This window comes from Enterococcus sp. BWT-B8 (assembly GCF_020567625.1).
Taxonomy (GTDB): Bacteria; Bacillota; Bacilli; order Lactobacillales; family Enterococcaceae; genus Enterococcus_L.
Genome location: NZ_JAJDJV010000001.1, coordinates 599,953 through 657,623, shown reverse-complemented (window position 1 = coordinate 657,623; position 57,671 = coordinate 599,953). Strand labels below are relative to the sequence as shown.

At 39.5% G+C, this 57,671-nt stretch carries 47 protein-coding genes (2 of these 47 only partly in view); 43 read left to right on the top strand and 4 right to left on the bottom strand.

Features of this window, described 5'->3' with window-relative positions; translation table 11 throughout:
* From purL to LI951_RS02870, 16 genes are all read left to right on the top strand, one after another.
* A protein-coding gene (purL, locus tag LI951_RS02945) for a phosphoribosylformylglycinamidine synthase subunit PurL (RefSeq protein WP_229441208.1) crosses the window boundary here: on the top strand, nt 1–502 show its end. Its footprint begins 1,721 nt before the window's first position; the window shows 502 of its 2,223 coding nt (coding positions 1,722–2,223); its start codon lies beyond the left edge, outside the window; its stop codon occupies nt 500–502.
* On the top strand, nt 487–1,923 hold the full coding sequence (purF, locus tag LI951_RS02940) for an amidophosphoribosyltransferase (RefSeq protein ID WP_202068334.1): 1,437 nt from the start codon (nt 487–489) through the stop codon (nt 1,921–1,923). The genes purL and purF overlap by 16 nt, the downstream gene beginning before the upstream one ends.
* A gap of 37 nt (nt 1,924–1,960) precedes the next feature.
* A complete protein-coding gene (purM, locus tag LI951_RS02935; protein WP_229441207.1) occupies nt 1,961–3,013 on the top strand; it encodes a phosphoribosylformylglycinamidine cyclo-ligase in 1,053 nt (350 codons plus the stop codon).
* Nucleotides 3,010–3,585, top strand: coding sequence for a phosphoribosylglycinamide formyltransferase (gene purN, locus LI951_RS02930; RefSeq protein WP_229441206.1), 576 nt, complete (start codon nt 3,010–3,012; stop codon nt 3,583–3,585). The genes purM and purN overlap by 4 nt, the downstream gene beginning before the upstream one ends.
* A gap of 5 nt (nt 3,586–3,590) precedes the next feature.
* The gene (purH, locus tag LI951_RS02925; protein WP_229441205.1) at nt 3,591–5,132 is read left to right on the top strand and encodes a bifunctional phosphoribosylaminoimidazolecarboxamide formyltransferase/IMP cyclohydrolase; all 1,542 of its coding nucleotides are present in this window, start codon (nt 3,591–3,593) and stop codon (nt 5,130–5,132) included.
* Nucleotides 5,133–5,150: 18 nt separating this feature from the next.
* On the top strand, nt 5,151–6,416 hold the full coding sequence (gene purD / locus LI951_RS02920; RefSeq protein WP_229441204.1) for a phosphoribosylamine--glycine ligase: 1,266 nt from the start codon (nt 5,151–5,153) through the stop codon (nt 6,414–6,416).
* A gap of 1,006 nt (nt 6,417–7,422) precedes the next feature.
* Complete coding sequence (locus LI951_RS02915; RefSeq protein ID WP_229441203.1) at nt 7,423–7,830, top strand: hypothetical protein; 408 nt, start codon at nt 7,423–7,425, stop codon at nt 7,828–7,830.
* Between the two features lie 3 nt (nt 7,831–7,833).
* Nucleotides 7,834–17,262: an RHS repeat-associated core domain-containing protein gene (locus LI951_RS02910; protein WP_229441202.1), complete on the top strand. Its 9,429-nt coding sequence runs from the start codon at nt 7,834–7,836 to the stop codon at nt 17,260–17,262.
* A gap of 10 nt (nt 17,263–17,272) precedes the next feature.
* Entirely contained in the window at nt 17,273–17,722 is a 450-nt protein-coding gene (locus tag LI951_RS02905; protein WP_229441201.1) for a hypothetical protein, read from the top strand.
* 58 nt (nt 17,723–17,780) lie between these two features.
* Nucleotides 17,781–18,368, top strand: a complete 588-nt coding sequence (locus tag LI951_RS02900; protein ID WP_229441200.1) for a hypothetical protein — start codon at nt 17,781–17,783, stop codon at nt 18,366–18,368.
* Between the two features lie 121 nt (nt 18,369–18,489).
* On the top strand, nt 18,490–18,747 hold the full coding sequence (locus LI951_RS02895; protein ID WP_229441199.1) for a DUF7336 domain-containing protein: 258 nt from the start codon (nt 18,490–18,492) through the stop codon (nt 18,745–18,747).
* Nucleotides 18,748–18,896: 149 nt separating this feature from the next.
* Nucleotides 18,897–19,259 (top strand): hypothetical protein, encoded by a 363-nt coding sequence (locus LI951_RS02890; RefSeq protein WP_229441198.1) that lies wholly within the window; start codon nt 18,897–18,899, stop codon nt 19,257–19,259.
* A 106-nt stretch (nt 19,260–19,365) separates the two neighbouring features.
* Nucleotides 19,366–19,689 carry a hypothetical protein gene (locus LI951_RS02885; RefSeq protein ID WP_229441197.1) on the top strand — a complete coding sequence of 108 codons (324 nt, stop codon included), beginning with the start codon at nt 19,366–19,368 and terminating at the stop codon, nt 19,687–19,689.
* Entirely contained in the window at nt 19,689–20,132 is a 444-nt protein-coding gene (locus LI951_RS02880) for an NADAR family protein (protein ID WP_267491678.1), read from the top strand. Before LI951_RS02885 ends, LI951_RS02880 begins: the two co-directional genes overlap by 1 nt.
* 404 nt (nt 20,133–20,536) lie before the next feature.
* On the top strand, nt 20,537–20,827 hold the full coding sequence (locus LI951_RS02875; RefSeq protein ID WP_229441195.1) for an immunity 53 family protein: 291 nt from the start codon (nt 20,537–20,539) through the stop codon (nt 20,825–20,827).
* A 280-nt stretch (nt 20,828–21,107) separates the two neighbouring features.
* Nucleotides 21,108–21,299: a hypothetical protein gene (locus tag LI951_RS02870; RefSeq protein WP_229441194.1), complete on the top strand. Its 192-nt coding sequence runs from the start codon at nt 21,108–21,110 to the stop codon at nt 21,297–21,299.
* A 53-nt stretch (nt 21,300–21,352) separates the two neighbouring features.
* Here the strand turns inward: LI951_RS02870 and LI951_RS02865 are convergent, their stop codons facing one another.
* Nucleotides 21,353–22,171 (bottom strand): TIGR03915 family putative DNA repair protein, encoded by an 819-nt coding sequence (locus LI951_RS02865; RefSeq protein ID WP_229441193.1) that lies wholly within the window; start codon nt 22,169–22,171, stop codon nt 21,353–21,355.
* Nucleotides 22,161–23,474 carry a putative DNA modification/repair radical SAM protein gene (locus tag LI951_RS02860; protein ID WP_229441192.1) on the bottom strand — a complete coding sequence of 438 codons (1,314 nt, stop codon included), beginning with the start codon at nt 23,472–23,474 and terminating at the stop codon, nt 22,161–22,163. The genes LI951_RS02865 and LI951_RS02860 overlap by 11 nt, the downstream gene beginning before the upstream one ends.
* 167 nt (nt 23,475–23,641) lie before the next feature.
* On the opposite strand from LI951_RS02860, the gene LI951_RS02855 reads away from it, so the two are divergent.
* The 6 genes from LI951_RS02855 (at nt 23,642) to LI951_RS02830 (ending at nt 30,496) form a co-directional block, all read left to right on the top strand.
* Nucleotides 23,642–24,238, top strand: a complete 597-nt coding sequence (locus tag LI951_RS02855; protein ID WP_229441191.1) for an alpha/beta hydrolase — start codon at nt 23,642–23,644, stop codon at nt 24,236–24,238.
* A gap of 80 nt (nt 24,239–24,318) precedes the next feature.
* Nucleotides 24,319–24,537, top strand: coding sequence for a hypothetical protein (locus tag LI951_RS02850; RefSeq protein WP_229441190.1), 219 nt, complete (start codon nt 24,319–24,321; stop codon nt 24,535–24,537).
* 250 nt (nt 24,538–24,787) lie between these two features.
* Nucleotides 24,788–25,606 (top strand): ZIP family metal transporter, encoded by an 819-nt coding sequence (locus LI951_RS02845; protein ID WP_202068011.1) that lies wholly within the window; start codon nt 24,788–24,790, stop codon nt 25,604–25,606.
* A 228-nt stretch (nt 25,607–25,834) separates the two neighbouring features.
* Nucleotides 25,835–26,887, top strand: a complete 1,053-nt coding sequence (locus LI951_RS02840) for an aspartate-semialdehyde dehydrogenase (protein ID WP_202068012.1) — start codon at nt 25,835–25,837, stop codon at nt 26,885–26,887.
* Nucleotides 26,888–27,913: 1,026 nt separating this feature from the next.
* Nucleotides 27,914–28,786, top strand: a complete 873-nt coding sequence (gene dapA / locus LI951_RS02835; protein ID WP_229441189.1) for a 4-hydroxy-tetrahydrodipicolinate synthase — start codon at nt 27,914–27,916, stop codon at nt 28,784–28,786.
* A gap of 27 nt (nt 28,787–28,813) precedes the next feature.
* Nucleotides 28,814–30,496: a ribonuclease J gene (locus LI951_RS02830; RefSeq protein WP_202068014.1), complete on the top strand. Its 1,683-nt coding sequence runs from the start codon at nt 28,814–28,816 to the stop codon at nt 30,494–30,496.
* Nucleotides 30,497–30,704: 208 nt separating this feature from the next.
* Here LI951_RS02830 and LI951_RS02825 read toward each other — a convergent pair whose 3' ends face one another.
* Nucleotides 30,705–31,376: a GntR family transcriptional regulator gene (locus LI951_RS02825; protein ID WP_229441188.1), complete on the bottom strand. Its 672-nt coding sequence runs from the start codon at nt 31,374–31,376 to the stop codon at nt 30,705–30,707.
* Between the two features lie 304 nt (nt 31,377–31,680).
* Between LI951_RS02825 and LI951_RS02820 the strand changes: the two genes are divergently transcribed.
* From LI951_RS02820 to LI951_RS02805, 4 genes are all read left to right on the top strand, one after another.
* Entirely contained in the window at nt 31,681–33,279 is a 1,599-nt protein-coding gene (locus LI951_RS02820) for a mannitol dehydrogenase family protein (RefSeq protein ID WP_229441187.1), read from the top strand.
* A 15-nt stretch (nt 33,280–33,294) separates the two neighbouring features.
* The gene (uxuA, locus tag LI951_RS02815) at nt 33,295–34,371 is read left to right on the top strand and encodes a mannonate dehydratase (protein ID WP_229441186.1); all 1,077 of its coding nucleotides are present in this window, start codon (nt 33,295–33,297) and stop codon (nt 34,369–34,371) included.
* A 1,285-nt stretch (nt 34,372–35,656) separates the two neighbouring features.
* Nucleotides 35,657–38,041: a phosphoketolase gene (locus LI951_RS02810; protein WP_229441185.1), complete on the top strand. Its 2,385-nt coding sequence runs from the start codon at nt 35,657–35,659 to the stop codon at nt 38,039–38,041.
* Nucleotides 38,042–38,345: 304 nt separating this feature from the next.
* A complete protein-coding gene (locus LI951_RS02805) occupies nt 38,346–38,990 on the top strand; it encodes a class I SAM-dependent methyltransferase (RefSeq protein ID WP_202068020.1) in 645 nt (214 codons plus the stop codon).
* A gap of 458 nt (nt 38,991–39,448) precedes the next feature.
* On the opposite strand, the gene LI951_RS02800 is transcribed toward LI951_RS02805, so the two are convergent.
* A complete protein-coding gene (locus tag LI951_RS02800; RefSeq protein WP_202068021.1) occupies nt 39,449–39,904 on the bottom strand; it encodes a methylated-DNA--[protein]-cysteine S-methyltransferase in 456 nt (151 codons plus the stop codon).
* Nucleotides 39,905–41,013: 1,109 nt separating this feature from the next.
* On the opposite strand from LI951_RS02800, the gene LI951_RS02795 reads away from it, so the two are divergent.
* The 17 genes from LI951_RS02795 to argB all read left to right on the top strand — a co-directional run.
* Nucleotides 41,014–42,423, top strand: coding sequence for a bifunctional metallophosphatase/5'-nucleotidase (locus LI951_RS02795; RefSeq protein ID WP_229441184.1), 1,410 nt, complete (start codon nt 41,014–41,016; stop codon nt 42,421–42,423).
* Between the two features lies 1 nt (nt 42,424).
* Nucleotides 42,425–43,075, top strand: coding sequence for a YutD family protein (locus tag LI951_RS02790; RefSeq protein ID WP_202068070.1), 651 nt, complete (start codon nt 42,425–42,427; stop codon nt 43,073–43,075).
* A gap of 5 nt (nt 43,076–43,080) precedes the next feature.
* Nucleotides 43,081–43,848 carry a TIGR01457 family HAD-type hydrolase gene (locus LI951_RS02785; RefSeq protein ID WP_202068023.1) on the top strand — a complete coding sequence of 256 codons (768 nt, stop codon included), beginning with the start codon at nt 43,081–43,083 and terminating at the stop codon, nt 43,846–43,848.
* A gap of 1 nt (nt 43,849) precedes the next feature.
* Entirely contained in the window at nt 43,850–44,491 is a 642-nt protein-coding gene (locus LI951_RS02780) for a TIGR01906 family membrane protein (RefSeq protein ID WP_202068024.1), read from the top strand.
* Nucleotides 44,492–45,068: 577 nt separating this feature from the next.
* Nucleotides 45,069–45,635: a DUF1836 domain-containing protein gene (locus tag LI951_RS02775; RefSeq protein ID WP_202068025.1), complete on the top strand. Its 567-nt coding sequence runs from the start codon at nt 45,069–45,071 to the stop codon at nt 45,633–45,635.
* Entirely contained in the window at nt 45,628–46,485 is an 858-nt protein-coding gene (locus LI951_RS02770; protein ID WP_202068026.1) for a DegV family protein, read from the top strand. The genes LI951_RS02775 and LI951_RS02770 overlap by 8 nt, the downstream gene beginning before the upstream one ends.
* Before the next feature lie 182 nt (nt 46,486–46,667).
* On the top strand, nt 46,668–47,336 hold the full coding sequence (locus LI951_RS02765) for an MIP family channel protein (RefSeq protein ID WP_202068027.1): 669 nt from the start codon (nt 46,668–46,670) through the stop codon (nt 47,334–47,336).
* Between the two features lie 191 nt (nt 47,337–47,527).
* A complete protein-coding gene (yycF, locus tag LI951_RS02760; protein ID WP_202068028.1) occupies nt 47,528–48,232 on the top strand; it encodes a response regulator YycF in 705 nt (234 codons plus the stop codon).
* Between the two features lie 6 nt (nt 48,233–48,238).
* Nucleotides 48,239–50,071: a cell wall metabolism sensor histidine kinase WalK gene (walK, locus tag LI951_RS02755; RefSeq protein WP_202068029.1), complete on the top strand. Its 1,833-nt coding sequence runs from the start codon at nt 48,239–48,241 to the stop codon at nt 50,069–50,071.
* Entirely contained in the window at nt 50,068–51,381 is a 1,314-nt protein-coding gene (locus LI951_RS02750) for a YycH family regulatory protein (RefSeq protein WP_229441183.1), read from the top strand. The genes walK and LI951_RS02750 overlap by 4 nt, the downstream gene beginning before the upstream one ends.
* Nucleotides 51,381–52,244: a two-component system regulatory protein YycI gene (locus LI951_RS02745; protein ID WP_202068030.1), complete on the top strand. Its 864-nt coding sequence runs from the start codon at nt 51,381–51,383 to the stop codon at nt 52,242–52,244. The genes LI951_RS02750 and LI951_RS02745 overlap by 1 nt, the downstream gene beginning before the upstream one ends.
* A gap of 58 nt (nt 52,245–52,302) precedes the next feature.
* Entirely contained in the window at nt 52,303–53,109 is an 807-nt protein-coding gene (locus tag LI951_RS02740) for an MBL fold metallo-hydrolase (protein ID WP_202068031.1), read from the top strand.
* A 223-nt stretch (nt 53,110–53,332) separates the two neighbouring features.
* Nucleotides 53,333–54,346: a lipid II:glycine glycyltransferase FemX gene (locus LI951_RS02735; protein ID WP_229441182.1), complete on the top strand. Its 1,014-nt coding sequence runs from the start codon at nt 53,333–53,335 to the stop codon at nt 54,344–54,346.
* A gap of 133 nt (nt 54,347–54,479) precedes the next feature.
* The gene (locus LI951_RS02730) at nt 54,480–55,178 is read left to right on the top strand and encodes a DUF554 domain-containing protein (RefSeq protein ID WP_202068033.1); all 699 of its coding nucleotides are present in this window, start codon (nt 54,480–54,482) and stop codon (nt 55,176–55,178) included.
* Between the two features lie 229 nt (nt 55,179–55,407).
* Nucleotides 55,408–56,436, top strand: coding sequence for an N-acetyl-gamma-glutamyl-phosphate reductase (gene argC / locus LI951_RS02725; RefSeq protein WP_229441181.1), 1,029 nt, complete (start codon nt 55,408–55,410; stop codon nt 56,434–56,436).
* Between the two features lie 13 nt (nt 56,437–56,449).
* Nucleotides 56,450–57,643 carry a bifunctional glutamate N-acetyltransferase/amino-acid acetyltransferase ArgJ gene (gene argJ, locus LI951_RS02720; protein WP_229441180.1) on the top strand — a complete coding sequence of 398 codons (1,194 nt, stop codon included), beginning with the start codon at nt 56,450–56,452 and terminating at the stop codon, nt 57,641–57,643.
* Between the two features lie 22 nt (nt 57,644–57,665).
* A protein-coding gene (gene argB / locus LI951_RS02715; RefSeq protein ID WP_229441179.1) for an acetylglutamate kinase crosses the window boundary here: on the top strand, nt 57,666–57,671 show its start. 747 nt of this gene lie beyond the right edge of the window; only the first 6 of its 753 coding nucleotides appear in the window; it begins with the start codon at nt 57,666–57,668; its stop codon lies beyond the right edge, outside the window.

Genomic DNA, 57,671 nt, shown 5'->3' with positions numbered 1-57,671 from the left:
GGAATTTAAAAAGGCAGGAGATTTAATCTACATTGTAGGTGAAACGAAAGCAGACTTTAATGGGACTGAGCTTCAGAAAATGCAGCTTGGGCGTATTGAAGGGAAACTGATGGATTTTGATTTATCTGTAGAAAAAGAAAACCAGGATTTAGTACTGAATGCAATTCAACAGGGACTGGTAGCTAGTGCGCATGATTGTTCTGAAGGAGGTCTTGCAGTAGCTTTGGCTGAGTCCTGTTTCAAAAACGGATTTGGTATGGAAAGTACCATAACTATGCCTCAGTCTTGGCTGTTCTCAGAAACTCAGTCTCGCTTTGTTCTATCTGTTTCGCCTGAAAAACAAGAAGTCTTTGAAGAATTGATGGGCAGTAAAGCTGAAATGATTGGAACTGTTACCAACGATAATACGATGGTGATTCAGGCAGCTGATGGCAATCTGCAGGTAGATACTGCAACAGCCAAAGAATTATGGGAGGATGCCATTCCATGTCTTATGAAGTAAAAAGCCTAAATGAAGAATGCGGCATCTTTGGGGTCTGGGGGCACCCAGATGCCTCCAGGTTAACCTATTTCGGTCTTCACAGTCTCCAGCATAGGGGACAAGAAGGCGCGGGCATCGTTTCCAATGATAACGGGAAATTGAATGGACATAGAGATCTGGGGCTGCTCTCAGAGGTTTTTAAAGAGGATAGAATTATCGAAGAACTAAAAGGGGCTGCAGCAGTTGGCCATGTTCGCTATGCAACTGCGGGAAACGGCAGTGTAGATAATATTCAGCCGTTTCTGTTCAAATTTTATGATGGCTCAGTAGGACTTGCTCATAATGGGAATTTGACTAATGCAAAAAGTCTGCGGAAAAGTCTTGAAAAGGACGGAGCAATTTTTCACTCCAATTCTGACACAGAAATTCTGATGCATTTGATTAGAAGAAGTAAGCAGACAACATTTATTGAACAGCTGAAAGAAAGTCTGCGTCAGGTAAAGGGGGGATTTGCCTATCTTTTGATGACAGAGACAGCGATGATTGCGGCTTTAGATCCCAATGCCTTTCGACCTTTAGCGCTTGGAAAGATGAAAAACGGTGCTTATGTAGTTGCCAGTGAAACCTGTGCACTGGAAGTCAGCGGCGCGGCTTTTATTCGTGATGTGGAGCCGGGTGAGGTAATTATTATTGATGATCAGGGCTATCGTATTGAAAAATACACAGAAGATACGCAACATGCAATTTGTTCAATGGAATTTATTTACTTTGCACGTCCGGATTCAAATATTGCTGGAGTGAATGTTCACACTGCCCGAAAAAATATGGGGAAAATTCTAGCTGAAGAAGCACCTGTTGAAGCGGATATGGTGGTTGGTGTACCAAACTCCTCTTTGTCAGCTGCAAGCGGGTACGCAGAAGCCAGCGGGATTCCTTATGAAATGGGTCTGGTAAAAAATCAGTATATTGCTCGAACATTTATTCAGCCGACTCAGGAACTGAGAGAACAAGGTGTTCGGATGAAGCTGTCTGCTGTTCGAGGTGTAGTTGAAGGCAAGCGTGTCATCATGGTCGATGATTCTATTGTAAGAGGAACAACCAGTCGTCGGATAGTCCAGCTTCTGAAGGAAGCCGGAGCAAAAGAAGTTCACGTTCGAATTGCTTCACCCCCACTGAAATATCCCTGTTTTTACGGGATTGATATTCAAACAAGGAAAGAGCTGATTGCAGCAAATCATTCGATTGAAGAAATTCAGGAACTGATTACTGCAGATTCACTGAGCTTTCTAAGCGAAGAAGGGCTGATTAACGCAATTGGTTTAAACTATGATGCTCCTTATACAGGATTATGCATGGCATATTTTAATGGAGATTACCCAACACCGCTCTATGATTATGAAGAAACATATCTTGCTTCACTGGAAACAGAAAATGAGCGTTGATTAATGGGTCAACCGATAATAAATAAGGAGGTTCAGCATGGCAAATGCGTATGCGAAAGCCGGAGTAGATGTAGAGGCCGGATACGAAGTAGTCGAAAGAATTAAGAAACATGTTAAGCGAACAGAGCGTCTCGGTGTTATGGGAGCTTTAGGAGGCTTTGGCGGGTGCTTTGATTTGAGCAGTGTGGAAGTGAAGGAACCAGTTTTAATTTCGGGAACAGATGGTGTGGGAACCAAGCTGATGCTGGCCATTCAGGCTGATAAACATGATACGATCGGGATTGATTGTGTAGCAATGTGTGTGAACGATATTGTAGCTCAGGGTGCAGAGCCTCTTTATTTTCTTGATTATATAGCAACAGGTAAAAATGTACCGGAGCGTTTGGAAAAAGTTGTCGCAGGTGTCGCAGAAGGGTGTGTTCAATCCGGTGCTGCTCTTATCGGCGGTGAAACAGCTGAAATGCCTGGCATGTACAATGAAAATGATTATGATCTTGCCGGCTTTACGGTGGGAGTTGCTGAGAAAAGCCAGTTAATCACTGGTGACCGAATCAAAGAAGGAGATGTGTTGTTGGGACTGCCATCCAGCGGCATCCACTCAAACGGCTATTCGCTAGTTCGAAAAATATTTTTTGAAATGAATGATTTTAAACTGACTGATCACCTTCCTGAATTAGAGGGAAAAGAGCTGGTAGAAGAACTACTGATGCCGACAAAAATATATGTGAAAACACTTCTGCCTCTTATAAAAGAACAGCTGCTTAACGGGATAGCACATGTCACTGGCGGTGGTTTTGTGGAAAACATTCCAAGAATGCTGCCAAAGAATACTGCGGCGTCCGTTGAATTAGGAAGCTGGCCGGTTTTACCGATTTTTACTCTAATGGAAAAATATGGGAAGATTCCGCCTATGGAAATGTATGAGATTTTTAATATGGGAATCGGTATGGTTTTAGCTGTTTCTCCGAAAAATCTGAATAGTGTTCAAAAAATTCTCGCTGATCTTGGGGAGGAAAGTTATACTATTGGTAAAGTAGTTGAAAGAAAAGAGCCGGAAAAGACTATTCTTTTTACTGAGGTGAGCCGATGAGAATTGCTGTTTTTGCTTCAGGAAGCGGAAGCAACTTTCAAGCCATCGCTGAGTCTGTTCAAGCAGGAAAAATTGATGGAGAAATTGTTTTGCTGTTTTCCGACCAAAAGGATGCAAAGGTGCTTGAAAGAGCTGAAAAATTGGGCATACCAAGTGCTTCTTTTTCTCCTAAAGATTTTTCATCCAAAGGGATTTATGAAGCAGAGCTGCTGCATTTATTAGAAGAAAAAGAAGTTGAGTTAATTGTTCTTGCAGGGTACATGAGATTGATTGGGCCTGTATTGCTGGAAGCATATCCGGAAAAGATAATTAATATTCATCCTTCATTATTGCCCTTGTTTCCGGGACTCCATGGAATTAGAGATGCTTTTGAAGCTAAGGTGGAAGAAACAGGAGTAACCATTCATTTTATAGATAAAGGGATCGATACCGGACCTGTCATAGTGCAGGAAAAAGTTGCAATTCATTCAGACGATACATTGGAAGGTCTTGAAGAAAAGATTCATAAGGTAGAGCATCGACTTTATCCAATTGTCATTCAAAAGATAATTCAAGAAAAGAAGGAGCGATAGACTGCATGACAACAAAGCGAGCATTAATCAGTGTTTCAGATAAGACAGGTGTAGCAGATTTTGCCAGGGAGCTGACAGAATTGGGGATAGAAATCATTTCAACAGGTGGAACAAAAGTGATGCTGGAACAGGAAGGCATTTCAACGATTGGCATAGAAGAAGTTACGGATTTTCCGGAAATGATGGATGGAAGAGTAAAAACACTTCATCCTAAAATCCACGGAGGACTACTTGGTCGTCGTGATCTGCCCGATCATATGGCAGCCATGACTGAGCATAACATTCAACCGATTGAGATTGTTTGTGTAAACCTATACCCATTCAAAGAAACAATCTTGAAGCCGGATGTTTCTGTTGCTGAGGCAATTGAAAATATTGATATCGGCGGTCCAAGTATGCTGAGAAGTGCAGCAAAGAATCATCAGTTTGTCACTGTTGTAGTAGACCCGAAGGATTACAGTACCGTCTTGGAAGAGCTGCAAAGCCAAAGGGAAACAACCTTTGAAACACGGCAAAAGCTCGCAGCGAAAGTTTTTCGTCATACTGCGGCATATGATGCGCTTATTGGTACGTATCTAACGGATTTGGTAGAAGAATCCGAACCGGAAACACTGACATTTACGTATGAATTGAAGCAGCCTCTGCGGTATGGAGAAAATAGTCATCAGCAGGCAGCCTTTTATCAGGATGCACTGCCTGTTCCATTTTCAATTGCCAGCGCGAAACAGCTGCATGGAAAAGAGCTTTCTTACAATAATATTAAGGATGGCGACGCAGCAATTCGTATAGCCAGAGAATTTGATCAGCCTGCTGTTGTTGCTGTTAAGCATATGAATCCATGTGGGATAGGGATAGGTGAAGATATCTTTTCTGCCTATAATAATGCCTATGCTGCAGATCCAGTATCAATTTTCGGTGGTATTATTGTGTTAAATCGGGAAGTTGATCAAGCCACAGCGGAAAAAATGCATGAATTATTTTTAGAGATTATTATTGCTCCCGGCTTCTCAGATGAAGCCTTTGCGATTTTATCAAAGAAAAAGAATTTACGCCTCATGACTTTGGACTTTACGCATAAAGACGAGGCCTATGATGATGAAAAAGTAACTGTTTTAGGTGGCTTGCTCATTCAAAATCAGGATGTTGTAAAAGAAAATCCTGAGGAATGGAAAGTTGTGACAAAACGTCAGCCGACAGCTCAAGAGATGACGGCAATGGCATTTGCCTGGAAAGCTGTGAAGCATGTCAAGAGCAATGCGATTGTTTTGGCGAATGATCATCAGACTGTGGGGATTGGTGCAGGACAGATGAATCGTGTAGGGTCTGTCCAAATTGCTATCGAGCAGGCAGGTGAAAAAGTATCTGATGCAGTATTGGCAAGTGATGCATATTTCCCAATGGGAGACAGTGTGGAATATGCAGCAAAGCATGGAATTAAAGCAATTGTACAGCCGGGCGGCAGTATCAGAGATCAGGAATCAATTGATATGGCGGATAAATACGGCATTGCAATGGTCTTTACAGATGTCAGACATTTCAGACACTGATTAACAAGGGAGGATATCATGGGCTTAAAAATATTAGTGATCGGCAGCGGTGGCAGAGAGCATGTCATCGCACAAAAATTTATGCAAAGTTCGCTGGTGGACAGTGTTTTCTGCGCTAAAGGAAATCCCGGGATGAAAAAGGATGGGATTCAGTTGGTGGATCTGAAGGAAGACGATCATTCAGGACTGATTGACTTTGCTGAGAAGAAAAAGATTGACTGGACGTTTGTCGGTCCGGAAGTTCCTTTATTGAACGGGATTGTAGATGACTTTAAAGCAGCAGGACAGAAGATTTTTGGTCCTGATAAAGCAGCAGCAATGATCGAAGGCTCCAAAGACTTTGCAAAAGACCTGATGAATAAGTATGATATTCCAACAGCAGGACACCAGACTTTTTTTGATTTTGACCAGGCGAAAGCCTATGTTGAAGAAAAAGGCGCACCAATTGTGATTAAGGCAGATGGACTGGCTGCAGGCAAGGGCGTTGTCGTTGCTGAAACAGTAGAAGAAGCGGCAGATGCTTTGCATGATATGCTTGAGGACAATCGCTTTGGAGAGAGCGGCGCAAAAGTGGTCGTTGAAGATTTTCTTGCTGGTGAAGAATACTCATTGCTGGCTTTTGTCAGAGGAGAAGAAGTTTATCCAATGACTGTCGCACAGGATCATAAGAGGGTATTTGAAAATGATCTTGGACCTAATACTGGTGGGATGGGGGCGTACAGCCCGGTTCCGCAAATCAGTGAAGAATTAATCAGCGAGTCAATTGAAAAAGTCTTAAAGCCTGCTGCCAAAGGAATGGTCAGTGATGGTTGTCCATTTACAGGCATTTTATATGCCGGATTGATAGCAACGGCGGATGGACCAAAAGTAATTGAATTTAATGCACGCTTTGGCGATCCGGAAACACAGGTTGTTTTGCAACGACTGGAGAGTGATCTTGTTCAAATTATTGATGATCTCCTTAATGAGCGGACACCCGATATTCATTGGAAAACGAGCGGTTTTAGCTTGGGTGTTGTTGTCGCTGCAGAGGGATATCCGGGTGATTATGAAAAAGGCGTCCAATTGCCAGAGTTTTCATTGCTTGATGGTCAGCGAATTTATTACGCTGGAGTAGATGAAAAAGCTCAACAATTGGTTTCTTCAGGAGGACGCGTGTATCTGGTTGAAGCAGAGGGAGACACGCTGGAAGAAGCACAAAAAAAGGTCTACGAACTGCTCGATTCAGTAGATACTGCGGGTACCTTCTATCGTCATGATATAGGCAGTAAGGCGTTGAGATAGAGAACATTTCAACTGAAATAAGAGGATAACGTTAAAAACATCGATATATCAATGTTTTCAAGAGATGCCAAGAAATTGGTACCTCTTATTTTTTTGAAAATAGAGAACACTTTATAAAATAATATTTTTTTAGAAGTGAAAGGAGCACTCTGAGAAAGAATTGGTCGCTCTTCGAAAGTGAAATCAGCAGTTGGAAATAGAGAATGATATTTTAAAGCAAGCGGCGCTGATATTTGGATAAAAAGACAAGTAATTAGTGCTAATAAGCGTAAATACTTCATAACAGCGATATGCGAACTCTTCCATATTTCTCGGTAATCCTATTATTACAAATCGAAAAACACCCTTGTTAATCGGAGCTTCAAAAGGCTGTCACCGAAGAATTTGAGAATAGCTGAAAGAATTATGGTACGCACAAAATTAAAGTCGCTCTCGCTCGCCGAGGGATAATTGCAAGCCGAATAAAAATTGGAAATATCATGAAGATACGCGACTTGAAGTCCAATTATACCAAGGCGAAATTTCGCAATCCTACCACTTCAGTCAACCAATCAACGATTGCGAATCACTTAAATAGAGAATGCTCGAATCGTGAATCATTAGAGGTCTATGATACGATTGATTCTAGCATTAGGAAATGTGCCAACAGTTTGGTTTGTATCTACTCTAACCATGATGGCAGCCTGTAAGTTTCATTGGTTCTCTGCAGCGGAAATTGTAGAGGCCTTTTTTGTACAGAAGATATATTTCATTGCTTCAACGTGTAAAAACTCCTTTCTACCAATAATTAGTTAAACTAGACACTTGAGATCTCTTTATTCAAATGAATGAGTAGTTTCATCCTAAAATTAAAAAATGTTATTTCACAAAATTATTTAACCAAAGAATGATTATTTTATCAAAAATAAATAATTATATTGACTTTTACTAGTTTTTTTATAATTATAGAAATATGCAGTACCTATGAAGACTACTGTATAGTAAAAAAATAGAAGGAGGGGAGAAAATGAAAAAGAAGTATATTTGGGTATGTCTAGTGATTGTTGTTCTTTTAAGTGCCTGTGCACCAAAAAAGACAGGGGACATTGAGACAAAGATTTTCAATTTGGAGTCTGATTTTAAAGAGAATTATCAACTTTGGGTGGACATGAAGGCAGATGGCAGTATTCAGTACAATGAATATGTAACAGATTTAAAATCAGTCGCAACAAAATTCAATACTATTGGGGATAAAGCAAAATTATCAAGCTACAAAAAAATGTTGTCAGAAGAAGACCAAACAATTTACGAAACCTATCGTTTATTGAGTAAAGACATTAAAAATATGGCGACAGCGATTCACAAGAAAAATTATGAAGAAGCAGATAAAATTTATCAAGGAATTTTGGATACAGAAGAACAGTTGAAGGAGTAGAAAATGAAAAAGAAAAATTGGAGAAAAGTGTTAATTTCTTCTATTGTATTTTTCCAGTTTGGGGCAGTGGTTCCTTGGGGATTGGTACCAGTATTTGCTGAAGAAGTGCTTCCGTCAGAATCGACGGCGAGTCATCCGCCTTTAACAGAAGGGGATAAAGTAACGAAGGACGAGCTTCCGCAAGATGTGCAGGATAAATTGGAACAGGCGCAACAGTCAGAAGAAGCACCAGAAGCTGATTCTTCAACTGACGCTGGAAACAATGAAGTATCAGAAGAAATTTCAGAAAAATTTGAACAGTCAAAGCAATCTACGTTAGAGGAAATAAAAGAGAGTGCGCTTCAAGCTGGGAAGGAAGAGGTGCTAGCAGATCGTAGTGATTATTCAAAGACCTTTATCCATCCTGAGACAGGTGAAGGCGAGACGATCCTGTTTACTCGTCCGATCCATGAGCAAGACGAGCAAGGAAACTGGCAGGAAATAACGACAGAGTTTGTTGAGGAAGCAGAAGCTATCACGGGTACTGGAGACGTGCCGGTCGTTGTCCCGAAAACAGTGACGACAGAAACGCCGGTTCAGATCAAGGATGAAAAAGAGGCCGTGGAAATCATCCTGCCAAAGGAATCCTATGAGGTTTCTACAGTAAAGGAAGACCGCGTTTTATTAGCTTCGGATAAAGAGACGGAGCCGGTAGAAATCGCGATGCATGATGGTGTGGTTGAGTTCTTACAGTATGTAGACGCGGATTCAGCGCTTCAAACCATTCGTTATCAGCTGCAGTTATCAGAAGGAAAAACAGCGAAGGAAGAGAAGGATAAAGGAATCATTGGGATTTATGAAAAGGAGCAATTGACAGAGGTTATTCCGATGCCGATGCTGCTAAATCTGGATAATGACTTGATTGCTCCTTTGAACTATACCTTTGATGAAGCAACAGCGACCATTCAGGTTACTGAAATCAAAGAAGAGCAAGTGCAACAGGCAAAACAGGCGAAAGTTTCACTGCAGGTGATGCCATTAACAAAGGTCACTGTCAATGGTGTCGACTCGACGAGTATTCGTCAATATGACGATAAAATGAGCTATGCCTTTCAGCCGTATATGATGATCGGTTATGACAATGGCTACAGCTCTGGTGATGATGGTGCGGGTCATTTTCAGACATACGGTGTACTGAAAATACCTAATCAGAAATTTAAAGAAATCAGCAAGCAGCATGAGATCATGTCTGCTACACTGAAAATGAAGCGTGTCGGTGATCCCGGCTTTTGGGGCGATACCGCAAAAGATGGTAACGGTAAAGTCGTTACTCGCTTTTTTGAAGCGGCCGGAATCACGAAGGATGTCGGGGCGTTTTCTTCTTTGAGCTATGATAAGTTCATCAGACAGTTAGGCAGCCCTTATGGACCACCTGCCTATGAAGATGGCAAGGAAACAAAAATGGCGGGGATCGATACCAATAACCGCTGGGTCGATTTCGATATTACGACATTGGCCAACGACTGGAAAAATGGGTTGGATAATCATGGTGTGCTGGTGAAGAACAACAAGATGTCGGCGCATGAAATGCCGTATTCGCAGGCGGAATTGTTTGGTGGAAAAGGCTGGACAGGCGGAGAGCCGTATGTGGTCTTGGAACATCGTGAAAAACCACCGATCGACAAGAATATGCCACTGGATCAAACAACTTTGAAGCTACGACCATTCGTTCGTAGTGACAATGACGGGCTGGTACAGTTCACGGCGCTTGGCCTTGATGGAATCGGACGTCCGGAAGCAGAAATCACCTATCGTTTAAAAGATAAAAACGATAGCAATAAAGTGATTTACACCGGAACAGAACCATCGATCGGTCGAGATTATCTCTATCCGAATTATCCGGTTTTATTTAAGGATGCGCAACGGTATCTGGAGTTGTCCAGCAACTGGCAAACTAAGGAACTATTGACCACTGTATTGAAAGAAAATCATTTGTATCAGGCAGAAGCGACTGTTACGTACAATAAAAACGGGAAAAATGATAAAGCAGAAAAAACGTATGACAGCTTCCAATTGTATAAGGTCTCCAGTCAGGACACCTTGTCTCGACTACTGGCCTTTTACGGATTAGAGAAAAATCGAGCTAGCTTCATGAGAGACAACAACATGAAGGATGAGATGCTGACACAAGGAAATGTTGTGTTTATCCGCAATCCAAAAAAGAATGCTGGAAAAGCGTATACGCCAAAACCCTTGACGGATGCTGAAAAGATCCGATTGGATTCTCTGTCTATGGGACGTGGGAAGCACTGCCAGTTCAATTTTGAACCGATCAATATCGGCAGCGGAAATCTTTTGTATGAGATGACGGACGGTACGTGGTATGACAATGAAGTAGAAGAGCGGTTTACCAGAACGTATAATGCAATGGGCGAGGGACAGGATAGCCCAATCGGACGAAATTGGACCTTGAATCAGCTGCTCAGTTTGAATCAACTGGCAGATAAAAGTATGATGCTGACGCTGGATGACGGCGGCAAGGTCTTTTTCACTCGAAAAGATAACGGTAGTTATGTAGTCGAAGGTGCGTTGCCTTACGAATTGAGCAAGGTAATGGAGACCGTAGATGAAGTAGAAAAACGGACGTTTGTCTTGAAGGATACACAAAGAAAATGGACGTATACTTTTGATGCGACGGGGCAGATTCGCTCGATTCAGACGAACAATGGAACGAAGAAAGAGTACAGCTATGATGGCGAAACAGGCTTCTTAAAGGAAATCAAACTATTTAACGGGAAGAAGCTGCAATTCAAATGGGATAGCAATGCACATTTATCAGAAGTTACTTTCCCAGATGGCACTAAGAACCAGTATACGTACAGCGAAGCGGGAGACCTAATTAAGGTCGTTGATGCATCGGGTAAGAAGTTTACCTACGTCTATGATGATCAACACCGTATGCTGAGCTATGCCGGCGATGACGGTAAAACGATTTATGCCAATGAATATGACAAAGAAAACCGTGTGATTAAACAAACCGATGCCGAAGGAAATGTCGTAACACTTTCTTATGGAAAAGGAACAACCACGACAGTTGATGGCAATGGCAACAAAACGATCACTACGTACAATGACCATTATCAACCAACAAAAATCGAGTATGCAGATGGTACAACAGTAACGAATGTTTACAACGACAAGTACCAGTTAACGGCGTTTACCGATCGAGACGGTCAAAAAACGACATACAGCTATGATGAAAAAGGCAATCTGACCAGTACCGGCTATTCAGATGGAACGAAAGAAACAACGACTTACAACGAATGGAGTCAACCGCTTGTTGAGACGGACCGTCAAGGCAATACCATTCAGCATAGTTATGACGCTAAAGGAAATGAAATTACACTGACCGATCAAAACGGACACACGACTCATTTTGAATACAACGCATCAGGTGAGAAAATCAAAGCAACCAACGCTTTGGGACAAGTGACAAGCTATACCTATGAAAATGGAAACTTGACGAGCGAGACGGATGCTTCCGGGCTGATCCGAAGCTATACCTACGATGCTCGGGGGCTTTTACTATCAGAAACAGATGGGAATGGCAAAACAAAATCCTATGAGCGTAATGCACGTGGTGAGCTGATAAAAGAAAGCAACTTCAATGGACAATTTAAGACCTACACCTATGATAGTGAGGGCAATCAAACCAGCGAAACTGATTTTAATGGCAACAAGACGAGTTATAAATACAATGCGATCGGGCAAGTCATCAGTGAGACCAATGCTGTCGGAGGGGTGAAAACCTTCAGCTATGACGGCAACGGCAATGTAATCACTGAAAGCGACTATCTCGGCAATTTGAAGAAGATGTCCTACAATGCTTTGAATCAACGAACGGAAATAGAGTTTCCGGATGGAACTAAAGCAAAATACCAGTATGATAAAGCCGGAAATGTCACAAAGGAAATTATGCCAAATGGGAAGACGACGACCTATACGTATGATGTGAATAACTTTGTAGCAACAGAAAAAGACAGCCTTGGATATGTGACGACCTATGAACGAACAGCCAATGGCTCGCCGACTAAAATCATCTTTGCGGATCAGACGACGGAAGAGTACACATACGATGCGTCCGGCAATCTGCTGACGAAAAAGGACAAGGGTGGAAAAATTACTACCTATACCTATAATCAGCAGCACCAGCCGATTTCAGTCAAAGATGGCGATAGAGAGACAAAACAGTCCTTTGACAGTCGGAGCAATCGAACAGAAGAAACGAATGCACTGGGTCAAAAGACTGGCATCACCTACGATGCCGGAGGCTTTGTAAAAGAAAGTACTGCAGCAGATGGCACAAAAACGTTATACGAATCAGATGGCGAAGGCAATGTGCTGAAAATTACGGAAGCCAACGGCGCGGTCTATCAATTTGCTTATGATGGCAATGGCAATAAGGTCAAGGAAGTAGGACCAGATAAGACAGAAACATTGTATACCTACAACGCCTTAAACCTGCTTGAAACCCAAGTATGGGCAACAGGAGCAATCGAACAGTACAAGTATGATAAGAATGGCAGCCTGATCGAAAAAACAGATCCAATGGGCAACCGTACGACATACAGCTATACCAAAACCAATGAAATCAAAACGATGACTGATGCTCTAGGAAATAAAACTTCCTTTACCTATGATGAAGGCGGCAATGTAGCGAGTCTGACTGATTCTTTGGGTAGAGTCACGAACTATGTCTATAATAAAGCCGATCAGCTAGTGGAAGAAACCACGCCGATGGGTGTTGTGACCAAGTATTCTTATGATAAGATGGGCAATCTTATTAAAGTCTCCGACAGTACAAAGCAGGAAGAAACGTATTCTTATGATGTGATGGGACAGTTATTGTGTGTGACAGATAGCCAGAAGAGACAAGAGACGTATGCTTACAATGCGTATGGAGAGCTGATCGCTGAAACAGATATCGCCGGAAATAAAACCTCTTATGCTTATGATGCACTTGGTCAGCTGATCCAAACGACGAGTCCTCAGGGAACGATTGAAGCAAACACTTATGACAGCCGTAATCAGCTGATAGCAGTCCAAAAACATAACGGCGGAAGTGTCGGCTATGAGTACGATAACGTTGGAAATCTGATCAAAGAAATCAATAATGGAAAAGATACGAAATCCTATCAGTACAATTTGAATCGGCAAATGATTCAGCTGACCGATGAAAACAACGGACAAACCAGCTTTGTTTACGATGCGTTAGGCAGAGTCATCGAAACCAAAGATGCACAAGGTTCTGTCAGCAAGCAGAGCTATGATGCTAATGGTAACATCACGAAGGAAATAGATGCTCAGGGCAATGAAACAACACATGGCTATGATGCGTTAGATCGTTTGGTGGAAACAGTCGATGCTAAAGGCTTCAAGCAAGTCTTCACGTATGACAGTGCCGGACGAAAAATAACGGAGAGTGATTTTAAAGGGAATTTGACGAAATATGGGTACGATGCTGGCAATAATTTAGTTGAAACCATCGATCCGCTTAATCGTAAAACCAGCTACACGTATGACCTACGCAATCAATTGACGAACATCACAGATGCTGCCGGAGCAAAAACCAGCTATACGTATAATGATGATGGGACCTTGGCGAGTGAAATCAATGCGAAGGGCTATGAAAAGCTGTATGCTTATGACAAGTTCTCTCAATTAACGGAGATTTCTGATGCGATTCATAAGCAGCCGTTAAACACGTATACGTATGATCGATTTGGCCAGTTAACGAAAGAAGTAAAGGCCGGCACACAGGAAACGAGCTATGCCTATGATAAAACAGGCCGTATGACTCGTATGACCTATCCGAATAAAACGAGTATTCAGTACGAATATGATTTATTGGATCGTGTGCAAAACATGATCGATATTCGCGGCAACAAGACAGCCTTTGTTTATGATGGCTTAGGCAACGTGAAGGAAATGATCGCACCAAACGATGCGCATACGACTTATACGTATGATAAGAACGGAAATCTACTAAAAGAAACAGATCCGCTCGAATTTGCGACCAGCTTTGCGTATAATAAAAACAATCAGTTGATTCAAACCACCGACGCAACAGGAGCTGTGACGAAGCAAACGATCGACAGCAGAAATCAAGTGTCCGGCATTACAGATGCGCGCGGGAACAAGCAAACATTTGCGTATGACGGCAACGGCAATCAGACGAAAATCACTGATGCGAAAGAGCAGAGTCAGGTCTTTACCTATGATAAGGTCAACCGTTTAACAGGAATGACCAACCGCTTGGAAAAAACGACCACTTATGCGTATGATGCTCAGGACAATCTGACAACTATTACCGATGCCAACAATGGGCAGACCAAGCTAGAATACACACCAGTAGGAGAGCTGGAAAGTCTGATCAGTGCAAATGGGAAAAAAGAAACCTATAGCTATCGATTGGATGGACAGTTATCTGAAAATACCAAAGCAGACGGGGCAACGATCGCTTACAGCTATGATGAATTAAACCGTATGGTTGGGAAACAGATGAACAATCAGGATTTTGTCTTTAATTATGACGAGAGTGATCAGCTGACAGAAGCGGCTCTTACGACCACCTTTGATTTTAGTGAAATAGAAGAGCAGGCATTCAAGGATCAACTGCCGACAGGTCATACGCTCAACTTTGAGCGAAATGAATTTGGCGACTTGACGAAGGCTGTGACCAACACAGGAGAAGAAGTGGGCTATGCTTACGATGCTTTTGGCCGTCGTACAGAGATCCACTATCCAAATGGTACAAAAACAGCGTATGAATACGACAAGAAAAACCAATTGACCAAAGTCAAGGATGCAGCAGGGGAAACGACATATCGCTACGACGGACTTGGACAAATTTTGGAAATCCAATATGCGAACGGCACGAAATCCATGTATAGCTATCTGGCAACCGGGGAAATCAGTGAAGCAGTCACGCTTGATATCCATGGTCAGGAACAATCCAAGCAAACTTATGCGTATGATGAAAACGGCAATCTTATCAATGAAACACTCAAGTATCCGAAGTTCTCGCTGGAGAAAGCCTATGAGTACGACAAAGAAGATCAACTGATCAAAGCGACGGAGAAAGAAAGCAAGACGACCAGAGTCACCTACTATATTTACGACAATGTAGGGAATCGGGTAGGTGTAAGACAAGAAGTCAATGGCAAGTCTAAGGGCGCACAGGAATGGACGCACAATGCGGACAATCAGCTGGAAGAAATCACCGGTGACAAAGGTGCTGTTTACGAATATGATGCAAACGGTCATGTGAGTAAAAAACAAAGTACTTCCGGGGAAGTGACCAGCTATGTCTATGATGCAGAAGGACGTTTGATTCAAGAAAGCAGTACGTGGGGCAAACAGCTATTCTATTATTACGATGCTTTAGGTAATCGTGTGTCTAAAACGACCGGAACAGAAAACGACCGCAAGTTGAAGACAGATATGATGGAATGGATGAAGGGCACGGATAGAGAAGCACAGCTGCGTTTAAGCAGCAGCGATGTTACGTTGAAGGATGCGTTAACAGCGAAATTCTCACTATTCTGCCTGCCAATGAAAGATCGAACTTGGCGGATCGATCATGAAGCGAAGCGTCGAGAAGTCAAAGAAGAAAAAATGAAAAAAGCATTGGATAAGGATCACACGATCGAAATGATCCAGTATATCAATGACTATACGCAGGAGTATGTCAGTCCCCTACAAATGATAACGACTTCCTACGACCAACGAATCAAAACGACTGAGGAAGCCACACTGTTTTATGATGATCGAGGAACCGCGATCGGAGACGATCTGGATAATTATCATCAAGACGGTTTGGGAAGCAACATCACTCAGACTGAGAAAGCAACTGGCAGATTGTATTCCAGCAACCTGTATCAGGAATTCGGTCGCAGTGAACGACGAATCGACAACCAAGCAGGCTACCGCAGTCAGTACCATGACAACTGGAAGCAGCAGCACCTGCGTGCCAGAGAATATGATACAACCACCGGTCGCTTCACTCAGCAAGACACCGTACTTGGTCAGCAGGATAAACCAGTGACTCAGAACAAATATACGTACGCCAATAATAATCCGTTCATGTATCGTGACGATGCCGGACGTTGGGGTTGGATCAGTAAAGCCGTTAATGCAGCGAAGAATGTGGCGAAGAAAGTCGTAAATACGGTGAAAAAAGTTGTGAAGACAGTTGTTAATACGGTGAAAAAAGTTGTTAACACCGTCGTCAATACGGTTCGGCGAGTGGTAAATACAGTTTCGCGAGCTGTAAGCCAGGTGGTCAGCTATGGCAGCAGTGCGGTTCGAACAGTTCAGCGAACCTATAATGCGGCAGTCAGCTATGCCTCTCAGGGGGTTCGATATGTCAGCAATCAAGTCAATTACTATGCTGGACAAGCCACACAATGGGTTGCAACGAAAGCCCAACAAGCCCAAATCGCCTATCAACAGGCACGTGAGTATGCGATTCAAGTTGCCCAAGAAACACGTGTGAAAGCAGAAGCACGCATTCGTAAAATGTGTGAAGGTGCAAGCACGTTGTGGAAAGGTGCAACCAAAGCCGTTGGCGATTTCGTGAAAGAGCATGAAGGAGCAATCAAGACTGTTCTAGGTGTAGGAACGATCATCTTAACCGTTATACCGGTAACTGCTCCATTAGGCGTGGTTCTGGGAACGACGTTAGCAGTTGGTAGTGTGAGTAATGCAGTAACAGGTGAAGACTGGTTGACGGGACGGGAACTAAGTACGACTGAACGAGTAGTAGAAGGTGTGTTTGGTACGATTGGCGCTGCTTCAGGCTTAGGATCAGTAGCGAAGCAGGCAGTAGGAACTGGCTTGGTGGATGATGTAGTGAAGCTAGTCACTCCAAGTGCTTCTGTAGCAGATGATGTTGTGAAAGCCGCTGTCGATAGTGGAAAAACAACTACAGGTACAAAACCGCCATTGAAGATGGATCTGCAATTTTTTGCGGATAAGGGCGATGATGTTACAACTGTGTATAGAGGGACAGACCGAGTAGCAGAGAAAGCAGTTTATGATGAAACTGGGCAAGTTATGAGTGACGCAACAAGAAATACCTACATGGAAACAAACAATATTGATAAGGCTTATGCAGCATCCCAGAGTGCATATGACGATTGGATAAAAATATGGGGAAATGAGAAGACCTATGTAGAGGCACATGGAGAATTTGGAATAGAAATGGCCAGAGAATTTGGTGTTGATAGAAGTTTAGTATCTGTTACCACAGATAAAAGTGTTGCACAAGGCTTTGCTGGTCCAAATGGTATAGTAATGGAATTACAAGTTCCATCAAAAGATTTGATTCCTCAAACGCTTAGAGGAGCAGGAGAAAGTGAATATTTGATAAAAAATGGATTTGGAAAGTGAGAAATAAGCGATGCAAGAAGATATATTCCATAATTGTGGACAAGAATTTCATCGAGTAGATAAAAGTAAATGGGTGGCAATAAAAAAGAATAGAGCATACGAAGGGATTGCGTTAGATAGCTCTATTTTAACAGAAGATATTGATTATAAAATTGAGTTTTCTGAGAAACATGTTGGTTTTGTGTGTGGATTAATTAAAGTAAAAATTGCTAATAAAGATATGTGGTTGCCGATGCTCTTTTTTGATGTATCTGGTCAGTGGCAACGCGTGCATCTAGAAAATTCTTTTTGCACGAACTGTAATTGGAAAGGAATAATTGCTAATCCCACTGATCCTGATTTGTATCTTGCGCTACCTGAGCGATTTGAATTGATGCGCAAAAGCGCGGAATTGAAGCGAGCGACATGCCCTGTTTGTCAGGGGGAGATAGCACGTTTTGCGATTTGGGCTGAAAAATAGGTGATTGAAAAATTCAAAGGTTGTTTTGGTAAAAATGAAACGTTTGGAGAATTAATGAATGAAAAAGTGGGCAATAGTTTTAGTGACGTTAGTTGTATTGGGAGGATGTGCCTCCGGAACAGAAGAAAAAGCAGGAAGTTCTGAGAAAGTAAGTGAATCTAAGGAAGTGGTTGAATCATCTGTTCCAAAGGCATCTGAATTGGTAGAAAGTAGCTTTGACATTGAAGGAACAGTGTACAAAATAAATATTTTGGAAAGATGGAAAGAGCAGCCGAAAGAAGAAGGGATTTCCTTCAACGTAGGGAATGCAACAGGAAGTGAAGCAGTAATTTCTTATGGTGTGAAGAAAACAGATATTGACAGCTTTGAAATTTTTAAAGAGTTGGTAACGGATCAAATCATTTCAGTCGATGAATTTGATGTACAGGAAGATGAAATTGAAAAATCTTCGTACCAAACGACTCACTATACAGGGGATCTTTACGTATTCACAGAAAAATCAGAAGGAGTAAAGATCGAGATTCGTTACTATTTCTTAGAAACAGACACGGACTATGTTGTTATAAATGTATTGGGGGTACCATCATTTTTTGAAAAGAATGATGAAACTGTCACAGAGATTCTTAATTCATTTGTAGCGGGATAGGTGAATGATGGAGGGAGGTTGATAGACCTCTCTTCTTACATATAGAGAGAACTAGAGAAGTTTATAGATACTTCAAAAAATTGTAGAAAAGGAAGTCTATATCCTATTGATGTGAGAAAAAATGAATGTATATTTGCTACAGCATAGTTATGATTATGAAGTGATAGATGGAGTAACAATTGAGGAAACGAAAATTATTGGCATATATAGCACGAGAAAGAGTGCGGAGGATGTCAAAAAGATATTCAAAGAAAAACAAGAATTTAAAAGGTTTCTAAACGATTGTTTCTATATTGATAAATATCAGTTAGGTAAGGATCATTGGACGGAAGGTTTTGTAACTTGGGATGGTGAAACCGGAACTTGGATCGATGATTAAGTTTTACGTAGGAAGATATCAAAGATGAAGTACTTGATACATCTTAGCGAAAAAATAGTTGGAATGAGGGAAGGGCTATATTAAGAACTCCTTTAGGTGAGCTAGAGATTTTTGTTAATGATAAAAAGATAGATTATTCATTTAGAGAGTTGTCAAATAAGGATAGATTATTTACAGTAGACAAGCGTTATGAAATAATTGTTCGTCCTTCAAAGAGTGATTTAAAGGTTTGTATCGATTTAGCAAATCAGAAAAAGGTAGAACCGGAAATTGAAACTGGAGAAGATCTTGAGTTGATCAGTCTATACAGTAAAAATTTAAAATTGAGTATAGGTACAAAAGAAAACCTTGAAGGATTCACATTATCCTATTTAACCAATGGTTGGCAAATCAATGTGTCGGAGGGGATAGGCATTAGTGACATAGTTATTTATGTTGTGTGGCTATATGACGATAATCTTGACATCAATGGAATAAATGCTTGGTATGCTGCTGATCCGACGATAGCTTAGAAGGTGAAGCGTTATTTGATTTGTTGCATAAATACCTGATTGTGATGTTGGTTAAACTATCGAAAAATCAGAAAATGAAAAAATATTGAAAAAAAGGAGTTTTACAATGACGGTTGAAGAAATGAATGAGGTTGCGGAAAAAATCGATAGTATGATTCTGGACATTTTAGTTCCTGCAAGAGTGGAAAAACGTATAGGTGAAAAGAGTTTCAATAAGCTTATAGAAATATTGGATGAAATAAATAGAAAGATACACGGATCATCGATTATCTCAAGAAAACTATCCAGTACCCTATTCTTCATATACTGTTCATTAATAAGTGAGGCACAATACTGTGAGCCTAGAAGTCCCTTTTTTATGCAAGTTGCGCAAGTAGAAGATTGTATGGCAGGTATATTTGGTGATACAAAAGAAAGAAAAACGTTATAATGACGATTTACTTTTATAAACGAACAGAAGAATATGGATATATGTCAAACTTTGCTCATTATGAGTTTGAGTTAGATGGAGAGCACTGGCCTACAAGTGAGCATTACTTTCAAGCTGCAAAGTTTGCGGATAAGGAGTACCGAAAGAAGATACAACAGGAAAAGAATCCCATGAAAGTAGCCAAGCTAGGTAGAAGCAGAGCATATCCTATACGTGAAGATTGGGAAGAAATAAAAGATGAGGTCATGAAAAAAGCCTTACTGTCAAAGTTTCAGCAAAACGCCGAAATCCGCCAACAGCTCTTGGATACGGGTGAAGAAGAGCTTGTAGAAAAAACAAGCAACGATTATTACTGGGGTTGTGGAACGGATGGCACGGGTAAAAATATGTTGGGTAAATTACTGATGGAAATTCGGGATTTTCTAGCAGAGGAAAAGAAATAGTCGTGTGAAAAATCAAGAAGCTAAGCTAGGAGTAATAATTATACTTTTAGTTGAGTTTCTTGAAATACATATAGTGTATTGAAGCCCCTCCGATAAAAACAGGAACACAGCAGAAAAAAGAGAACTTAGAGAAATACTTTGGGAAACCAAATAGTCAAGGTCAGTATTATATCTCATCACTAGCTAGTACAAGTATGGAAGGCATGTCATAAAAAACGTTGATGGAAGTGTTATTAATACTAGAGAATACAATCATTCAAATTATGATTTAAAAAAATTAGAATAATAAATAAAAAGTTAGCTATATAAATTATTATTCTAAAAAAATAAGAATGTAGTTAGTTGACTAAACAATTTATTTGGATATTTATTGCTACTAAAACTGTTTAAAGGGAATGATAATAATGGATATGCTTTTATGGCTTCAAAATTGGTACAAGGAACAATGCGATGGTGATTGGGAACATCTTTTTGGAATAAAAATAGATACTTTGGATAATCCTGGTTGGTCAGTTGATATTGATTTAACAGATACTAATCTGGTGGATGCCAGTTTTGAAACGCTGGATTTAACTGGGGAAACAAATTGGATATATTGTACTATCAGAAATTCGAAGTTTGTCGGTAGAGGAGATGAAACTAAGCTTTTAGAAATTTTGTCAGTGTTTAAAAAATGGGTAGAAGAAAATAATTAGTATGGAAATTACTATATTTTTAAATGAACAGGGATTCTCATTATTTTTTGAAAAGAATGACGAGATAATCACAGAGATTCTCGAGTTATTTGTAGCGAGGTAGATTAGATAGTAGAGAGAGGATGAATCACCTCTATATATACATACGCCAATAACAATCCGTCCATGTATCGTGATGATGCCGGACATTGGGGGTGGTTCAGTAAAGCTGTTAATGCGGTGAAAAATGTGACGAAGAAAGTCGTCAACTAAAATTAAAGTCTACGAAAGTCAAAGCGGTATGTATACTGGAGTATCAAATTTACATATTAAAGATGAAGATGGGGATTTTTCTGTTTTTGTTGGAAATGGTAAGACAGTATCTGATGCTTTAGAAATGACTATTCAACGTTTTTTTGAGCGAACAAATAGAAAGCCAAAAGAAGAATGGGGTGTGGAAGATTTTAAAAGTTCCGATCCATATGATTTTTGAGAGAGTGTAAAATAAACCGTGTAAGTAACTCCTATCCTAGGAATGAGGTTGCTTTACAGTTTTTCTTTCGCATCCTTCCAAAAGAGAGCACTGCTATTTTTGGAAGATAGTTTATCAGTTTGATAAAATTCAACCATATTTTCCCGAAAGCGCAGAGGAAGGTGACTCATCTGCGTATTCTTATTTGCTCTTTCCTGAATGGTTACTGATTCCAGAAATGCCGTCCATTGTTTCTGAATTGTGCCTTCTTTCGTTTGTGCATTGTTAAATTCAGGACAATCTGTATTTTCAATAAATGAAATAGTCCCCTTATCAATTAGAGCCAGCAGTCGGTGCGTTGTGTCATAGATCATGATACTTTCCAACGGGTATCGCTCCGCAAAATGTGGACAGATGTATGGAAGTGAAAAATGTTTGGGTGCTATTTTACTGAAAAGCAGCTCACCTGCATATTCAAAACGAACAAATCCTGTGTAAAGATGTGCTTCACCAAACAGTGATTTTAACCCCTTGTCTATTGCCAGTACAGAAGGATGTCCAATGAAATTTTTTAATGAATCTCTTGTATCCAAAGCAATTGCCAAAGCTTCTAAAAGATGGAGTTCTTTATTATCCATCGTTGCGTAAAAACCATCGTGAATAAAACGAAAATTTTCAGAGGTTAAACGCTGCTGCAGTCTGTTGACTATTTTTTCAGCGAGTGTGACATTCGTATCGATCCAATCACTGATAAAAAGACTTTCCATAGCAGCTTCCGGCGTCAAGATGATTCCAGGAAACTGTTTTTTCCTGAATGCTCGATCTACAATTGTCAGAAATCCTGCGAAGCTGCCATCATATTCCCATGTCGCTGTTGTTCTTTCAATGGACATACAGAAGCTCCTTTTCTTTGGTATGATGAAACTTTTCAGTATCGAATAGAGAAAGCTGTTCATGGTCACTTTGCGTATTTGCCTGTTTCAATGCTTTGTACTGACGAGTGGAAACGAGCGAAGCAATGATCCATTCGGGTTCTTTGATTAATCCATCCATAATGGTACCGTTACAGCATACAAAATACTTGGCGCGTTTGACAACTACCCCTAATTTCTTTAAGTCGGTTAAATGAAGGCGATAGTATTTTCTTGCTTTTACGATATTTTGTGCACTTTTAGGACCAATGCCCGGAATTCGCAGTAATACGTCATAACTGGCAGACTGCACATCCACTGGAAAACGATCATAATTTTGAACTGCCCAGTTGGCTTTTGGATCTAAATATAAATTGAAATTTGGCTTTTCAGGAGACAGAATTTCATCTGCAGTAAAGCTGTAAAAACGCATCAGCCAGTCAGCCTGATAGAGTCTGTGCTCTCTTAATAAGGGCGGATCAGTAGTCATTGCCGGCAAAAGACTATCCTGATTTACCGGGATATACGCTGAATAATACACACGCTTCAGTTCGTATTTATGATATAAATTTTCTGCAATTTTAACAATGGTACGGTCTGTCTCAGGTGAGGCGCCAATAATCATCTGGGTTGACTGCCCGCCAGGAACAAACGCAGGGCTGTGTCTCACAGCTGGCAATGCTGCCAGTTCCTTCTTTTTCTGAGTAATCTGCTTCATAGGCTTGTATAGCGCATAGGGATCTTTGTCTGGTGCGAGAAGCTTCAAGCTTTCTCTTGAGGGCAGTTCCACATTCACACTCATTCGATCTGCCAGATAACCTAATTCTTCGATTAAGGTCTCATCTGCACCTGGGATTGCTTTCACGTGAATATATCCTTTAAAACCTTTTTCATGGCGAAGAATTTTCAATGTCTTTATTAAAAGCTCGGAAGTGTAATCAACGTTTTTAATAATTGCCGAGCTTAAAAAAAGTCCTTCAATATAATTTCTCATGTAAAAATCCATCGTTAAATCTGCTACTTCCTGAGGTGTGAACGTTGCCCGCGGAATTTGATTGGACTTGCGGTTAATGCAGTAATGGCAGTCAAAAATACAGGCATTTGTAAATAGAAGCTTCAATAAGGAGACACAACGGCCATCACTGGTAAAAGAATGGCAGATTCCGGCAGCTGCTGTGCTTCCCACTGTTCCTGTTCGTGTATTTTCAGTGACACCGCTGCTGGCACAAGATACATCGTATTTCGCGGATTCTGCTAAAATTTCTATTTTTCTGGTGAGATCCATAATAATGCCTCCTTTATAGAACGTACGTTCTTATTTTAACAAGAGATGTATTCAATGTCAAAGAGTAAATCAGACAAATCATTTGTTGACTTGACGAAGCAGTGATAAAATAAGGTTGCTTATCAAAAGTAAGTCTGTGTGTTTTAAATTAAAGGAGGCTGATATAAATGAAGTATCTTTTTGAAAAAGGAACCGGTCGAAAGTTTATTTTGCTCCATGGAACAGGCGGAGATGAGTATTCAATGGTGGATATTGCACAGCACCTTGATCCACAGAGCACAATATTGTCTTTTCGCGGTGAAATTAATGAAAATGGAATGAATCGTTTTTTTAAGAGAAATGGGCTGAATCAGTTTGATATTCCAAGCTTAGAAAAGGAAACAGATCATCTGTTGGAACAGATTACAGCAATCAGCGATGAGCAGGGAATTAACATGGATGAGTGGATTGTTTTGGGCTATTCTAATGGAGCAAATATAGCTGGGCATCTTTTTTTAGAAAGACAGACAGAACTAAATAAGGCGATTCTGCTCCATCCAATGTCCCTGGGAGTGGATTCCAGAACAGAACCATTAAAAGATAAAAAAGTTTTTCTTTCCTATGGAGAGGGAGATCCAATTGTGTCTTTAGATGCTTTTAAAACACTGGAAAATCAGCTCGGAACGAGAGGGACTCAAATAACTGAAGCCCATACAGAAGCCGGGCACCAGATTACTGTAAAGGAACTGGAACAAGTAAAGAAATGGCTTGCAGATCTTGAATGAGCGGATTATTTGTGGCAAATTTTTAGGGATGTTATGCTGTTAATGTAAATAAAATTATATTTTATGGGAGGTTTTCAATTATGGCAGATTTAAATGGACGTATAAACGATGCAAAGGACAAAGTTGAAGGGAAAGGAAAAGAAGCAGAAGGGAAACTCCAAAGCGGTTTGGCCGATGTAAAAAGTAAAGTCCGTGATGCTACGGATGATGTCAAAGAAGGTGCCGAATCATTTGGCGACAAAATCAAAGAAGGTTTTGAGGATATTAAGGAAAAATTCTCTAAACATGATGACAAATAGTTAAATAGTAAATAGCGAGTATCAGTTGTATAAAACTGTAACTTCTCATTATATTTTGAAAGAACTGCGGCAAATGAAAGCTGGGGTTCTTTTTTTGAATGTTCAAAAGGTGGATAATGTATTCTTGAAAAATTAAAAAAATGAACTTTACTTTTATATTAAGGTTGTCCTAAAAATTAAATAAGCTAGACTGTAAAATAGGCCTATGGTAGAATGTAGGCAACAGTAACTGTAAAAAAGAGGGATGAAAATGATTGATTGGTTAGTGTCACTTGAACCATGGCAGCAGGCTTTGGGTGGAACTGGATTTACTTACTTTATGACTGCTTTGGGATCAGCGCTGGTATTTTTTTTCAAGGACATAAAAAAAGAGGTTTTAAACTTAATGCTGGGGTTCGCTTCAGGAGTGATGATTGCAGCCAGTTTCTGGTCCTTGTTGGCTCCGGCAATTGAGCGGGCTGAGGAAAACGGCAGTATTGCATGGCTGGTGGTAAGCTTTGGCTTTGGTATGGGCGGAGTATTTTTATATATTGCAGACAAAACATTACCCCATATGCATTTTGGGCCAAATCACGAGAAAGAAGGACTTCCCAGTCACCTGAAACGGACCATTCTACTCGTTTTTTCAATTACACTTCATAATATTCCAGAGGGTCTGGCTGTAGGCGTTGCTTTTGGTGCCGCATCATCAGCTGATAATCCAAGAGCAGTAGTCTTAGCAGCAGTATCTGTTGCCTTGGGAATCGGCATTCAAAATTTTCCGGAAGGAGCTGCGGTTTCCATTCCGTTAAGGCAGGAAGGGCTTAGCCGTTCAAAAGCGTTTCTTTACGGACAGGCATCAGGAATCGTTGAACCCATCGCCGGAGTAGTTGGAGCTGTTCTTGTTACAAAAATGAGCTTGCTTCTCCCTTATGCACTTGCTTTCGCTGCGGGGGCAATGATCTATGTTGTCGTTGAGGAATTGATTCCCGAAGCACAGCAAACACTTAGCAGCAAGCGGCATTTCGCTGTATTTGGTGTAATGCTCGGTTTTATTATTATGATGATTCTTGATGTGGCACTGGGCTGACTATACCTAGACAAATAGATAGTGAGCAGTGACTGAATAGAAAACGGCAGTAGGTGAATTGTTTCGGGTAATCCCCGTGAGCCAGCTGTTGTTTTTCTTTAAATTCAGAAGAAACTAACCGAAAATATTATGAGAAATAGAATTACTTCCTATGTAGTAATTCGTTATCCTGTGGTAAAATAGAAAAAGCAACTTTCTTCAGTAAGATTGAGAGGGGATTAAGTAAGTATGGAAAAATCATATGTTGTTGCAGTGGTAGGTGCAACGGGAGCAGTTGGAACAAAAATGATTGAAATGCTGGAACAGACAAAATTACCGATTAAACGAGTTAAATTATTAGCTTCAAAGCGTTCTGCGGGTAAAGAACTGACTTTTAATAACAAAACGCTGGTCGTTGAGGAATTGGTTCCGGAATCATTTGAAGATGTTGATATTGCATTGTTTAGTGCAGGCGGGGGTATTTCTAAAGTATTTGCCCCAGAAGCGGTGAAACGAGGGGCAGTTGTTATCGATAATACCAGTCATTTTAGAATGGCTCAGGATGTTCCACTCGTTGTTCCGGAAGTGAATAAAGCTGCGTTGAAAAATCACAAAGGAATTATTGCTAATCCAAACTGTTCAACGATTCAGCTGATGGTGGCTCTTGAACCAATCAGACAGGCAGTGGGTCTAAATCGTGTTCTTGTTTCTACTTACCAGGCAGTCAGCGGTGCTGGAATCAGTGCAATGGAAGAACTGAAAAGTCAGGCGGTTGAGTATATTAACGGAGTTCCGGCTGATCAGCTGAAGGCTGATATTTTACCTTGCGGCGGAGATAAGAAACATTATCCGATTGCCTTTAATGCGTTGCCGCAGATTGATGTTTTTTCAGAGGATGACTACACGTATGAAGAGTGGAAAATGATCAACGAAACGAAAAAAATTATGGAAGATGATACGTTGAAAGTAACTGCTACGTGTGTGCGGATTCCTGTTTTATCAGGACATTCTGAGTCTGTTTATATAGAAGTAGATAAAGCTGCTTCTGTTAAAGAAATTAGAGATCTGCTGATTGATGCGCCGGGAGTTGTATTACAGGATGATCCGAGTCAACAGCTTTATCCTCAGGCATTGACAAGTATTGATAAAAAGGAAACGTTTGTCGGAAGAATTCGTAAAGATGTAGATGTAGAGAACGGCTTCCATTTATGGGTAGTTTCTGATAATCTCTTGAAGGGTGCAGCATGGAACTCCGTTCAGATTGCAGAAACACTGCATGATATGGATTTGGTTCGGGTATAAATTATGCTGTAGCTTGTTTTGAAGGTGAGGGCTGTGACATTAATATGTCTCAGAGTCAAAAAATGAATAAACAGTATTCCAAAAGCAGCTTCTTTGACAATATGTCGAAATTATCGAGAGTCACTATTTTATATAAAATAGATGTTTCCTCGTGAGACACTCGTCACAGTTTAGGTTATATAAGTGATAAACAATACTTGCTTGGTCACCTCAAATTTGTGGAGCACCAAGTAGGAAGGTGTATAGGAACATGTTGCCTTTAACTGAGAGAGTAAATCGCAGGAGCACTGAATTAGTTTTATTGTATCTACGGCTCCCATTGCGTTGAGATCCTCAATACAAAGCTTTTAGTGCTTAACAGCTTTCTTGTCATTTTCGTGAATTCCTTCGTATTGTCATAAATCACTGCGAGTGACTTGTCAGAGTAGATGATGCATGATATCTACCCTGTCTCTGCGATTAGTCAGCTCCTATTTAAAGATGAATGTTTACACATTCATCAGATGGTTGTTTCGCATACAGCTATCTCTTTGTACATGGAATAAATTCTGATAAATTTATCTTCATCAGAGCTGTGTATACCATTCTGCTAGCTGTTCCTGCAATAATGGGAGATCCTTGTATCTACGAGTCTCACTACACTACACTTCGTTTCGATCTCATCAATTTCTAAATGGCAAAGCCACTAAGAATTGAAGGACTTCGTTTCGATCTCATCAATTTCTAAGTGGCAAAGCCATTAAGAAGTGAAGGACCTTGTTTGATTCTCGATACAAATACGCCTGCTTGAGAAAGCATTGGTAACTGGAGATACGCAAAGAGCTGTCACAACCTTAACGCTTCAAACAGGAAATTTAAAGTGTAGAGTGATAAACTGAAAGATAGAGGGGATCGTGTCTGTTTGAAAGGACACCATTTTAAATTCTTGACGGCAGTTTTCTTTATTGTTTTAAATAATGAAGAAAGACGGATTTTTCTGAGATGCAATGTATATAATACTTAAAAGAATGGTTGGAGGTTAAGTGTATGGAATTAACAAATGCGTCAATAATTACTGCAATGGTTACTCCCTTTAATGAGGCGGGAGAGATTGATTTTGGTAAGCTGCCTGCTTTGGTGGAGCATTTGCTGGGAACACATACAGAAGGATTGATATTGGCGGGGACAACGGGAGAGTCGCCAACATTGACACATGATGAAGAAATTGAATTGTTTAACGAAGTCATCCGATTGGTAAACGGTCGAGTACCGATTATTTGCGGTGTAGGTACAAATGATACACGGGATTCTGTTGAATTTGTAAAAGAGATTGCAGAAATGGATGGAATCGATGCTGGTTTGGCGGTAGTGCCGTATTATAATAAGCCTAATCAAGAAGGACTTTACCAACATTTTAAAATGATTGCTGAGGCCAGTGATTTACCGATTATTTTATATAATGTGCCGGGTAGAACTGTCGCCAGCTTGGATGTGGAAACGACATTGAGATTGGCAGAAATTGATAATATTATTGCGGTAAAAGAGTGCGCTGGTTTGGATGCGCTGACCGAACTGATTGAACGGGCACCAGAGGATTTTCTTGTATACACAGGAGAAGATTCACTGGCGTTTTCAACAAAAGCTTTGGGTGGCCAGGGAGTCATTTCTGTTGCCAGTCATATATTCGGAAATAAAATATATGAAATGTTTCATTCTCTGGAAAGCGGAGATATTAAGAATGCAGCAAGCATTCAGAGAAAACTGCTCCCGAAGATGGATGCATTGTTCTCTGTGCCTTCTCCGGCACCTGTAAAAATGACATTAAATCACTTGGGTATTTCCGTTGGTGATTTGAGATTGCCTCTTGTATCATGTACTTCTGAAGAGAAAGAAAAAATTTTGAAAATACTTGATGTTTAATCAAGCAGAAATAGAGAGGTGAAAAGAGTGAGTACAATAAGAATCATTCCGCTGGGCGGCGTACGCGAAAATGGAAAAAACATGTATATCGCTGAAGTGGAAGATGAAATTTTTGTGCTGGATTGTGGATTGAAATATCCAGAAAATGAACTTTTGGGAATTGATGTGGTTATTCCGGATTTTACTTATTTGGAAGAAAACATTGAGCGAGTTTCAGGTGTGTTCCTGACTCATGGACACGCAGATGCAATCGGTGCATTGCCATACCTTTTATCAAAAGTTCAGGTACCAGTATTCGGTACAGAATTGACTGTGGAATTAGCAAAATTAAGTGTGGGAGATCATCCTTCATCAAAAGATTTCAAGGATTTTCATATTGTTGATCCTGATACTGAAATTGATTTTGCTCATGCGACAATCAGCTTCTTCAAAACGACGCATACGATTCCCGATTCTATCGGAATCAATGTGAAAACGTCTGAAGGAAATATTGTTTACACGGGAGATTTTAAATTTGATCAGACAGCTGAACCGATGTATCAATCTGATTTCAGCAGATTGGCGGAAATTGGTAAGGAGGGTGTTTTAGCATTGCTGAGTGATTCATCTAATGCTGAAAATGCCAGTCCGGTTGCTTCTGAGCTGCAGGTTGCAGAAGAAGTGTACGATACGATTCGTTACTGGGAAGGTCGAATTATCGTTGCTTCAGTTGCCAGTAACTTGAAACGTGTACAACAGGTTTTGGATGCTGCTTATCGTTCTAACCGAAAAGTGGTTTTAACTGGGATCGATTTAGAAAAGATCATTCGAACTGCAATGCGTTTGAATAAAGTGAAGCTGCCAAGTGATGAGCTGATTATCACATTGAAAGAAATGAAAAAGTACTCTGACGATGAGCTGCTGATTTTGGAAACCGGTCGTATGGGCGAGCCTATAAAATCACTTCAAAAGATGGCAAATGGCACACATCGTTCAATTAACATTAAAGAAGGAGATCTTGTTTATATTACAACAACTCCTACTACAGCGATGGAAACAATGGTAGCCAAGACGGAAGATATTATTTATCGGGCTGGCGGAATTGTAAAACAGATTTCTGATAATCTGAGAGTTTCCGGCCACGGCAATTCAAATGATTTACAGTTGATGCTGAACTTGATGAAACCTAAATTCTTTATTCCGGTTCAAGGTGAGTACAGACAGCTTGCTGCACATGCAGATTTAGCGCATGAAATCGGTATTCCTTATAAAAATATTTTTATTACCGGACGAGGGGATATTCTTGAGTATGCGAAGAAAAAAATGTCTGCTTCAGGATCAACAACTGCTGACAACATTATGATTGACGGACTGGGAGTTGGAGATATCGGAAATATTGTGTTAAGAGATCGCCGCATCCTTTCAGAAGATGGAATCTTTGTTGTCGTTGTAACCATTAATCGTCGTGAGAAGAAAATTGTTTCTCCTGCAAAAATAACGTCCAGAGGGTTTGTTTATGTGAAGACCAGCAAGGATTTAATACAGGAAAGCGGAAATATTGTGACAGAAATCGTTGAAAAGCATCTTGATAGTAAAGACTTTGAATGGAGCAAGCTGAAACAGGATATTCGCGAACAGCTGAGTCGCTATCTATTTGAACAGACAAAACGCAGACCAGTTATTCTTCCTGTTATTATGGAAGCTTCACAACGAAAAAAAGCAAATAATTAAGAATAGAAATGAGCCAAATGTGAGGAAGTATTCTCGAACATTTGGCTTGTTTTTTTATTTTTTCTAAGTAAATTTGCAAGTATCTCTCAAACACGCAGCCATATTTTTGTACCCATCTTCTTTTTTAGTTTATTTCTACATTTTTTCATAGGCAGCTAATCAAAGCGGAAGAGCGCTCTCGTAGGTGTTTGGGTCTGCCGTTTGGAACTTAGAGGTTTCTGACAAAATAGTCAGGAAAAGCCTGGATTACAGCTGCAGCATCATCATTGACTTTATGGATATGGGCTTCTACAGTTTTGCGCAATTGTACCTTGTCTTTTCTTTTAATCAATTCCAGAATTTGCTGATGCTCCTCCAAAATATTATCCCAACTCAAGTCTTTAACCTCCAGACGTAAAAAACGATAACGATTTAATGCCCCATTCAACATTTGTAACCACTGCCATACAAAATTTTTATTAGTAATTTGATAAAAGAAACGATGGAACTCTTCATCTAAATGAAAATACTGGTCTACATTTTTTGATTCAAAATAAACTTGCTGAATTTTCAACATTTGTTCCAGCTGCTCGATTTGTTCAGGCGTTATGACGGCTGCTACTTCTTCCATGACAGTCGTTTCTATGTTTTCTCTCACAAACCGGGCTTCAGATACTTCTTGCAAGTCAATGTGTGAGACATAGGTTCCGCTTTGAGGAATGATCACAAAAAGCCCTTCTTTTTGTAAACGGAGAATTGCTTCTCGAACAGGTGTATCGCCGATACCGATGCTTTTTACTAAAGCATTTTTCGAGATTTTTTTTCCGGGTTTCAGCTCAGCTTTCATTACCATCTCTTTAATCAGTTCGTATGCACGGGTTTGGCTATTGGCTTTTTCCATGAAATTACCTCATTTTTAGATTAATTGAAAATCATTCTATCTCATTTTACCGTAAATAATGTCAAAAGAAATACGAAGTTGCAAATTTATTTTTTTATTAAAGAAGGCGATCGGTTGATAAGTTAGATATTTTATAGTAAGATACTAATATATCAGTTTGAGTGTTGCAAGTATTTCTATTTATTTATAAAGCAGAATTTATGTTTATTAAGGAAAATTTCTTATTTTATATGGGCGGTTTCTATCACGTCAGTTAGTTGAACAGTCTTTTAGAACATGGAAAAACTACAAGGAGGTAGGAAAGGTGAAATTGAACAAAGCGAGTCTGACCAACAAGGAATTGATTGCTGCCGGGTATCAGATGCCTCAATATGATGTAAAAGTAATGGCTGCCAAAACCAAAGCAGCGCCTAAATGGGTACACTTAGGGGCCGGAAACATTTTCCGTGCCTTTTTAGCAGCTCATCATCAACACCTGTTGAATGAAGGAGTGACTGATACTGGAATCATCGTAGCGGAAGGTTATGATGATGAAATCGTGGATATTTTATCCAGCTATGACAATTTAACGATTAATGTGACTCTGAAAGAGAACGGGCAAGTTGAAAAGGAGATTTTGGCTAGTGTCTCTGATTATTTAAAAATGGATACAGATTCTGCTGATTTTGATACGTTAAAAGAAATATTCAGAAAATCTTCTCTTGAAATGGTTTCAATGACAATTACAGAAAAAGGATACAGCTTGGTGGATGGTTTAGGTAATCTCATTTCAGCAGTACAAACTGATTTTGATAACGGTCCGACGAAACCAGTCAGTTACTTAGGGAAATTAGTTGCCTTGTTATATGAGCGTTTTCAAGCAGGTGAATTACCGATAGCGCTCGTTTCAATGGATAATATGTCCCATAATGGTGAAAAACTGCAAGCTTCAGTATCGGCTTATGTGGATGCTTGGGTGGAAAAAGGATTGGTTCCAGCGACATTTAAAACATATGTTGAAGGCAGCAGCAACGTAACATTTCCCTGGTCTATGATTGACAAAATTACACCACGACCGGATGCTGCAGTGCAAGCCGTATTGGAAGAAGACGGATTAGAAAAAATGTTTCCATCTAAAACATTAAAAAATACCTTTGCAGCACCCTATGTCAATGGAGAAGAAACAGAGTATTTGATCATAGAAGACGAATTTCCAAATGGCAGACCTCATTTAGACAAAACCGGTATCATTTTTACGGATAGAGATACTGTAAACAAAGTAGAAACGATGAAGGTGACGACTTGCTTGAATCCGTTGCATACTTGTCTTGCGATTTTTGGTTGTCTGCTGGATTACACATCCATTTATGAAGAAATGAATGATGAGGATTTGGTGAAATTGATAAAAATCCTTGGCTACAGAGAGGGGTTGCCAGTGGTAATAAACCCCGGCATTATTAATCCCAAACAATTTATTGATGAAGTTGTTGAAAAACGACTTCCCAATCCCTTTATCCCAGACACACCACAGCGGATTGCATCAGATACCTCTCAAAAGCTGTCTGTTCGTTTTGGTGAGACGATCAAGTCTTATTTAAACTCTGATGTGCTGGATGTTCAAGAGCTGCAGGTTATTCCTTTGGTTTTTGCTGGGTGGTTGCGCTATTTGACAGGTATTGATGATCAAGGGGAAAGGTTCGATGTCTCTTCAGATCCATTGCTGGACACGCTCCAGCCAATGTTTGCTGACTTTGAGTTAGGAAAAGAGCAAGCGGATAGAAAGGTATATGCAGTGCTTTCTAATAGCAAGATATTCGGTGTTGATTTAGTGAAGATCGGTTTGGCCGAAAAAGTTTTGACCTTTTTTAATAAAATGTCAACGGCACCGGGAGCGATACGAGAAACAATTCAAACGATCAAATAAAAGGAGCAAATGAATATGAAGCTATCATTTAGATGGTATGGTCGAAACAATGATCCGATTTCATTGGATTACGTCCGTCAGATTCCAGCTATGGAGGAGATTGTGTGGGCGTTACATGATAAGCAGGCTGGAGTAGTGTGGTCAGAAGAAGAGATCAAAGATGAAATCGCTTATATTGAATCTCATGGCCTGAAGGCGACGATCGTGGAGTCTGTCAATATTCATGATGCGATCAAGTTAGGCTTGCCGGCGCGTGATGCGTATATCGAAACGTACAAAGAATGTTTGAAAAATTTAGGGAAGAACGGTGTTAAGGTTGTTTGCTATAACTTTATGCCTATCTTTGATTGGACTCGGACAGATATGTTCCATCCGCTGCCTGATGGCTCAACTTCATTGTTTTTTGAAAAAGAAAAAATTATGTCGCTGGACCCGCAGGAACTGGTCAATATGATGGAGAAAGAAAGTAACGGTCTGACTTTACCAGGTTGGGAGCCGGAGCGTTTGGCACATATCAAAGATTTATTTGCAGCTTACGATGGGTTTACCGATGATAAATTACGAGAAAATTTCAAATACTTTATGGATGCGATCATTCCGACATGTGAGGAATACGACATTAAGATGGCGATCCATCCGGATGATCCGCCGTTTTCTATCTTTGGCTTGCCGCGTTTGGTGAATACACGAGATAATATTAGAAAATTATTGGCTGTTAATCCAAGTCCATACAATGGATTGACTTTTTGCACTGGTTCATTAGGTTCAGATCCAAATAATGAGGTTGTGACTATGCTGGATGAGTTTATTGATCGCACACACTTTATGCACGTACGGAATGTCTTTGTATATCCAAATGGTGACTTCTCTGAAGTATCTCATCGGACATCAGATGGGACTGTTGATATCACTGGTGTCATGAATGTTTTGGCAAAGTATAACTTTGACGGATATATCCGTCCCGATCATGGGCGGCATATCTTTGGCGAAAATTCAACAAATGTACGACCAGGCTATGGTCTGTATGACCGTGCGATGGGTGCCATGTATTTGGCGGGGAATTGGGATATGGCACAACGCTTGCACCAATAATCGTGAGAAATGATAAAAAAATATTTTTAAATAGTTGATTTACTGGCATTGACTATACGTAGAAAATGGTGTTGGGATGGGAAATTTTGGAATTTACTGAGCTTGGCTGGGATTTCCCGCTGCACGCTGTTCCTTATGAGCCTGCTGTTTGATTTTTGCAACTTAACTTTAGTGATTAGGATGTGTTGGAAGACCTTGCGGCGAATCGTTTCGAAGGAATAGAAAGGAACAAACACCATTTGAAAAAGGAAGGGGCTTCCATTCTTCGTATAAGTCATATGCTGCCATTCCAGTTAGAGATAGAGGAATCGGCAACTCATTATCATAACTACGTGAGGTCGGGTCAAAAGCAATCAGCTCTGAGAATTAAGAAGGAATATCCGAAAATAGTCAAGGAACACTAGTCATAAAATGAATAGCTGAGAATGGATACACTCCGCTGCGCTTCGATCATCTCAACTTCTGCGTATGAAACATACGAGAGTTGACAGGCTTCACTAGGATTGCTTTAGCAGAATAGATGAAGTCCTGTTACCTACTCGATGAAGGAACTGGAGCTCCTTATATTTTCAGGATAGTTCGTCTTATTTCCGAAGGAGCTGCTCCTGCGGGTACTCATCGCAAAAAGAATTTTTGCTTTTGTACCGCTGTTTATTCGAGGGTAGATACGAAGAGAGCTTGGAACTTTATTTCTGTCCCATTCTCGATATTTCATTGTTGGATTTCTCTCAAAATTCCTGAAGAATTCGGATGTCACAATACGTTTCAGATACATCCTGATAAGATTCTTGTAAACAGTTGTTTTTAGGGTGTCAATATTTGAGGGGGCTCTTTGTTTTTTTAGTCTCTTTTAGTGTACTTTCGAAAAATAGAGCGAAATGGTTCGGATATATTTTTTAAAGCAGAGGTTTGTGAATTGTTTAACTAATGATCTGAATAGCTGCAAAGAGAATCAGAAGTAATTTACTCAGTAAAATGCTTCTGTACTGGCATGAATTTATCAGTACTTTTAGCTTGAAATTGGTTATCATCATTACAGCTGATTGATCAGAGGAATGAATCTTGTTTAACCTGACCTCGGTCAGCTAATTGAAAAAGGTACAAATAAAAACAGCCAATATAGAAGGTCAGATTTTTATACGTGTTGGTTGATTGGAGGTCCATAATTCCCATTTTAAATATGTTGGAGAATAGGGCATCATTGCTCATCCCACATTTTTTAATAGGAACGATTACTGGTATTAAAGAGCTAGTCTCTTAAATAATAAATAAAGGAGTTTTATGTATGGAAACCAAATTTGATACGAAAGAATACTTAGAGAAGGTCGATGCCTGCTGGCGTGCTGCAGATTATATCTCTGTGGCTCAAATGTATTTGAAGGACAATCCTTTATTACGCCGACCTGTTCAAAAAGAAGATGTGAAAACCCATCCAATTGGTCACTGGGGAACAATTTCTGGACAAAATTTTCTTTATGCGCATTTAAATCGTGCTATCAATAAATTTGATTTAAACATGTTTTATATTGAAGGTCCTGGTCATGGCGGACAAGTCATGGTGTCAAACTCGTATATCGATGGCAGCTATACAGAAATTTATCCCGAGTACACTCAGGATGAAGCTGGATTAAAGAAATTATGCAAGATCTTTTCATTCCCAGGAGGTATTGCTTCGCATGCGGCACCAGAAACACCAGGCTCTATTCATGAGGGTGGGGAGTTAGGCTATTCGCTGGCACATGCAACTGGTGCGGTTTTGGATAATCCGGAAGTAATTGCGGCTACAGTTATCGGTGACGGTGAGGCTGAAACGGGTCCATTAGCAGCCAGCTGGTTTTCTAATGTTTTTATTAATCCGGTCAATGATGGGGCAGTTCTGCCAATTGTCTATTTGAATGGCGGAAAAATCTCTAATCCAACGATTCTTGCTCGTAAAAGCAATGAAGACTTAACTAAATACTTTGAAGGTCTGGGCTGGAAACCTTATTTTGTTGAGGGAACAGATCCAACTTTAGTTCATCCTATAATGGCGGAGACACTAGATAAAGTAATTGAAGAAATCAAAGCGATTCAATCAGAAGCTCGGAAAGGAAAAGCTGAAGATGCCGTAATGCCCCAATGGCCAGTTATCATTTTCCGGACACCAAAAGGCTGGACTGGTCCGAAAACATGGGATGATGAGCAGATAGAAGGGACTTTTCGTGCCCATCAGGTGCCAATTCCTGTTGATTCCGAACACATGGAGCATATTGATCAATTGGTAAACTGGTTGAACTCCTATCGTCCAGAAGAATTATTTGATGAAAATGGAAAAATCATTGATGAGCTAAAAGAAATGGCTCCAAAAGGAGATAAACGGATGGCGACAAATCCGATCACAAACGGCGGAATCGATCCAAAGCCGATGAACATGCCGGATTGGAAACGTTATGCTGTTGATACTTCTACACCAGGTGCTGTGATAGCACAAGATATGATTGTCTTTGGTGAACAGGCACGAGATATGATTACTGAAAACCCAACAAACTTCCGTATTTTTGGACCAGATGAAACCAAATCCAATCGATTGAACAAAGTCTTTGAAGTAACGAATCGACAATGGCTGGAACTAAAAGACAGCAGCGATGAATGGCAGTCTTCTGTTGGACGAGTGATTGATGGTCAACTATCTGAACATCAGGCAGAAGGATTGTTGGAGGGGTATGTGTTGACTGGACGTCATGGCTTCTTTGCCAGCTATGAATCATTTCTGCGTGTTGTTGATTCCATGATGACACAGCATTTTAAATGGATGCGAAAAGCCAGTGCCCATGCATGGCGTAAGCAATATCCATCCTTGAATTTGATTGCAACTTCAACTGTTTTCCAACAAGATCACAATGGCTATACCCACCAAGATCCTGGTGTGTTGACCCACTTGGCTGAGAAAAAACCAGAATTTATTCGTGAATATCTACCGGCAGATGCCAACAGTTTGATGGCAGTGATGGATAAAGCGATGCAGGAAAAACAAGTCATCAATCTAATTGTCTCCAGTAAACATCCACGACCGCAGTTCTACTCTGTAGAAGAAGCAGAGGAACTGGTGGAAAAAGGTTTTAAGGTGATTGACTGGGCAAGTACAACTGGTATAGAAGAGCCAGATCTGGTAGTCGCTGCAGCTGGGACGGAACCTAATTTGGAAGCATTAGCTGCAATAAGTATTTTGAATAAGCAATTTCCTGATATGAAGATTCGATTTATCAATGTTGTGGATATTTTGAAACTTCGTCATCCAGAAGTTGACCCTCGCGGGCTATCAGATGAAGAATTCGATACATTGTTTACAGCAGACAAACCAGTACTTTTTGCATTCCATGGTTATGAAGGAATGATTCGAGATATGTTCTTCAAACGTCACAATCATAATTTGTTAGTTCATGGATATCGTGAAAATGGGGATATCACTACGCCGTTCGATATGCGGGTCTTTAGTGAATTGGATCGCTTCCATTTGGCTCAAGATGCGGCCAATGCTGTATATGGTGATAAAGCAGCAGCATTCTCGAAAAAAATGGATGAAACAATCCAGTTCCATCATGATTTCATTAGACAAAATGGAACGGATATTCCAGAAGTTACTAATTGGAAATGGGAAATGCTGAAAGTAAAAGAATGTAACTTCAGCTAAAAAAGATAGAGTAATAGGAACTTTAAAAGCAGTAAGCAAAATAAGTTTTATTGGCTGGCATGAATTCGGACTTAAACCGAACCCATGCCGCCAATTTTTTAATGACTTTAGTTAATTTAATGACTAAAGTGAATAGAAAAAAGGCAACCATTAATAATATGAAATTTCTGAACCGTTTAAACAAGTAATTTGTCGGTTTATAATCTTATTATTGATAGTCCACAACTTATAAACAAGGGTATTCATTGACCTTTCATACTTGCAATGAAATAATAATGGTATTCGTTCTGATGGAGGTATTCGTGTGAAAGACTTTGAAAAAGAGAATTATGCCGCTTATTATACAGAGGATATCGCATTGAAGTTGCCCGGATATTTTCTAATGTTTGACTTGATTTTCAAAGGTGTCTTACCTGTGGAAGCTCAAAAAAAGGTTGATAATATCCTGCTTGTGGGTGGTGGAGAGATTGAAAGCGGCATGCTATTGAAGCAGTATCCGACAGCTAGTTATACATTTGTTGATCCCAGCAAGGAGATGTTGGAAAGAGTGAAGCGATCGCTGCCTAAAAATGAACGTTTGATCTATAAAAATCAGGCTTTTGAAGAATACCAGACGGAGCAGTGTTTTCAGCTTGTTTTATCGTTACTTGTTATCCACTTTATAGAGGATAAGGAAGCTTTCCTATATAAACTATATCGTCTTTTAGATCATAAGGGAATTTGTATTGTTAGTGCTTTTTCTAATCAACATTTGGAATGGTGGAAAGAGTATGCAATCAAAAATGGTGCAAACAAAGAGGAGGTAATGCGAACCTTTTTGAATCAGGAAGAAGTAATGCAAAGTGTTACGCCAAGAAAAATAGAAGAATTTGCAAGCAGTGCAGGTTTTGTAAAAGTAGAAAAAATTGCTCAAATCCTATCTATTGATTTGTGGTTATTAAAAAAATAGAAAATTGGATGTAGACTGGCTAAAGTTGCTGCTCAAAGAGAGAGTACGCCCATTGTATAGCCCTATAACTTTAGGAAGCTATTTCTTGTGTCAGGGCTTGTTTTTATTTTTTGAAAATAATTGTGTTTCAGTTGCTGGTAAAAGAACAGCAGCTGAAACTGAGAGATGTTTCTGCAATTTTCCAATTTGATTGGTTGAGACTGTGAATGGTATAAGTTATAGTCTCTTAAAACCGAATAAACGGTATTCCAGTCTTTATATGCCTCTTCGATTAGCTATTTCCTATTTAAGAGCGAATGTCTGCATATTCATGAGATCGTCAAAGCAGCCTTATTCTCAGTATGCAGCAAGTCCTTTTGTGCTTCAAGTAATCACAGAAGCAGATGATGCATAGTATCTACTTGGTTTTGGCGGAAAAACCCTTCTGTTACCCTCTTAATTATTGGATCGATTATTCGTTACAGAGCATTTTCCAACTCAAGGAGATATGACTTTATTGAGAGTCCTTCATCATTTGTTTTGCCCAGATAGCCTGTCAGCTTCCCATTTTTTCCAATCACACGATGGCAGGGAACAATGATAGGGAATGGATTGTTCCGATTGGCCTGTCCAATGGCTCGAACTGCTTTTTCTGAATTTACTGCTTTGGCAATATCCAGATAAGAGCGGGTTTCCCCATAAGGAATATTGAGAAGAGCATCCCAGACTTTTTTTTGAAAAACTGTTCCCTTTTCAAATAATAGAGGAGTGGTGAACTCTTTTAATTTTCCTGAAAAATAAGTGTCTAATTCCAGTGCAGCCTGTTCTGTCCAGCAATTTGTCTGATGATCTGCTATTTGGAAAAAGGAAACCTCAGTCAATCCTTGTTCATTTGCATTTAGCCAAATAGGCCCTATTGGTGTAATTATTTCCATTATCTGATCCTCTGAAACTTTCGTTTTTTTCATTATACCCTAAAATTAAAGTGTAATATACTAGGAGAGAGCAGTATACTAATTTAAAGTAAAATAGGTGTCTCGGCTGTTAACCTGTCTAAAAACAGTTGAAACAAGAGGGTAAGTCCTTGGTCAGTGCTTTCTATAAAGCTGCTTGAGTATATTTCAGCTTCGCATCAAGATATATCGTAAAATGCCTAGTTATCATTCATCATGTCCTTTGTCATTTGCTTAAAAAGTATTATTAAGGGTTTCCAAATAAAATAAGTTTTTTGTGGATATATCCTTATTTTTTATATGAATAATTGTTTTTTTATATAAGGATTATATTTCTTTATATTTGTTTTTTAAGGTTGATTATATAGAAGTACAAGCCAAATATATTTTACTGATTCCGGCAAAGAGTGGGGAAATTTTCAGAACTTGAAAACAGCAGCTGAGGATGAGCTGCTGTAAGAAGAAACAAACGACAGTTATGTCTTTTTCTATTTCTAGGATTTATTAGAATTGTCTAAAAGGAAAATCAGTTTATAGTGAAGATTTTTGACTACATGTATGTATCAAATATAGATAGTCTTTTAGCTGTTGGGAACCTGAGCGGCTAAATTTACTTAACATGTTAGAAAGACGGATGTTTTTGAAGTATGTTACTATAATTAGTGAACAGACGCTATGAGAGAATGGCGGCTAAAGCCTCTCAGAAATAGTATGTAAGAAGGAATCAGGTGGGGGAAATACTAATCTACAGTGTTTAATTCAATTCAGAATAACAATTGTATAAAAAGGAATAGTTGAGTAATTTTAATATGGCAACTCAAAAGAAGCTATGAAAAACTGATCGATTAAATACCTGGAGCACTTGACAAGGGGCCTCCATCATTGAGCATTCTGACGATACTGAGAGCAGTAGAGAAATCTGCAACCATTGCAGCTCAATGCTGCTCAATATAAAGTGTTTGCTTAGACACCTAAGATAACATAATTAGATTGTTGCAAGGGAAGAGAATAAAAACAGGTTGTGAATCCTTGCCTATCAAGGATATGGAGATTTTAGGCAAAATTATTTTTAATAGACAAGGAGGGAATGTATGGAAGAAATTATTATACTGCATACTAATGATCTGCATTCTCATTTTGAAAACTGGCCGAAAATCAGGAGATTTCTTTTGGAGAAAAAGGCAGAAAACACCGAAGTCAGTCAAACAACAGTAACAGTTGATCTGGGAGATTTTGTAGACCGTTGGCATCCTTTGACTGAGGCAACAGATGGTCAGGCTAATATTGATTTGATGAATACGATTCACTACGATGGAGCAACCATCGGAAATAATGAAGGTGTGGGAAACTCCAAGCGTCAATTAAATAATTTATATAACGAAGCGAATTTTGATGTTCTTTTGGGTAATTTGTTTGATCCGGATACAGGTGAACGACCTGAATGGGCTGAACCCTATAAAATCATTGAAACTCCGTCTCATACAAAGATCGGCTTGATTGCATTAACTGCGCCTTTTCCTTTGACATATAAGCCGAATGGCTGGGATATTCGTCGGGTTGATGAGGTTCTTCCAGAGTTGGTTCAAGAAGTCAGACCAAAATGTGATTTGCTGATTTTACTCAGTCATTTGGGAATAGACAATGATATAAAAATTGCCACAAATTATCCAGAAATTGATGTTCTGCTGGGCTCACATACCCATCATTTGTTTAGATATGGTGAAAAAATCAACCGTACTCAGTTAGCTGCTGCCGGAAAATTCGGACAGTATGTTGGTGAGGTTCACGTATTTTTGGAAGATGGAAAAATTTTTAAAACAACTGCAGAAGCTCATCCAACTGATGAACTGCCTTTTTTTCCAAAAGACGAAGAAGAGATAATCGGGTATATGGAGCAGGGGCATGAGTTGTTAAAAAGGAAATCAGTTGCTGAACTGCCTTATGAGCTGTCTAATGAACTGGATGATAGATATCCTGTTATCTTTAAGACCCTTGACGCAGTAAAAAAGAGAGGTAGGACAGAGGCTGCTGTTTTAAATACAGGACTGTTCTTAGATGAGCTTTCAAAAGGAGTCGTTACGGAAGATGATCTTCATCGAATTTTGCCTCATCCCATGCATTTGATTCGGGTAACATTGGTTGGGGAGGATATGATTCGTCTAGTAAGAGAGATGGAAAAAAACAGGCAGTATCTGAGGAAGTTTCCGATTATGGGAATGGGTTTCCGAGGGAAAATATTTGGAGAGCTTTGCTATGACGGTATCTTCTATGACAAAGAGACAAAGAACGTTTTATGGAATGGGGAAAGGATTCAAAAAGATCGAAAATATACACTGACTACGGTAGATCATTTTTTATTTATTCCTTTTTTTCCAACAATAGAAATTGTTGGCGAGGCAGAATTTTTATTCCCGGAGTTTATTCGAAATGTTTTAGGAGACTATTTGAGACGCCACTATCCAATCAATAAAAAACAAGGTATAATAAACGACAGGTGGTGAGATTGTGACGGAGAAAACTGAAGAAAAGAATGAATTAACTGCAGAAATTGCTGCTGTGATTGAAGAGATAAATGAAGAACCTGCTAAAACCAAACAGCGAGGTGAAGTAGTAACTGCTGTAGATGAAAGCCAGATTATGATTGGAGATCGTCAGTACATGCTGGTGAAAAATCATCGGGATGCTTTTGATGCAGAGAAAATAGGTGAACGTTTCAGTGATATTTTATCCAGATACGATTTCATCGTAGGGGATTGGGGATATGATCAGCTTAGATTGAAAGGCTTTTTTGAAGCAGGCAATCGAAAGGCTTCTCCTGATCAGCGGATTGACAGTTTGGAAGATTATCTTTATGAATTCTGTAATTTCGGCTGTGCTTATTTTGTACTTGAGCGAATAGGTGGAAAGCGGGAAAAACAGGGACTTAAAAGAAAGCGAAATAATAAACGAAGCAACTATCGAAATAATAATCAGGCTCATACAGAAGAAAAGAAAGGACCTGCAAAAAATCAAAAAGATTTTAAGAAAAATAAACCAGTTATTCGTAATAGAAAAGAAAATACTGGGGCAAATCAGCAGGCTGCTGAAAAGAAACCGGAGAAAAAAGAGGCGAACAATAATCGATCATTTACGATTCGCCAACGTGAGGAGTAGAAACAGTGGGAAATTACAAGGGCTATTTGATTGATTTAGATGGAACGATCTATCTGGGTAAGGAAATTATACCGGCAGGAAAACGTTTTGTTGAAAGGCTTCAGAAAACGAATCAGCCCTTTCTCTTTGTAACAAATAACACAACAAAAACGCCTGAGGCAGTTGCAAACAGGCTGGAAAAAGAATTTGATTTGCACGTTCCGGCTTCTGTTGTTTACACCGCATCTCTGGCAACGATTGATTATATGAAAGAAATGAATCAGGGGAAAAAGGTTTATGTGATTGGCGAATCGGGTTTAGTTGACTTGATTCTGGCTGCAGGATTTGTTTGGGAGGAAGAGAGTCCTGATTATGTAATTGTAGGACTGGATACAGGAATTACCTATGAAAAATTTGTGAAAGCGACACTGGCTATTCGCAGAGGTGCCGTTTTTATAGGTACAAATCCCGATAAAAATATTCCAACGGAAAGAGGCCTTCTTCCCGGAGCCGGCTCGATGATTGCTTTGGTACAGTCAGCTGTGCAGAAAGAGCCTGTTATAATCGGCAAACCGAATTCTGTGATTATGAACGAGGCAGTTAAACTTATGGGCTTGGAGAAAACAGATGTGTTAATGGTTGGCGACAATTATGAAACGGATATACAGTCCGGTATTCAAAACGGTATTGATACATTGCTGGTTTTGTCTGGTTTTACTCAGAAAGAAGAGGTGCCAAACTTGCCGACTGCAGCGACTTATACTCTTAACTCATTGGATGATTGGGAACTGTAGCATGACAAAACGCAAAGGAGCAATTATAGAATATCTGGGATTTACCTGTCTTTTTTTGGCAGTCATTTCCTTGTGCATTGCCATCACAATAAATTTTCGACCGTTGTATCGTTTTGACATTAACTACTTAAATATTCTTGATTATACAATGATCAGCCAAAAAGAGCTGCTGGAAAATTTCGATCAGCTGATGAGCTACCTGAATAATCCTTTTGTTACAACACTGAAAATGTCTGATTTTCCAGTTTCTGAAAGCGGAGCCTTCCATTTTTATGAAGTAAAACGTCTATTTTTACTGAACTACGGGGTGTTGCTGGTGACAATTATTCCAGCAGGCTTTTTTTTACGGTACTTGAAAAAGAATGGCTGGTTATGGCGTTTAATGCGTCCCTGTCAGATTGCTTTATTTATTCCTGTGGTTTTTCTGCTGTTAATGGCTGTAGGTTTTGATCAGTTTTTTGTTCAGTTCCATGGAATCTTTTTTAATAATGATGCATGGCTGTTTGATCCTGTAACTGATCCGGTGATTAATGTTCTGCCGGAAATGTTCTTTATGCACTGTTTCCTTCTATTTTTTATTTTGCTGGAAGGGACCCTGTTCGCTGGTTTTTTAGTTGGCAGGAGAAGTTTAAGAAAAAAATAATTAATTGAATAAATTACGCGAGGTCGGGACTGTGACAAAAGTATGTCTGAGATCCCTAAAACCGAATAAACGGTGTTCCAAAGCCCCTCCATGCTTCGAGGATCGGAACGAAGTGAGAACCGTAGACGCAGAAAAACGGATACAGTGTAATGTTTTGTCTCGAGAATCGTTAGACTCGTAGAGACAGTAGTTCTGGAAATAAGTCGAACTATACTGAAAATATGAGTAGCTCCAGGGAGGTATCAATTCACAGCTAGTCATTTTATGACTAGTGTTCCTTGACAATTTTCGTATAGTCCGACTTATTGTCATAAATCACTACGATTGACTCGTCAGAGTAGATGATGCATGATACCTACCTGGTTCTTGAGACAGAACACTTCTGTCTCAACCTCGCTGTTTATTCGGGTTTAGATATGAAAAGAGTTTGGACCTTATTTCTGTCCTAAACTCTTTTTTATTTTATGCATAGTATCTCTTATAAAAAAGAAATTAAAGTTGATCTAGTTTCGACAACTAGATTGAATCATTTTAATAAATATGTTATTATTTTTTTATAAAAAGGTGGTGTGTTTTTTTGAACGATATAAGAGCTTCGCTGGAACAGTGGGGGAAAAATTTGAAGGGCATTCATTTACCCAGATGGCATGAACTGCCGGATATAGAGCTGTATATGGATCAAGTAATTACTCTTGTGGAAAAATACTTGTCACCATTGATTACTACTGACAAACATACCTTGCTGACATCTTCAATGGTTAATAACTATGTAAAGCTTGGTTTGATTCCGGCACCTGAAAAAAAGAGATACAATCAAAAACATTTAGCATTTCTTGTTGCTATTACGTTGTTGAAACAGGTTCTGACCATTCCCGAAATTAAACAGGGAATTTTGTTTCAGGGGGCTGCAGTTGGAATTAGGGAAGCTTATAATCAATTTTGTAATGAACAGGAAAAAGCCTTGAAAGTTGTTGTTGCCCAGGCATTAGGGGAAGAACCTGTTTCGTCGTTTAGTGAAAATATTCCTACAGAATCTCTGGCTGTAAAAGCAGCAACCTTATCTTTTGCAACAAAAATGTTCAGTGAAAAAGTGATCGAATTGGAGCAACTATATTTAGAGAAGATGGAGAAACGTGATGAATAAACAAAAAATAGCAATACTTGTAGATTCCGGTACTGATGTACCGCAAGAACTAATTGAAAAATACGGAATATATGTGATTCCTTTGCAAATCATTTATAAAGATCGAGTATACACGGATAAAGTGGACATCACCCCGGAAGAGGTATATAAGCGTTTGCCGGTTGAAATCCCGAGTACTTCATTACCTGACGGAGACACCATTACGAAAATTTTTGAAAAGATTAAAGCAGACGGCTTTGAAAAAATTTTGGCGATTACAATTTCCAGCGGTTTGAGCGGAACATTTAATATTGTTCGTTTGATCAGTGAGGAGTTTAAAGATGTGGAAACCTTCTGTCTCGATACGAAAAATATAGGGATCGGCAGCGGACTTCAAGTGATTGAGGCTGCTAAAATGGTTGAAGCTGAGATGCCATGGGCAGAAATGAAAGTACGTCTATCTGAAAACGTTGAAAAATCCACTGTCTATTTTAATGTGGCGACATTGGAATATCTGCAAAAGGGCGGCCGGATTGGTTTGGTAGCATCTATTTTGGGAAATGCCTTAAAATTGAATCCCATTATTTCCTGTAATGAAGAAGGGGTTTACTATACTGTAGCAAAAGCTCGAGGCAGAAAGAAAAGTCTGGAAAAAACGCTTAGTCTGATTAAAGAATTTATTGGGAACCACAAAAAAGTTGTTTTGGCTGTTGCGCATGGAGAAGCAGAAGAAGAAGCCAAAACTTTCTATCAAAAGTTGAAAGAAAATTTTCCCCAAGCTGAAGAGATTTATTTTGGCACTATCAGCCCGGCATTGGTTGTTCATACCGGACCTGGACTCCTTGGAATCGGTGTTCAAATCTTGGACTGATTTTGTTATGTAATCAATTGCAAGTTCAAATAATTGCGTTAAATTAACAATATGATAAAATGAAAACTGGAACTGCTGAATCAGTCTGTTTCGGTTTTTTTGATATGGAAATTTTATGAAAAGTATTTTAAAAAGACGATTGTTATGTTAAACTCATTATTGTTGAAAGGAGATAATAAAAAATGAAAAAAGCAATTGCAGAAATTATTGGAACATTTATTTTAGTATTTTTCGGAACAGCAACCGCTGTTTTAGGAAACGGAATGGAAGGAATCGGAACAACAGGTATCGCATTAGCCTTTGGGCTGACGATTATTGCAGCAGCCTACAGTATTGGTACAATTTCAGGTGCTCACTTAAATCCTGCTGTATCACTGGGAATGTGGGTAAATAAACGAATCACGACAGTGGAATTGGCCTATTATATTGTTGGGCAAGTGATTGGTGCACTATTGGCATCCTTCTCATTACTGATGATTTTAGAAGCAGGAAGTCTGAACACTTCAAATCTTGGACAAAACGGCTTTGGTGATTTCACAGCTATGGGTGCGTTAGTTATTGAAATTATTTTAACATTTATTTTTGTTCTGGTTATTATGACTGTCACAAGTGCTAAAAAAGGAAATGCCAAACTTGCAGGAATCGTTATTGGTCTTACACTGACAATGGTTCACTTGGTTGGAATTCCGTTAACCGGTACATCAGTAAACCCTGCAAGAAGTTTGGGTCCTGCGATTTTTGCCGGCGGAGATGCATTGTCTCAGCTGTGGGTCTTTATTGTTGCACCGCTAATCGGCGGATTGCTTGCAGCGCTGGTTGCCAAATATGTTTTAGATACTGAAGAAGTATAACAAATTAAATCAACAGTTAATCAGAATCGGTCTTTAAGGACTGATTCTGATTTTTGTTTTTTGTTGATTTTCTTAAGAAAGGTGAATAGAAACAGCGAAATCAGTGAACAAAGATGAAAGACTTCAAAAAATGAGGTATAATGAAAAAAATACTGCAAAACTATGTAGGAAAGAAAAAGAGGTGTCTCTTTATGAAAAAGATTTTAGTCGTAGATGATGAAAAACCGATTTCCGAGATTGTAAAATACAATTTAGTAAAAGAAGGGTATGAAGTTTCAACTGCTTATGATGGTGAAGAAGCATTGGAAAAAGTGAAAGAAGAAGAGCCGGATTTGGTGATTCTTGATCTGATGCTCCCTAAAATTGACGGTTTGGAAGTTGCTCGGGAAATCAGAAAAACCTATGATATGCCGATCATTATGGTAACTGCCAAAGATTCTGAGATCGATAAGGTTCTAGGACTTGAATTAGGAGCAGATGATTATGTGACAAAACCATTTTCAAATAGAGAGTTGGTTGCTCGTGTTAAAGCCAACCTGCGTCGTGGAGCTGCCAGTGTTAAGGAAGCCGACGACAATACACCTTCTGAACTGTCAATTGGCGATTTAACCATTCATCCGGATGCCTATATGGTATCAAAACGCGGAGAAAAAATAGAGCTGACTCACAGAGAGTTTGAACTTCTTTTCTATCTGGCAAAACACATAGGTCAGGTAATGACAAGAGAACATTTGCTGCAGACAGTCTGGGGGTATGACTATTTTGGAGATGTCAGAACAGTGGATGTGACGGTTCGACGACTGCGTGAAAAAATTGAAGACAATCCGAGCCACCCTACATATTTGGTTACCCGAAGAGGTGTCGGCTATTACCTAAGAAATCCTGAACAGGAGTAGTGATCTATGAGGAAAAAGGTTAACTTTTTTCAATCAGTCAACTTCAAGATTGCGTTATCCTTTATCCTCCTTCTTTTGATCGCTATACAGATTATTGGAGGATATTTTATTCGTGAACTGGAGACGACGACAATCAGTGAATACAAAAAAAATATTGATTTGCAGGTGACTCAGCTCGTTAACTCATTGAGCAATCCGCTAAATAATGAGGACGACAATGTCAGCGCGGATGTTGATACAGATATAAAACGAGTCCTGAGCAGCTTTTCAAATTCAGAATTTCTTGAAGTCAGAGTGATTGACGATAAGGGAATTGTTCGTGCAACCAGTGATTTAAACCAACAGGGAGTGGTTGGTAAGAAAAATGAATACCGTAATCTGAATGAGTTTGTCGCAAAAAAATACCCTGCAGTTGAAAACGGGAAAAGGGTATATATTAATATCCAGCCAATTTATTCCCCGACCGGCGATACTGTCATCGGGGCTGTTTATGTTAAAAGCAACATTGAAAACAAATATAAGGAAGTTACGGATATCGCCCGGATATTTTTTACTGCATCATTGATGGCGGGAATTATCTCTGTCATTGTCACACTGTTGATTTCTCGTTCGATTACTCAGCCTATTGGAGAAATGAAAGAGCAGGCGCTGCGTATCGCAAGAGGCGATTACAGCGGGAAAGTAAAAATCTATGGAAAAGATGAGCTTGGACAGCTGGCGGAAACCTTTAACCAGTTGAGCGAACGAGTGGAAGAAGCGCAGGAAACGATGGAGTCAGAACGAAATCGACTGGATAGTGTGCTTACGCATATGACAGACGGAGTTATTGCAGCAGACCGGCGAGGAAAAGTCATTACTATTAACGAAATGGCTACGACTTTATTAAATGTTAAGGCAGAAGAAGCGATTGGAATGTCCTTGCTGGAGCTGCTGGATATTGATGGAGAATACACGCTGAGAAAGCTTTTAGAGGAGCCGGATGAATTACTGATTGACCGTTCCCTCTCTGATAATCCCGAGGATCAAATGATTTTGAAGGTTGATTTTGCGATGATTCGAAGAGAATCAGGTTTTATTACCGGGATTGTTTGTGTGATGCATGATGTAACAGAGCAGGAAAAAAATGAACAGGAACGCCGTGAGTTTGTTTCCAATGTTTCTCATGAACTGCGTACGCCTTTGACAAGTATGAGAAGCTATATAGAAGCGCTCAATGAAGGAGCTTGGGAAAATCCCGAAATCGCACCGCATTTTCTGAAAGTCACATTGGAAGAGACAGACCGGATGATCCGCATGATTAACGATCTTCTGAATCTTTCCAGAATGGATTCCGGAAATTCTGAATTGCAGATGGAGTATGTCAATTTTAATGAATTAATAAATTTTGTACTGGATCGTTTTGATATGATGGTTGAAAATGACGAGAAGAAATTTGTCATTCGCCGTGAGTTTACCAAGAGAGATCTTTGGGTTGAACTTGATATGGATAAAATTATACAAGTACTAGACAATATTATGAATAATGCCATTAAATATTCTCCAGATGGCGGAGAAATTGTCTGCCGTCTGTTGGAAACCCACAGTAGTGTTATTTTCAGCGTAACAGACAGAGGACTTGGTATTCCAAAGAAAGATTTACCGAAAGTGTTTGAACGCTTTTATCGAGTGGATAAGGCGCGGGCGAGAGCACAGGGCGGTACAGGACTGGGACTGGCAATCTCAAAAGAAGTAATGAAGGCTCATAATGGGGCGATCTGGGTTGAAAGCCGAGAAGGTCAGGGATCAACATTCTATATTTCTCTGCCTTATGAACCTTATGAGGAGGTTTGGTGGGAATGAAAATGACTATTACTGAGAAACTGATTCGGATCGGTCTGATTCTGATGGTTTTGCTAAGTCTCTATTTCAGCTATTCAATTTGGAGCAGTTCTTCAATTAAAGAAGATAGCTTGGAAAATGAGGGGCAGGTCACTTCTACAACGAAAGAAAGATCCAGCAGCGATGTTTTTCTCCCTCTAAGAATTGTCAGAATGGAGAATGACGAGATAACTGTAAGTACGAGCGAAAGTCTAATCAGCTCCATTCAAAAGGTGTTGAGCAGCAGTATAATTGACCAGCTTTCTTTGGTAAGCAGCGGAAGCGAAGAAGAATACGAAAATTACTATTCAGATAAAAGAGGATTTGAATTTCTTTATGAAGGACGTTTCCTGCTAAGTGAATATCTGTCCGTGTATAATCTTCCGATTGATCTTACTGATATCTCGTTGGCAGAAGAAGTCTATTTCAGCAGTATACAAGTCGATTTTGATGGAAAAAGAATCTATTTTTTTGATTTTGAGAATAAAAATGTTTACTCAGCATTTATCTCGATTGACCAGGAAAAGATAGAAAATTTATTGAAAAAAGACGGAATCAACTATTTTAAGGCTATTGAACGTTCGTCAATTGCAAATAAGCAATACTATATGATGAGCGACCTAAAACTTAAAAAATACAGCTATATTTTAGCATCTCAGCCTATAACACTTTTCAGAAATGCTTTTTTTGCCAATCCGGACAGTGTTCATACAAATGAGGACAGTAACGATCTTTCATATACAAGCGGGGTTGAAAAGCTGGTTATTGACGAAGAAACGAGTACAGTGTATTTTAGTGGAAATCTCCAGGTATCTTCTGAGGATCATAATGTGTATGCTGACAGTTTTGGCTATATGAAAAAATTGGGAACCAATATTGGGAATATACGCTATTTTGATTACTCAGATAATAAAGTGAATTACCGTACATTTGTGGAAGGTTTTCCTGTTTTCAGTGAAAATAATAAAGGGCAGGTCAAAGTCACCATTGATGGAGAAGAATCTGAGCAGCATAAAATCAGCATTGATACAAGTGTTGATATGATTCAGGTACCTATCCCTTCTGAAGAAGAAGTTACTTTACAGGACACTTCTGATTTGTTGGATGAGCTGCTTGCTTACGGTGCAGATATCGAAGGAATTGAATCGCTGATTATCGGCTATAGCTGGCAGACAATCGAGGGTATCACCCAAGTTGTTGATTTAACACCGGAATGGTATATTTTGTATCGTGGACAATGGTATCCGGAGCGCGAATTGCTGCAGAAAATCGTGAATTTGGAGGTGCAGTAATGGATTTTAAGCGGATTGAATGGATTTTTTTCCTGGTTTTCTTAGGGGTAAATATCTTTTTATTCAGTATCTATCGGGAAGGTCTGCAGGATGAAAGTTACGTCTCTTATTCCGAGAAAACAGAAAGCCTGGAAACGCGTCTGAAAAAAGATCAGATTACGCACAAAAAGGAATTGTCTACTAAACGCTCTGAAGGTTACTACCTAAGTGGAGAACAGACAAATTTTTATATGGCTATTCAGGAACAGCAGGCAGCTAAAAATGACTATTCCTATTTAAAAAATATTACCGTGACTGAAAATGGCGTCATTGATTATCCAAGCAATCACTACATTGATCCAGATGAAGTTAATGAGACGTTTTCCGGCTTTCTTAGGGATGAAAAAAGTGTCTTATACGGCAATGAATATACGTATTTACCTCAGTTTTCTAATTTAAACGGTGAATTTCCCGAACTCGTTGCAGCACAATCATATGGAGGTATTCCAATTCATGATGACACGGCTCAGATTACCCTGTCGCTTGAAAAAAGCGAGACAGATGATTTACTTAGAATCGTACAGTATTCGCAGTCTCATATTGGAAATCTGGAAGAGCTGAGAGAAAAAGCAGATCTTTATTCAGAACAGGATGCCATAGAAACACTTTACGTAAACAATAAGATCCCCAGCAACTCAACTATTACTTTTTCAAAGCTGGCTTATTCGCAGATATACAAGATCAGAGAAAAGAATGTTTATGTTCCTGTCTGGTTTATCGGGATATCTTCCAATTCAACGACTCTGCAGGTTGAGCAGGTGAACGCCATGAGCAATACAATTATTACCAGTAATGCGGTTATCAGGGTGGAAAAAGATAATTGATCGTTGTATACTATATACTGATTACATGAAAGATTAAAGGAAGGGAAGCGTAGGAAAAATGAAGCAGGAAAAGGCATTTAATGTCAGTGTGCTTGCCAGCGGAAGTACAGGCAATTCCCTTTTTATAGAATCAAAGGAAAAGAAAATTTTGGTAGATGCCGGGTTAAGCGGTAAGAAAATCACATCACTATTATCTGAAATAGACCGTAAACCGGAAGAGCTGGATGCTATTCTGGTCACTCATGAACACAGAGATCATATTCATGGGGTAGGAGTACTGGCGAGAAAGTATAATCTGGATGTTTATGCCAATGAAAAAACTTGGCAGGCCATGGATTCAATGATTGGCAATGTGAAACTGGAGCAAAAGCATATTTTCGAAATGGGAAAGGTACTGACGTTAGGTGATATGGACATTGAAAGCTTTGGTGTCTCTCATGATGCGGCAGCTCCTCAATTTTATAGATTTTATAAGGATAATAAATCCTTCGTTATTTTGACAGATACAGGCTACTGCAGCGATCATCTCCGGGGGACTGTGCGAGATGCAGATGCCTACCTGATTGAAAGCAATCACGATTTGGGAATGCTTCGTGCCGGTGCCTATCCATGGAGCCTGAAACAACGTATTTTAGGGGATCATGGGCATTTGTCAAATGATGATGGTGCGTTGGTTATGGCTGATGTGATCGGTGCTCATACAAAACGAGTTTATCTTGGACATTTGAGCAAGGAAAATAATATGAAGGAATTGGCGCAAATGGCAATGACTTCTATTTTGAAAGAGTATGGACTTGGTGTCGGTCACACGTTCAATGTTTATGATACTGACCCCGAATCAGCAACAGATTTGTTTTCGATTTAATAATTTAAACAGAATGCATAATGAAGGTGCGACATAAGTGATATGCTGCTCCTATCTAGGACAGAGAAATAATAAAATCCTAGATAGGGGTATTTTGTATGGGAAAAATTGATATCTACTTCTGTTGTCCGATTTTTAGAAGTTTGACAGTTTTAAGGTATGTCTAAGCTTGTTTTCGTATTATTTATTTGTAAATGATACGAAAAAAGGACGGAAAAAATATATGCCTATAATCAACAGTACAAATCATTCGGAAATGGAAACATATGATACATTTATTCGAAATGCAGCGTTCAGTTCTGTGACTCAGGAAACAGGATGGAGCTATGTGAAAAATAACTGGGAACCTCTATATGTTTATTTAGAAGAAGAAGGTGACATTGTTGCTGCGATGTCTGTGTTAATGGTTAAAAATATTGGAGAAAAGAAATTTGCCTACGTTTCAAAGGGACCGGTGATGAATGAATTTTCTTTAGAATATATAAACAGACTAGTCCGTGAAGCAGAAACAGAATTGAAAAAGCAGCAGGTTTTTCTATTAAGAATGGATCCTGAATTTCTTTACTGTGAGGAAATTAACAAGAGTTTGAGAGCAGCAGGATTTATTGTAAGGAATCGGGAATTAGGCGGGAAAGACACGATTCAGCCAAGATATAACATGGTTGTCAATTTAGAAGGAAAATCAGAAGAAGAGGTATTGGAAGGATTTTACAGTAAAACCAGATACCGTATTCGCTATGCCGAAAAAAAGGGATTGGAGAGTAAAGTCTCTTCTAACCGTAAGGATTTGGACATTTTTTATAAATTATATGCCATGACTAGTGAACGGCACAAGATTTCTTATAGACCTCAAGACTATTTTGATCGATTGGCAGATGCATTTCTTGACTGCGGCAGAATGAAGATTATCCTTGTTTTTATTGATGGCGTACCTGATGCCGGCGGACTTTGCTTCATATCTGGAAGGAAGGTCTGGTATATGTATGCAGGAAGCACCCATGAAAATCAAGGTTTGATGGCACCCTATTTAGTGAACTGGGAAGGAATCAGATGGGCAATTAAAGAGAAGAAAGACGGCTATGATTTTGGCGGAGTATTCAGTTTAAACAATGAGGATGGCTTATATCAGTTTAAAAATGGGTTTGTACGTCCGGAGCCGCCGAAAGAATTTATTGGTGAAATTGACAAGATCTATGATCAAGAGGCTTATAAAGTGTTCTTGAATCAGGAAAAATAAATCAATATTTTTGTAATTTTCAGAAAAATTAATGTTATAATGAGAGAGCGATTGATCAAAATGATGTTTACAGCTGAAATCAGTCAGGGGCGCCTGATTGATTTCATGCCTTTTTATTACAGGAGGGGACTAAATGATTTTGTTAGGATCAATTGTCAACGGACTGGCAATTGTTGTCGGGAGTTTGGCGGGTGCGGTTTTACGCAATTTAAGTGAGGCAACGAAGGATACAGTTACAAAAGGAGTTGGATTAGGCGGAATTCTTTTGGGTATTCAGATGTCAATCAAGTCGGAATCATTTATTCTCGTTTTAATCAGCATGTGTCTGGGAGCAATGGTCGGTGAGTCATTGAGAATTGAAGATCGAATGAATCAGTTTGGACTTTATCTTGAACGACGGTTTGCTAAGTCAGGAAGTAATTTTGCAGAGGGCTTTGTCACTGCTTCACTGATTTTTTTAATTGGCTCCATGGCAATTATAGGAGCTGTCGAAAGTGGTGTTTCAGGAAATCATCAAACGCTTTATACTAAAGCTGTAATGGATGGGTTCATGGCGATTATGCTGACAGCTTCTCTGGGAGTTGGCGTACTTTTTTCGTCGATTCCGGTATTTTTGTACCAGGGATTGATTACAATCTTTGCGAGCGTATTAATTAAATATGTTCCAGACCCTTTGATGGATGAATTGATGGCCGGCATCAGTGCAATCGGCGGCTTGATGTTTTTGGGGATTGGAATGAATATTGCTGGAATTACAAAAATCAGAGTATCAAATTATTTACCGGGTATTCTTATTTTAGCAGCAATTATAATCTGTCAATATTACATGTAAATAAAATGAAGCTACTTCAATATACAGCTGACCGGGGCGAACCTGATCAGCTTTTTTTGCATGAAAAAATACACATTCGGCATGAATATGCATTTAAATAGGGTTTTGATGTATATTTTTCCTTTTTATCTACATAAATTAATAAAAAACCGTTGACGAATTCCCTGTATAAAACTATAATGTGAAAAACATGTCTTTTATTAAAACGAAAAGGAAAGGGTTAAAACAAATGAAAGTATCCATTATTGGAGCAACCGGATATGGCGGTTTGGAGCTCATTCGTTATTTAGTCAATCACCCTCATGTAGAGATAATATCGATTCATAGTCAAACTGAAACGCAGGCTGTTGATCAGCAGTATCCTCATTTGAAGGGAATACTGTCGATGAAGCTAACAGCGGTTGATCCCGAAGAAATAATGAATCAGAGCGACCTAGTCTTTTTAGCTTCACCATCTGGAATCTCAAAAAAACTTGCATTACCATTTATAGAAAATGATTTTCCTGTAATAGATCTTTCTGGTGATTTTCGTTTAAAAGAGGCTGGAGCTTATGAAAAATGGTATGGAACAGATGCTCAGCATTTTTCTTCAATTGAAAAATTTGATTATGGACTTGCAGAATTTAGAGAAAATCTAAACAGTAAGTTTATTGCAAATCCCGGATGCTATGCTACAGCCTCTGAGCTTTCACTTGCCCCATTGTTGCAAAATCAGCTGGCAGAATTGGATTCAATTGTTATAGATGGAAAATCTGGTCTCTCTGGAGCAGGAAAAGGAATGTCAGCTTCCAGTCATTTTTCACATGCAAATGAAAACATGAGTGTTTATAAAATGAATAAGCACCAGCATATCCCTGAAATTGTTCAGCAATTCCAACACTGGGCACCTGAACTAAAGGGAATTCAATTTACGACTTCCCTGATTCCGGTGACAAGAGGAATACTTGTGACTGCTTATGTTAAGTTGAAGGACGTGTTAAGTTGTGTACAATTGGTGAATCTATACAAATCATGTTATATGGAAAAACCGTTTATCCGAATTCAGGAAGAGGGATGCTTTCCCTGTATTAAGCAGGTTGCGGGTACAAATTTCTGTGACATCGGGCTTGCAGTAAATAAGGAAATGAAGATGGCAACAATTGTTACAGTTATTGATAATTTAGGAAAAGGGGCAGCCGGACAGGCGATTCAGAATATGAATCTTTTTGCAGGTTTTTCTGAAACAGATGGACTCATGCAAGTGCCGATATATCCATAGGGAGATAGTGAGTATGAAAAAAATAGATGGAACCATCGCTTCACCAAAGGGATTTTACGCTGACGGATACCATAGCGGATTGAAACGGAAGAAAAAAGATATTGGTTGGATTTATTCAGAATACCCTGCTCGAGCTGCTGCCGTTTTTACAACGAATGCTGTTCAGGCCGCACCAATTAAAATTACCAAAGAGGTACTTGCTTCAGATTCCTTGCAGGCAGTGGTTGTTAACTCAGGAAATGCCAATGCATGTACAGGAGCAGCCGGTTTGACTCATGCAAAAGAAATGCAGAAGATAGCAGCAAAACAACTCGGTCTTTCCAGCAGCCAAGTGGCTGTGGCTTCGACCGGAGTTATCGGACAGGAACTGCCCATGGATAAAATAGAAAATGGAATTGCTCATTTAAATAAAACAGGCGGAGAAGCACCCGCTTTTCATGAAGCGATTTTAACCACCGATACACGAACAAAAGAAATTGTTCTTGAAGTAGTTATTGAAAATCGAAGGGTAAAGATGTCCGGTGTGGCAAAAGGTTCTGGTATGATTCATCCGAACATGGCAACAATGCTTGCTTTCATCACTACGGATGCGGCAATGTCCAGAGAGCTACTGCAGACTATGTTAAAGAAAATAACTGACGAAACTTTTAATCAAATTACTGTGGATGGAGACACTTCCACAAATGACATGGTTTTGCTCATGGCAAATGGAGCTTCTGGAATCTCAGAGATACAGGAGCATACTCAGGAATATGAAATTTTTCAGGAAATGCTTTATCAAGTGATGAAAACATTGGCAATGATGATTGCACAAGATGGAGAGGGTGCAACAAAGTTAATTGAAGCAACAGTAACGAATGGAAAAGATCCGTTGTCTGCGCGAATGATTGCCAAGAAAATTGTTGGCTCCTCTCTTGTGAAAACTGCGATGTTTGGTGCAGACCCTAACTGGGGCCGAATCATTTGTGCAATTGGTTATGCTGACCCATTCGTTAATCCGGAAAATATTGACATTTTTATAGAGGGTCAGCCAGTATTACTCCACAGCCAGCCACAGCACTTTGACGAACGAGTCATGAAGGAAAAGCTGGGAAAGGAAACCATTACAATAACTGTTGATCTTCACGAAGGAGCGGCTGCCGGCAAAGCCTGGGGTTGTGATCTTACTTATAAGTATGTCGAAATAAATGCACTCTATCATACATGAGATAGAAGAAAGGAACAAAAAGATGAAG

Excerpts from the sequence above, each read along its gene's own strand:
- purF (WP_202068334.1), top strand. The coding sequence starts at position 487 with ATGTCTTATGAAGTAAAAAGCCTAAATGAAGAATGCGGCATCTTTGGG.
- purM (WP_229441207.1), top strand. The coding sequence starts at position 1,961 with ATGGCAAATGCGTATGCGAAAGCCGGAGTAGATGTAGAGGCCGGATAC.
- purN (WP_229441206.1), top strand. The coding sequence starts at position 3,010 with ATGAGAATTGCTGTTTTTGCTTCAGGAAGCGGAAGCAACTTTCAAGCC.
- purH (WP_229441205.1), top strand. The coding sequence starts at position 3,591 with ATGACAACAAAGCGAGCATTAATCAGTGTTTCAGATAAGACAGGTGTA.
- purD (WP_229441204.1), top strand. The coding sequence starts at position 5,151 with ATGGGCTTAAAAATATTAGTGATCGGCAGCGGTGGCAGAGAGCATGTC.
- LI951_RS02915 (WP_229441203.1), top strand. The coding sequence starts at position 7,423 with ATGAAAAAGAAGTATATTTGGGTATGTCTAGTGATTGTTGTTCTTTTA.
- LI951_RS02910 (WP_229441202.1), top strand. The coding sequence starts at position 7,834 with ATGAAAAAGAAAAATTGGAGAAAAGTGTTAATTTCTTCTATTGTATTT.
- LI951_RS02905 (WP_229441201.1), top strand. The coding sequence starts at position 17,273 with ATGCAAGAAGATATATTCCATAATTGTGGACAAGAATTTCATCGAGTA.
- LI951_RS02900 (WP_229441200.1), top strand. The coding sequence starts at position 17,781 with ATGAAAAAGTGGGCAATAGTTTTAGTGACGTTAGTTGTATTGGGAGGA.
- LI951_RS02895 (WP_229441199.1), top strand. The coding sequence starts at position 18,490 with ATGAATGTATATTTGCTACAGCATAGTTATGATTATGAAGTGATAGAT.
- LI951_RS02885 (WP_229441197.1), top strand. The coding sequence starts at position 19,366 with ATGACGGTTGAAGAAATGAATGAGGTTGCGGAAAAAATCGATAGTATG.
- LI951_RS02880 (WP_267491678.1), top strand. The coding sequence starts at position 19,689 with ATGACGATTTACTTTTATAAACGAACAGAAGAATATGGATATATGTCA.
- LI951_RS02875 (WP_229441195.1), top strand. The coding sequence starts at position 20,537 with ATGGATATGCTTTTATGGCTTCAAAATTGGTACAAGGAACAATGCGAT.
- LI951_RS02870 (WP_229441194.1), top strand. The coding sequence starts at position 21,108 with ATGTATACTGGAGTATCAAATTTACATATTAAAGATGAAGATGGGGAT.
- LI951_RS02865 (WP_229441193.1), bottom strand. The coding sequence starts at position 22,171 with ATGTCCATTGAAAGAACAACAGCGACATGGGAATATGATGGCAGCTTC.
- LI951_RS02860 (WP_229441192.1), bottom strand. The coding sequence starts at position 23,474 with ATGGATCTCACCAGAAAAATAGAAATTTTAGCAGAATCCGCGAAATAC.
- LI951_RS02855 (WP_229441191.1), top strand. The coding sequence starts at position 23,642 with ATGAAGTATCTTTTTGAAAAAGGAACCGGTCGAAAGTTTATTTTGCTC.
- LI951_RS02850 (WP_229441190.1), top strand. The coding sequence starts at position 24,319 with ATGGCAGATTTAAATGGACGTATAAACGATGCAAAGGACAAAGTTGAA.
- LI951_RS02845 (WP_202068011.1), top strand. The coding sequence starts at position 24,788 with ATGATTGATTGGTTAGTGTCACTTGAACCATGGCAGCAGGCTTTGGGT.
- LI951_RS02840 (WP_202068012.1), top strand. The coding sequence starts at position 25,835 with ATGGAAAAATCATATGTTGTTGCAGTGGTAGGTGCAACGGGAGCAGTT.
- dapA (WP_229441189.1), top strand. The coding sequence starts at position 27,914 with ATGGAATTAACAAATGCGTCAATAATTACTGCAATGGTTACTCCCTTT.
- LI951_RS02825 (WP_229441188.1), bottom strand. The coding sequence starts at position 31,376 with ATGGAAAAAGCCAATAGCCAAACCCGTGCATACGAACTGATTAAAGAG.
- uxuA (WP_229441186.1), top strand. The coding sequence starts at position 33,295 with ATGAAGCTATCATTTAGATGGTATGGTCGAAACAATGATCCGATTTCA.
- LI951_RS02810 (WP_229441185.1), top strand. The coding sequence starts at position 35,657 with ATGGAAACCAAATTTGATACGAAAGAATACTTAGAGAAGGTCGATGCC.
- LI951_RS02800 (WP_202068021.1), bottom strand. The coding sequence starts at position 39,904 with ATGGAAATAATTACACCAATAGGGCCTATTTGGCTAAATGCAAATGAA.
- LI951_RS02795 (WP_229441184.1), top strand. The coding sequence starts at position 41,014 with ATGGAAGAAATTATTATACTGCATACTAATGATCTGCATTCTCATTTT.
- LI951_RS02780 (WP_202068024.1), top strand. The coding sequence starts at position 43,850 with ATGACAAAACGCAAAGGAGCAATTATAGAATATCTGGGATTTACCTGT.
- LI951_RS02770 (WP_202068026.1), top strand. The coding sequence starts at position 45,628 with ATGAATAAACAAAAAATAGCAATACTTGTAGATTCCGGTACTGATGTA.
- LI951_RS02765 (WP_202068027.1), top strand. The coding sequence starts at position 46,668 with ATGAAAAAAGCAATTGCAGAAATTATTGGAACATTTATTTTAGTATTT.
- yycF (WP_202068028.1), top strand. The coding sequence starts at position 47,528 with ATGAAAAAGATTTTAGTCGTAGATGATGAAAAACCGATTTCCGAGATT.
- walK (WP_202068029.1), top strand. The coding sequence starts at position 48,239 with ATGAGGAAAAAGGTTAACTTTTTTCAATCAGTCAACTTCAAGATTGCG.
- LI951_RS02750 (WP_229441183.1), top strand. The coding sequence starts at position 50,068 with ATGAAAATGACTATTACTGAGAAACTGATTCGGATCGGTCTGATTCTG.
- LI951_RS02745 (WP_202068030.1), top strand. The coding sequence starts at position 51,381 with ATGGATTTTAAGCGGATTGAATGGATTTTTTTCCTGGTTTTCTTAGGG.
- LI951_RS02740 (WP_202068031.1), top strand. The coding sequence starts at position 52,303 with ATGAAGCAGGAAAAGGCATTTAATGTCAGTGTGCTTGCCAGCGGAAGT.
- LI951_RS02735 (WP_229441182.1), top strand. The coding sequence starts at position 53,333 with ATGCCTATAATCAACAGTACAAATCATTCGGAAATGGAAACATATGAT.
- LI951_RS02730 (WP_202068033.1), top strand. The coding sequence starts at position 54,480 with ATGATTTTGTTAGGATCAATTGTCAACGGACTGGCAATTGTTGTCGGG.
- argC (WP_229441181.1), top strand. The coding sequence starts at position 55,408 with ATGAAAGTATCCATTATTGGAGCAACCGGATATGGCGGTTTGGAGCTC.
- argJ (WP_229441180.1), top strand. The coding sequence starts at position 56,450 with ATGAAAAAAATAGATGGAACCATCGCTTCACCAAAGGGATTTTACGCT.